This window comes from Capnocytophaga bilenii, assembly GCF_017565765.1.
Lineage (GTDB): Bacteria > Bacteroidota > Bacteroidia > Flavobacteriales > Flavobacteriaceae > Capnocytophaga > Capnocytophaga bilenii.
Map to the genome: position 1 here is coordinate 316715 of NZ_JAGDYP010000001.1, position 57671 is coordinate 374385.

Below are 57671 nucleotides of genomic sequence, written 5' to 3' on the forward strand. Positions count from 1 at the left end.
TAGTACAAAGCTGATGATTCACTACCTCGCGCTATAATCTGTTGGTATTGCCTAATGGCTTCTTCACATTGCCCTTTCTGATAATTATCAGTAGCGAGTGCAAACAGCTTTTCATTAGTTTGTGCAAAGTTTATTAAACTACAAAACACTGTAAATAATACAAGTATAATGCTTTTCATATTTTTTACTTGCTTTTTCATTCCTCTACTCCTTATTAATTATTACTTACTCTTCATCTGCTTATCTAAGCCTGAAATTACCTCTACAGCATCTTCAAAATCTCGTTCCATAGCAGCTTCACTATGTTGCGCATAGCGTGCCATTTCGCAATTGGCAAGGAGTTTTATAAACTGTGATACCGTAGCTTCATCAGCTTGTCGTTGTAACAACAATTCACTGATGGTATCCTTACTCATCTCGGCAGTTTCTATTTTTAGCTTAGCTTTCAAATAGTTGTGCAAAGCACGTTCTAAAGCCTCATAGAAGGTGGCTTTATCACCTAATTTGCGTTTTGCTTCACCTAAATATTTTTTTGCCAAACGATTGGCTACACGCACTTTATTACCCTCAATATCTCCTGCACGACGCTGTTGTGCACGCCACCATAAAAGTACTATGGGAATGATAAGCAATGGCAATAGCGACCATAAATAGTACCCTACCGACCCAAAGAAACTGCGTTTACCTATAGGTTGTAATTGTGTATTGGTTTGAGCTGGTGCAAACGAGTTATCTGTTTGTGTTACCGAAGCATCACTATTGCTAGTTGTATTACTATCAGCGGCAGGACCTTCGGTTACATCTATCAGCAAATCATCTGTTTTTACAGTTACATATTTTTGAGTTACAGGGTTAAAATACGAGAATGTGAGCCCTGATACAGGATACTTACCTTTATATTCGGGTACAATGGTATAAGTATGTTCTACACGCCCATTCATACCCTGTAATGTCGTGCTAATATCGTCTTTTTGTTCAGGAGCATATACCTCTAACGAAGACGGAAATATAGGTTTTGGCAAATCAAACAACTTCAAATTGCCACTACCCGAAACTTCTACTTTTAGCTGCAAACTTTCATTTGCTTTTAAGGTAAGCTTATTGGTAGTTACATTAAAAGAAAAATCACCTACTGCCCCCCCGAAACTATCGGGTTTGCCCTCTTGTGGCAGTTCTTTTACATTCAATGTCCTATTACCCGAAGTAACACGGCGCGACACCTCTTCGTAATAAGGACGACCAAAGAAATCACGCTGACCTGTAGGCACACTTAAAACGGCATCCATAGTGAGAGGCTCAAGGGTAAGGACTCCTGTTTTTTGAGGGTATAACACTACTTTTTTCACCGTAATACAGCGATAAGGTTTCCCTTGATAGTTACAATCACCTATCTCATACTGCTGCATTTTTAAATCCTGACTCCAAAAGTTAGGATATTTGGGGGTTGTGAGCCACTCCAAGCTGTTCAGTGCTATTTGATTGCCCACATATAACTTATAGATAACCGTTACCGCTTCATTCAAATAAGGATTAGGTTTTGACACCTCTGCCAATAAGAAGAAACTTTCACGAGCCACATCGTTGCTGTTTTTATCTATTGATGGGTTTTGTACTTCGCCAGTTACGGTAATTTCTATAGGTTTAGTTCTATAGGTACGCCCTTCAATATCTACAGAGGCAGCTCCTATAGTATGTTTCCCTTTACTTGTGGGCTGCAATATGTATATATACGACTGTGAGAAAGTACGCACCCCATTTATCCAAGAGTTTGATATAGACTGTGAAGGTCCCATCACTACAGTAAATCCTTGAAAATTAGGAGGTGTAAAGTTATCACCATTTCTATTCATTGTAAACTCTATGCGCAGGCGTTCGTTAGCTCCTAATTGAGTTTTGCTCACTTCGGCAGTAAATTCCACTTGCTGTGCATAGATGAATTGTAATGCTAAGAAAGTAATAATAAATGCTGTTATTTTCTTCATATGCTATCAAATAATTGCTTTTTAGGATTACCAATCTTTTTCTGATTTAGAGCGTTGTCCTTTTACTTTTTGTCCGTTCACCTTTTCTTGGGTTTTACGTTCTTCGCTATTCATAGCCTCCAGAATGCGTTCCATTTGCTGTGGTGACAGGCTTGAAGGTCGTGGTTTTTGATTGTCATTATCCTTGTCGCCTTTATCGTTTTTGTCATCCTTGTTATCTTGGTTATCTTTATTCTTGTCTTTATCGTTTTTATTGTCTTTATTATCTTGGTTATCTTTTTTGTCTTTGTCGTTTTTGTTATCCTTGTTATCCTTGTTATCTTGGTTATCTTTATTCTTGTCGTTTTTGTTATCCTTGTTATCTTGGTTGTCTTTATTCTTGTCGTTTTTATTGTCTTTATTATCTTGGTTGTCTTTATTCTTATCGTTTTTATTATCTTGGTTGTTTTTATTGTCTTTATTATCCTTATTATCGTTTTTAGGAGGGTTTTTCTTTAGCATATCTTTAGCTACTGCCAAATTATAGCGTGTTTGCTCATCGGTGCTATCATAGCGGAGTGCTTCTTTATATGCCTGTACCGCTTTGTCATACTCTTTAGTTTTCATAAAAGTATTGCCCAAATTATGGAATATTTGGTGGCGTTCATTATCGGTGATATTAGGAGTTTCGCTCGCTTTTTTGAGACGAGCAAAAGCCTCGCCATAACTTTTTTGTTGGTAATACAATGAGCCTAAATTGTACTGAGCGGTTACATTTTCTTTATTCTTTACAATGGCATTGCGATAATCTACCTCTGCCTGCACAGGTTTATCACCTTCCAAAGCTTTATTTCCCTGATAAGTATATTCATCAGAGGCTTTTTTTGCTTTTAGTGCTTCTTTTTCTGCTTTTGTTTGAGCATTTACAGCTGCAGTTATTATAAAGAGTAATACGACAAATACTTTTTTCATCATCTAACTATTAATTCTTTTCTTTTTCGTTAAATAAATTTAGTTTTTTCACCCAAGCAGTTTTTCGCTCGAAGATAAACATATCGAGGAAGAGCAAGAAGAGTGCACCAGCAATGAACCACTGAAATTGGTCTTTATAATCTACAAATTTTTGGGTGTCGAATTGGGTTTTCTCGGTATTATCTAATATTTTAGTTATCTCGCTTACAGCAGTTTGGGTATTATCACCATTAAAGAAGTTCCCTCCGCCATTGCGAGCTATTTGTGCCAAGAGCTCTTTGTTTAGTTTAGTAATTACCACCTCGCCATTGCTGTCGTGCTTGTAGGTTTGTTGTCCTAACTCTTTCATTGGTATTGGGCTTCCTTTTTCGGTACCCACGCCTATGGTATAGATGTGTATGCCTTTTTCTTGGGCTTCAGCTGCTATTTCGGTAGCACCCATTTCGTGGTCTTCACCATCGGAAATGATAAACAAAAGGCGTGCCGTAGGAGTATTTTCGTCAAAATAACTGCTTGCCATACGTATGGCTTCCTGAATGGCAGTACCTTGTGAAGAAAGCATATCGGTATTCATTGCTTGCAGGAACATTTTAGCAGCAGAATGGTCGGTGGTGAGGGGCAACTGTGGGTAAGCACTCGCCGCATAGGCTACAATTCCTACTCTATCGCCCTTTAGCTGGCTAATGGTTTCAAAAACAATGCGTTTGGCTTTTTCCAAACGATTGGGTGCTACATCTTCTGCCAACATACTTTTTGAAACATCTATAGCAAAAACAATATCTACCCCCTCGCGCTTTACGGTTTCTACTTTAGTGCCTATTTTGGGATTTGCCAAAGCTATACATAGCAAAGTTATAACAACTGCCAATAGCACAAATTTCAGCCAAGTTTTAAAACTTGAACGATTGGGGGATAAGCGCTTTAACATTGCTTTAGTAGCAAATTGTCGCTGCATTTTTCGTTTTCGCCATTGTGAGGCTACAAAAATAAGCAGCAGCACAAACACAATATTGATGAGCCAAAGGTATATTTTTTCGTCTATATAAACCATAGTAAATATTTTTAGTTGCCAAAAGTGTTATTTACAAATACTGCGCCAAAACGGTTTTAATTTTCAAATTTCACTTTAATTTTATCTTGCATAGCATATGCCTGACAAGTGAGTACATAACCTTCTTCTACTTCTTTTTCGGTAAGTGTCTCATTTTTAGCCATTTTAGCTTCGCCTTCTGTCACTTTGCCTATACAGCTACTGCACACACCATTGAGGCAGGAGTAAGGAGCATCATAGCCCCTCATCAGTGCAGAGGCGAGCAGTGTTTGATTGCGAGCTGAAGTGAAGGTATGGGTTTCGCCTCCTATTTCAACGGTAATTTCTACATTACCTTCCAGCTGAGTATAATCAACAGCATCGGGTGAGGCTTCAAATAGCTCGGTAAAGATACGTTCTTTATCAATGCCACGCAGCAAGAGCATTTCGCGGAGGTCTTTTACCAGCTGTGTAGGTCCGCAAGCATAGTATCTACCCCAATTCAAATCTTTGTATTTTTCAAATAGTTCAGTTACTATTTTATGATTGATACGCCCTGTATAATTGTTGCCCCAAGGCTCTTGACTAAAGACGTAATGCACCAAGAAGCGCTCGGGGTATTGGGCGCGTAGTGCTTCTATTTCATCAAAAAACAAGGTTTCTTGCTTGGATTTATTACCATATACAAACACCACTTTGATATTGGTTTTGGCGAGTGCTGTTTTGGCAATACTCATCATAGGGGTAACGCCACTGCCTGCTGAGAACAGCATAATATCGCGATTACCGAAAATATCGTAGAAGAACACAAATGAGCCCATAGGTGGCATTACTTGTAGTATATCGCCTTCTTTGAGCTCTTGGGTAGCATAAGTAGAAAAGATACCATTGGGCACACGTTTTACTGCTACACTAAGTTCGCCTTCATTTACGCCAGAGCAAATGGAATAGGCACGGCGTACTTTTTGATTGTTGATGGTTTGCTGTAGAGTAAGATATTCGCCTGCTTCAAAAGAAAATACTTTTTTCAGCAGTTCAGGCACTTCAAAAGTAATCATTACTGACGATGCAGTAAGGTGTGTTATTTTAGTAACTTTAAGGTCGTAAAGTTTGTTCATTTTTTATTATTTATACATTTCGTTGTAGCCTAAATATTGGCTTTTTTGTGTAGTAATAAGCTGATAATCGGGGGTGGGCTGGGGAGCTGTTCTGCTGGTACGGCTTGCTTGCCTGCCTGTGATATGCTCTATAGCTTTAGATAGGAATGGCTCGGTGGGTTCGCCCAAAGTGCCTAATTTGGTGTAATTTTCTTTATTTATAGCTATTGTAGGTGTTAAGCCTGTTACATAATCGCCTACTCCTGCTGCATTTTCTATCTTTAGCACTAAAGGTTGCATTGCCCACTTATGCTTAGGGTTCTTGGTTTGTTGTTTTCTATCTATATAGTCGTAAATAGTGATAGAGCCTTGATTTTTGCCTGTGGTGGTTTGCCCTATTTGCACTACGGTAATATAAGGTTTTAAGCCGTTGATAAGCAATTCGCTGGCTGAGGCAGTGCGACTGGTAGTAAGCACGTATAGCTTATTCATTCGCAGGTGGTTTAGGGGTGTGCCATCGGTCATATTTTCGAGAAAATAATTGACTGTTTTACCTTGCTGGGCTACGATGTCTTGCATTTTGGTATTCCATTTTTCTTTAGCAAAGACCTGTCCGCTAAACTGCCCTGTAATCATTGAGGCGAGGTAAATAGCGGTTTGCACGCTTCCACCGCCATTGTAGCGGAGGTCGAGTACCAAATCGGTGATGTTTTGGTTTTTCAGGTAGGCAAAGGCATCGTTGAGGGCTTTGTCGTAATCGCTAATAAAGGCGTTATACATTAGATAGCCTATGCGGTGGTTGCCTTGTTGTATTACTTTGGTTATCAGTACTGGATTTTCGGGAGTAGCGGTGTTGTGCAGGGTTACGCTTCTACCTGTAAAATTCAGGTCGCCATCCTCGTCAAAGCGGTAAATATCAAAACTATACACACTACTACTGAGCAAACTACCTAAATTCTGCTTGGTGATGGGGGTACCATTGATTTCAAGGAAGACATCGCCGCGTTGTACGCCTTGCCTATGAGCATCGGAATTTGGGATTACATAGCGCACTATACCCATAACTGTACCTGCGTTGTTGAACTGCACATAAGCCTCGTCCATACCTGTGCTTGCTGTGATGCCTTTGAATTGGTTTTCTAACTTCACATAATCGTCTGTAATATAGCTAAAACGATCGGTTGTACCTTTACGGTAGAGGAGGTTGTTAAAAAAATCGGTATGGTTTAAATTGCTTTTTAAAAAGGTAGTATAGGTATGATTTTTATCGGCTTTGGTATTGGCAAGGCTTCCGAAGCGATTGTCTTGTAAATTAGCTACTTCGGGCTGCCACAAATAGTAAGTGTTAAGTCCTTTCCAAATAAAGTCGTTGATACGCAGATTGAGGTCTGAACCTGTATAGTCGGAGCCAGCAAAAAGGAAAGGATTCTCATCATCATCATTGTTTTTTGAACAAGATAACACACTGATTATTATTGTAATAGCAATAAATATACGCTTCATAAAGAAAATAATTTTGCTACAAAAGTAAGACTTTTTTTATATTTGCACAAATTTTAGTGCTAATTGTTGAAGGTTCGTCATTTTAGTGCTAATTGTTCGCTCATCCTTCGCTCATCCTTCGCTCATCCTTCGCTGAAGGTTCGCTGTGATAATTTTGAATTTTGAATTGTGGGACTTGTGGGACTTGTGGGACGGGTGGGGAATTTTGAATTTTGAATTTTGAATTTTGAATTTTGAATTTTGAATTTTGAATTTTGAATTGGGTACGAGCTGCAAGCTCGCACCAGCGGGGGGGTTGGAGAGGGGTTGCCGCTAGGCAACCTGCTTCTTCAGTAACTAAAGATTTCTTTTTGAAAGGAGGAATAGAGCAAGTAATTTTTGATTATAAGCAAAATAAGATAAATCTCTCAGAAATAACAAAAAGTATAAAAGAATTAAAATGAATGAAATAATAAATCTTATTCAAAATAAAATGGGTTTAATGAGAAAAGAATTAGAAAAGAAAATCGAAGAAATTCCTTTTTGGCAACTAAAAACTCTTTTCTCAAAGAAAGATTTATATTCTTCACAGGAAGAATATAAAAAAAGTATATTAAATAACTATGAAAAAACAAATTTTTTATATCAAATATTAGAGAAAGATTTATCTATACTTAGAAATAATGAAAAAAAGGAATTAAATCTTTTTTCTATATCTCCGAGATCTTTAGAAGGGAAAGGATACTCTGAAAATCAGATAGAAGAATTTTATAAATTTATTGATAAAATAAAAGAATTATTAGAGGTTAAAAAAGAGTAAAAATTATCAACAAAGTTGTATTACAGTACGTCGTGCTTAGGCACTGGCAGAAGTAGTGGGAGCTGTGGGGGACATAGGAGTGAATGTATCACAGCATATAGACCCTCATAGTTCTTTAGGACAGGTTGTAAACAGCTACAACTTGGCAATGGGAGTTATAGGGATAAAGAATCTCGGACAAGCAGGTTATAAGTTTGCAAAGAATCTACCACAAGCTACAAAAGAGCTTTTGCAGAAGAATGGGAATTTGAGAAGTTTGTTAGTAGAAAAATATCTATCTTATAGGATAGCAATTACTAAACTTAAAAACTCTGATGAATGGGTAAAACTTTCTTCTGATGTACGAAAAGAAATTGTACAACAAGAAAAAGTCTTTATTGAACTTACTGATGCTAAGAATATAGCTAATGACCAATGGGGTATTAAGGGTGTTTTTATTAATGGAAAAACAAGCGAGGATATATTGAGTATTCCTAAAGGACAAAGACCTGACCCGAGTACTTATCTAAGTTCAGGTTATATCCAACAACACTTAACGAAGTTTGAAAAAGAAGGAGGTGCTTTTATTATTAGAAGAAGAGATGTTGTAGAATCAAATTATATCACAATGGCTCCAAGAAAATTTATTGGATTAAGAAGTGATATGGAAGGAGTAATAAGGAAATATAATGATTCTAATAAGAATTTAAATGTATTAATTGAGGAATTAGATTTAGGGAAAGATTATTTTAAAGCGACAGATGAAGTGTTTTTTGTCAAAGTGCCTCCTGAGAAATTTACTTTTGATTTTCCTAACGGGAATGAAGTGGGAGCCTATGATGAGTTATGGATCCCTGGAGGATATACAATACATGGAACTAAGGAAGCTGTAATATCCAATTCAGAAAATCTTATTCATAATAAAGATTGGGATACGTTTATTAATTTTTTTGGAAGTAATAATGTATTAAAAATAAAATAAATAATTATATGAATAATAAATATAAACAATCTATACTACATAATGAAATAGAAGATTTCCTTTTAGGAAAAGGAAAGTATTTTGTTATGGACAGAGATAGAGGAGGGCATGACAGCACAGATACTTATTCAGAGATCTTAGAATATTATTTATTAGAAGGTGAAAACTATGAATTAACGGAGGAAAATATTATTAAAATATTGAAAACAAAAAAAGATATTTCAGGAGAAGATTTGTTACAACTTTTAGGAATATTATGGTCATATTTTGTGCATAGCTTCAAGGGAGATAAAAAACTAAAGAAAGAATGGAAAATTTCAAAAGAATTAAAAGATTTATTTATTAAAAATATAGAAACACTTAATTTTAACAATATAGAAATATATAATAATATTAAATGGATTATTATAAATCTAAAAAGAAAATATAATTTTGATATGAGCTTATCAAATGATGACTTTTATAAGTATTGATATAATCAAAGATATAGATTTTTTAAAGACCAATTTAAAGTGTAAGTTAGGTATTCCGCCAACTCAACTACAAGAAGGAGGATTAGTAGGAATTGATTTTAAAATTTCTGATAGATATAAAGTAGAAGTTCCAAGTGGAAATGAATTTGCAACTAATGATTTATGGTTGCCAAGAGGAAAGTTACCCAATGGAAAATTAGAAGCTATTATTAAAACAGAAGGAATGGTGAAAGATATTGATTATACTATAAAAGATATATATTAAAACATTATGGGAGAAATAAAAGAAATATATATAAAAAGATGGGATTATATTTTGTACGAAATTGATGATAAAAAAATATTAACTGTAATGTTTTTCGCTTCTTACGTTGATTATCTGAGAAGTTTTTATTTAGAAGGAAGTGAACTTAATTTAAATTATGATGAATTATCCGTTCTTGCAGAGAGGATTAGATTTAATTATGATGCTTTTAAAAATAGAGAGATAATTCCTCCTATTATGAAATAAATTCTCATTGTTCTCGTTAGACAAAAACTAGCATAGGTGTAGCTGTCATATCCTGAAATAAGTGTATAGTGATAAGTCTTAAAAGTAAAGGCTAAAGATATGCGATAAACAAAGAAAGTAGTTTCATACTTCTAACTTTTGAAAGAGAGAAATTGAATTTTGAATTCTGAATTTTGAATTCTGAATTGATGGGAGCGACAAAGGGAATTCTGAATTTTGAATTGGGGGGCGTGCAAGCGATTGTGGGAGCAATGGGGTGCGAGCCGCACAAGCGATTGTGGGAACAATGAGAGCAATGGGAGCTATGGGGGAGATGCCGAAGTTGTACTATTAAAGACTTTTTGGACAGCTTCATAATGCTACAAGATGAAGATAAGGATATTTTATCAAAGGAAGGATTTCAAGATGCTTTGGTTCAAAATGAAATTAAAGCTCAATTTGAAATGGTATTTTTACTTAAAGAGAAAAAATTAACAAGTGAGTTTAAACATTCGTTACGCAAGTAAGGGGGAAGTAATTGATAAGGAATGAGCGACACGCTCTTATTGTAGTAGGCACGAGCTACAAGCTCGCGCCAGCAGGGGGGTGAGGGGAATTATGAATTCTGAATTCTGAATTTTGAATTGGGGTGCGGGCGTGCAAGCGGTTATGGGAACAATGGGAACAATGGGAGCAATGGGAGCAATGGGGGTGATATCCTGAAATAAATTTATAGTATAAGTCTTAAGAGTAAAGGCTAAAGGTATGCAAAAACAAAGAAAGTTGTCATATCCTGAAATAAGATTACAGTGATAAGTCTTAAAAGCAAAGGCTAAAGATATACAATAAACAAAGAAAGTGGGACGGGAGGAGTGTGAGCCAAAGCTAGCGAAGGCACACAGCATATGCTTTCCACCTTTAACAAGAACCCTAAAAAATATACACCTGAAAACATTGAGCATTTAGATATGAAGTTTGAAAATACCTTAGACGGCATTTGTCCTAACTGCCGTTATGATGTGAAGTTTAACACTAACCGAAATGAAGGTCTACCTTTATTTGAAGAGTTCAAGAGTTATAATAGTGAAACGTGGAGTAAAATAGCTAATGATAAAGGTTTTATCCAACAATTTGAAAGTTATTTACAAGAAGTTGATGAAATAAAAGATTTAGCTTATGTGATTAACAGTAATAAAGCTAATATAAATGACGTAAAACAAGCTTTTAAAGAATTGTTTAAACGTAATAGTGATGAAATTTTAAAGTTTATGAATCCTAAACTAAAGGAAAGTTTAGGTATTATAAATCCTAATGATAAAGTAAGATTAGAAAAGTTGATAAACGATACAAATTCAGCACTCTATAACTTTGTAAAAACACAATAAAATGTTTAAATTAATTTCTAAAATAGATAATGTAAGAGATTATGTTATCTATAAAGGCAAACCTTATTACATCAATACATCTGATGAAATTCAATGTGGCGAAAAAAAACAAATGCTTTACAAAACGCCACTAAGTCCGCTTGCTACTTTTAATGGTAAATTCTATTGTAGTGAGTGGGAGAATAATTATAAAATCTTTGACGAAAATTTAGAATTAATAGAAGAAGGAAAAGACAAAGCTTTTTTGTATTTATCTAAAGAGTTTTTAGAAACTTATTTTTTAGATGAACAACAAAAAATATTCATTACGGCTCTTTTGGATAGAGAAGAGAATCTTATGGTATTAGGTGAAATTGACAAATTTTCTATAAGTTTTTTCCAAATGGGTGTGTACATATATGTGTATAAAAAGAATAAAATATATGATGATGTGATGTCTATCAGAGCTTTTTCTATTCAAAAGAAAGAACATCTTTGGGAGTTTTCTCTTGCTTCACTTGGTAAAGGTAAAGATTACAGTACAGATGAAGAATTTGACTATGAAGTAGAACAAATTGTAGGAATATATAACAATATCCTTTGGGTTTATATAGAAAGAGGTGGATTTATTGGTTTAGATATTCAAACTGGGGAATTGAAACATCGTATTCTAGGGATAGCCAAGAGGAATTTATTAGGCAAAGTAGATAGTTATGTAGATAGTGAAGAGTTTTACATTTTTTATCGTGCAAAATTTATTTTGGATGATAAAAAAGGAATAATTATTGGTTTAATAGCTGACAGATTTTTTGAAATAGACCTCAATAAAGAAAAAATAACTCCTATGCTATATGGTATGTGGGATAAAATGGAGAAAATGAACCTAAAAAAATATGGGGTTAATGGAAATACAAGTTTACAAGGAGATTTATTGTATTTTTATAATGACAAAGAATTACAATTTGGCATTTTAGACATCAATACCAAGGAAATTATCTATATTTCAGAGCCTATTGAAGTAGGTGAACGAGATGATAGTTTTACACGCCTTAGAGATTTAAAAGTCTCAGAAAATAAGGTGTATATCTTAGATAGTAATCATACTTTGCATATTTTTGAAAGAGAGAAATTGAATTTTGAATTTTGAATTGTGAATTGTGAATTGTGAATTGTGAATTGTGAATTGTGAATTGTGGGAGTGCGAGGTGTATTTCTAAAAAACTTTGGCAAACTCTTAAAGTTTGCCAAAGTGTGTGGCGCACAAATTTTGAATTGTGGAGTGCAAGGTATATTTTAAAAAACTTTGGCAAACTCTTAAAGTTTGCCAAAGTGTGTGGCGCACAAATTTTGAATTGTGGGAGTGCGAGGTGTGTTTCTAAAAAACTTTGGCAAACTCTTAAAGTTTGCCAAAGTGTGTGGCGCATTTTGAATTTTGAATTTTGAATTTTGAATTTTGAATTCTGAATTATGGGACTTTTGGGACTTGTGAGGGGTATCTCTAAAAAATGCTGGTGTGGTAAATTAGGGGTATAAATTGACAAATTGGCTAATTGACAAACTAACTATTAACAAACTAACTATGGATATAATAAAATTACTGCCTGATCACGTGGCAAACCAGATAGCGGCGGGTGAGGTGATTCAGCGTCCTGCTTCGGCTGTAAAGGAGCTTATGGAAAATGCTATTGACGCTAAGGCTACCATCATCAAACTGCTGATAAAGGATGCGGGTAAAACTCTGGTGCAGGTAATTGACAACGGAATAGGTATGAGCCCTACGGATGCTCGTTTGGCATTTGAACGGCACGCTACTTCTAAAATACAACGTGCAGAAGACCTTTTCAGCTTGCAAACAAAGGGGTTTAGGGGGGAAGCTCTTGCCTCGATAGCGGCTATTGCGCATATTGAGATGCAAACTAAGCGCGATGAGGATGAATTGGGGACGGAAATATTCATAGAGGGTAGTAATATCAGTCGGCAAGAGCCTTGTGTGTGCCCTAACGGGACGAGTATTGCTATGAAAAATCTGTTTTTCAATATTCCTGCAAGGCGTAATTTTTTAAAATCGGATACGGTGGAGGTGCGCCATATTTTAGATGAATTTCAGCGGGTGGCTTTGGCTCACCCTGCCATACATTTCTACCTTTACAACAATGGAAGTGAATTGTTTAACCTGCCTGCGACTAATTTTAGGCAGCGTATAGTGCATTTGTTTGGCAACAAAACTAATGAGAAATTGGTGCCTATTATTGCCGAAGATACCAATGTGGTGCGTATCAGCGGTTTTATAGTGAAGCCTAATTTTTTGGCTAAAAATAAGAATTTGCAGTTTTTGCTGGTAAATCATCGTTTTGTAAGAAGTCAGTATTTGAACCACGCTATTGCAGCGGCTTACGAGGGTCTTATACAGCCTACGCAAAAGCCTGAATACTTTATCAATCTGGAGGTAGATCCTGCTACAATAGACATCAATATACACCCTACTAAAACGGAGATAAAATTTGAGGAAGAGCATACGATTTACGCTTTGCTAAAATCGGCAATAAAGCATAGTTTGGGACAGTTTAATATTGCGCCTACTCTTGATTTTAGCAAAGACCCTACCTTTGATATTCCTTATGCATACAAAGACAAGGAGGCTACTTTTCCGAAAATAACGGTAGACCCGAACTTTAATCCTTTTAAGGAAGAAGGGCAGCAACGCAGTAATGGGGGTGGTTCTTATCAGCCTTCTTTTAGCAAAAAAACGGCATCGTGGGAGAGTTTGTACACGGGTATTGAGTCGGCAATTTCACAAATAGAGCCTATGCAGGCTACTAATACGCTATTTGAGCAACCGCAGGTGCTGCCGCAAAGCAAAAAGATTATTACGCTGGCGCAGAAGTATTTAGTTACTACCTTGGGGGGTGAGCTGATTATCATCAATCGCAATCGTGCTCACCAGCGGATACTTTATGAGCGCTTTATGAGAAATTTGAGCAGGAACCACAGCAGCAGTCAGCAGCTAATGTTTCCGTATGAATTGGCTTTTGGGGCTGAGGAATTGGCAATCATAGGGAGCTTGCGAGGGCTTTTTGAACAAATAGGTTTTACTTTTGACATAGAGGCAGATAGGATATGCATCAGCGGAGTGCCAATGCACCTTACAGAAAGTGAAATACCGCATATTTTCAACAACTTGATACAGGAGCATATTGAGGCTTTGCCAAGTAGTGAAAACACTCAGAAAGAGGCTTTTGCGAAGGCTTTGAGCCGTAGCTTGGCGGTGAAAACGGGACAGGTGCTGAGTGAAGAGGAACAAGAAGTTTTGGTAAATAACTTGTTTAGTTGTGAAGAAGTATTAATTTCGCCTTTTGGAAAACGGATTTACTACAATCTCTCGGGGAACGAAATTGGGGCGATGTTTAATGATTAGCAAATTAAAAAATTAGTAAATTAGAAAATTAGTAATGGAACGAATTACAAAAACAGTATTACACTTGGTGATTATCAACACTATTTTTTTGTTGATTACCGAATTTAACTTACTATCGCATTTAAACATAAGGGGGTTGCTCCCGCTTTATTACTTTGAAAACACGCATTTTCATTGGTGGCAATATATTAGCTATATGTTTTTGCACGCTGATTTTATGCATTTGTTTTTCAATATGTATGCTTTGTGGGCATTTGGGTCGCCTTTGGAAAATATATGGGGGCGCAATAAATTTCTTTTCTTCTACTTTTCGTGTGGAGTGGGGGCTGCCTTGTTGCACACGGCAGTAAATTACTATCACGTACATCAGGGGCTGAATGCTTTGGCGATGGAGAATGTTGACCCTCAGGGGGTTATTGCTCTTATCTCGGACGGTCGTTATTATCCTTATTGGGAAACGATTATCAATAAGAGTACCTTTGACAATATGGCAAGTGCATTGGCTTCTACAACAATAGGGGCATCGGGGGCTATTTATGGTATTCTGGTGGCTTTTGGTATGTTTTTTCCTGATACTAAGCTGATGATGCTTTTTATCCCCTACCCTATTGCAGCACGTTACTTTATTCCTATTATCGTGGGCTTGGACTTGGTGCTGGGCATTACAGGAAGTGGAGGTATTTTTGGGGGTAATATTGCTCACTTTGCACATATAGGGGGTGCTTTGATAGGATTTTTGATAATGCTATACTGGAAGAGACATAGTAAATTTTGAATTTTGAATTCTGAATTTTGAATTTGTGGGAGTGCGACAGGTAGGACTTCTAGGACTTGTGGGACAGTGGGACTTGTAAGACTTGTGGGACTTGTGGGACTTGTAAGACTTGTGGGACTTGTGGGACAGGTAGGACTTGTGGGAGTGCGACAGGTGTGTGGTGCTGTAACTTTGTATTAAATTGTATTTTTATATCAAAAAATAAGAACTAAAATATATGACATTGCGTTTTTTTATTACAATGACTATATGCTGCTGGGGCTTGACAGCTTGGGGGCAGTCGGTTGTACGTGGTAGGGTTGTGCAGGATACTATTCCTTTGGCAGGAGCTCACGTGCTGAATATGACGAACCATACAGTGGCTACGACTGATGCTAATGGATATTTCAGCATCAATGCTCGCGAAAATAGTACTCTGAAAATTAGTTTTGTGGGTATGACGACTACTTTTCACAAGGTTACTAAAGAGGATTTTGGCTTTGGGGGACTTCTTATCGCAATGAAAGAGGATATCAACGAGCTGGAAGGGGTAGAAGTGTCAAAATACCGAAAAATTTCTGCTCAAGACTTGGGTATCTTGCAACATACTACTAAAGAACGTACTTTTGCTGAGAAAAGACTTTATGCGACTAAAGGGATTGGGATTGTATCTATCCTAAGTACGCTTTCTGGACAAAAAAAGATACTAAAAAAGATAGTTGCTAACGAAAAAAATATGCAAGTGGCGCTCTACCTGCGGGAACACCTAAGCGAGTTTTTGAAAAAAGAACTAAAAATAACGGATGAGGAGGTTGAAATTTTGACTTATTACGTAATGGAAGAACCTGAAATACATACGCTGGTGGGGCGCAAAGAAGACCAACAATTGGGTTTTTTACTTTTGGAATATTGGCGTAAATACAAGCTAATGGTACAGGCGGAAGAAGCTAAGCCATAGCTGATAAAAACTAACTGAAAATGAAATATATAGCTACTTTTATACTATGGGCTACTTTGGTGGCTACCTATGCCCAAGAAACGATAGTACGGGGCAAAATATACTACAACCTGAAACCTTTGGAAGGGGTACATATACAGAACATTGACAACCAAGAGGCTACTACTACCGACAGCGAGGGGTCGTTTGCCATTAAAGCAAGCAAAGGGCATAGCCTGAAATGTACTTTTATGGGCAAAAAAACAATATACCGCAGTGTTACACCAGTGGATTTGCAACGGATTGTGGTACTGACAATGAGCGATGTAACGATTGCGCTTGAAGAGGTGAGCGTAACGGAAAGGGGTAAAATTACAGCTCAAAGCTTGGGAATACTTCAGCATACCCCTAAAGAGCGTTCGTTGCAAGAAAAAAGGGAATATACACATACTAATTTACTACAAGCAGACGAAATTACGCTTTACAAACTGCTGGTGGGGCGTGTGGATTTTAATATTCTTTCTGTAATGAACGCTCTCTCTGGAAAAACAAAAATTATCAAAAAAGAGGTAGTAAATGAAAAGAATATAAAAGCAGCTCATTACATTATAAATGAGATGGGTAGCTACTTAGCCACCGAACATCATCTGACGGAGGAAGAAATAGGTAAATTGGCTTTTTACGTAATGGAAAAGCCTGAAGTGCAGCGCTTGATAGACAAAGGAGACAAGCAACAATTGAGCTTTATGCTGTATGAATATTGGATAGAAATGAAACCGTAAAAAAATTAACATATTATTTTTGCTAATTAGAAAATATTTTGTACTTTTGCCATAGAAAAAAACGAGGGTATTTGAGGCTTTTTAGTACCAAAAACACCCCCTTATAAATAAATTTATTTTTATGAAAAGTATTGAAACAGCAAAAGCGTGGCTCTCTGATGTTTTTGACGAGGAAACACGCAGCAAGGTTCAGGCACTCATTGATGGCAACCCCGATGAACTAAATGAGGCTTTCCACAAGAACTTAGAATTTGGAACAGGCGGTATGCGCGGTATTATGGGGATTGGTACTAATCGTATCAATAAATACACGCTTGGAAAGAACACTCAAGGGCTTAGTAACTACCTGAAAAAATCATTTCCTAACCAAGAAATAAGGGTGGCTATAGCACACGACTGCCGCAACAACTCTAAAACATTTGCTAAAGTGGTAGCTGATGTATTTGCAGCAAACGGCATTAAAGTATTCTTGTTTTCGGACTTACGCCCTACTCCAGAACTTTCATTCACGGTGCGACAACTGCAATGCCAAGCGGGAATTGTACTTACTGCTTCGCACAATCCGCCAGAATACAACGGCTATAAAGTGTATTGGCAAGATGGTGGACAAACTGTTCCTCCTGAAGACGGCGATATTATGAAGGCTATTGAAACTATTGATTTTAAAGACATCAAATTCAACGCTGACGAAAGCCTTATACATTACATCGACAAGGATTTGGACAACGCATTTGCTGAGGCTTCTATTAAGCACGTGAACTTTGGAGTGCCTGAGAAAGATAAACTGAAGATTGTATTTACTTCTTTGCACGGTACTTCTATCACTATGGTTCCTGAAGTGCTAAAACGCGCTGGGTATAGCAACCTACACATCGTAGAAGAACAAGCTACCCCTGATGGTAACTTCCCTACTGTAAAATCACCTAACCCTGAAGAACCTGAGGCTCTTACTATCGCTCTTAAAAAAGCTGACGAAATAGGTGCAGATATCGTTATTGGCACTGACCCTGATTGCGACCGTATTGGTATTGCTGTTCGCGACCTCAACGGCAAAATGAAACTGCTAAACGGCAATCAAACTATGGTGATGATGACTGACTTCTTGCTAAACCACGAAAGCAAAAAAGGTTTTAAAGGCAATGAGTTTGTAGCTTCTACCATTGTTTCTACTCCTATGGTACGCGCTATTGCTAATGCTTACGGGGTACAATACAAAGAGGGCTTAACGGGCTTTAAATGGATAGCTAAAATGATAAAAGACTTCCCTGAACTTAGATTTATAGGGGGTGGTGAAGAAAGTTTTGGCTATATGGTAAGCGACTTTGTACGCGATAAAGATGCGGTTACCGCTACACTATTGGCGTGTGAAATAGCTGCTGATGCTAAAGCTAAAGGTAGTTCTTTCTATAACGAACTGCTAAAGGCTTATGTGAAATATGGTTTCTACAAAGAGTACCTTATCTCACTGGTGAAAAAAGGCATTTCGGGTTCGGAAGAAATTGCAAAAATGATGAAGGACTTGCGCGAAAACCCATTGAAGTCTATCAATGGTGAAAAAGTAACTTTAGTGGAAGATTATCAAACCTCAAAAGCGCATAATTTGCTAACAGGTGAAGTAAGCAATATTGACATACCAAAATCGAACGTGCTTATCTACCACACTGATAAGGGTACTAAGATTGCGGCACGCCCTAGCGGTACTGAACCTAAAATTAAGTTCTACTTCAGCGTAAATGCTCCTCTGAGCAAAGTAGAAGACTTTAACGCTGTAGAAAAAGAGCTTGATAGCAGGATTAAAGCAACTGTGGAAGAGCTAAAACTAAAATAGCCTAATCTCAATATATTCATTAATTTTGCCAAGGGGTGGCTATACAAGCATACTCCTTTGGCAAAATTTATTTAACTGTGGTGCTACTGGCTGTCTTTCTTTTCTTTAGCATTCCTGTTACATCTACAATGAGATTGGCTAAATAGCCATAGATAACTAATAGAAGTATCCCCGTAAAGATATTGACATTGAAAAGATAAAACTCTACAAACGTGAAGAGGATACTAATTCCTAAAAAGAATTTCAGTATTCGCTGCCTATATGGGATACGGTAATGTTTCTGCCCGTAATAATAAGAAAATAACATCATAGAAGCATAGGCAGCAAGAGTAGCCAAAGCAGCCCCTTTATAACTGAACAACGGAATAAGGGTAAAGTTAAAAACGATTGTAACGAGCATTCCGATAATAGAGAAGATAGCTCCAAATTTGGTGTTATCGGTTACTTTATACCATACTGAAAGGCTGTGGTAAATACCCAAGCATAGATTGGCTAACAGAATAATGGGTACTATCCAAAGGGCTTCCCAATAGGCTTCGTTGGGAATAAGTATGTGTTTGAATACATTGGTAAAGACGGTTATAAACAATAAGAAGAAACCACCAAAGATAGTGAAGTATTCGGTTACTTTGGCATAGCTTTTTTTAGCGTTCTTATCCTTAGCTGTGCTGAAAAAGAAGGGTTCTACCCCCAGCTTATATGCAGTTACAAAAAGATTCATAAAAGTACCCATTTTATAACAAGCAGAATAAACCCCTATAGTGGTATCGGCGGTTTCTTTGGGGAGTAACATACGCAAAAAGACGCGATCGAAGCCTTCGTTGATAGCGAAAGCAATGCCCGCTAATAGCACCGGGAAGGCATAAAGCATCATTTCACGCCATAACTGATATGAAAAACTAAAACGAATCTTGACATAAACAGGTATCAGAACTATAAGGGTGAGCAAACTTGCAATTACATTGGAAAGAAATATATAAGTAACCCCTGCTTCCATATAAAGTTCTTTCTCAGAAAAAAAAGTAAGGAAATAGATATTTAGAAGCATATTAATGGCTGTACTCCCTACTTTTATAGCTGCATAAGTCAGTGGTTTGTTGTTATTGCGTAGCCACGCAAAGGGTATAACCACTAAACTATCAAACACTAAAATAAGAATAGCAAAAACGATATGCTCGGTATCATAATTGAGCCACGAAGCAATAGACTCGCGTAACAGATAGGCAAGTGCTAAAAATAACAAAGAAGTAACTGTAAGTGAAGTAAGTGCGGTAGATTGTACTTTTTTGGTATGCTTGTCTTTATTCATAAAGCGGAAAAAAGCAGTTTCCATACCATACGACAGCAATACATTGCCTAAAATAATATATGCAAAAATACCTGAATAGATACCAAAATCATAGGTATCGAGCTTATTAACATAGAGGCGTGTGAGCAAGAGCGTCATCACACGAGGCAAGACGGTTGCTATGCCGTAAATAGTTGTATCTTTTAAAAGTCGTTTTAACATACTCTTCTTATCCAAAAAGTTCCTGAATAGCGTCTTCTATCTTGGCTACTTTTACAATCTTAATATTTGTATTCTTGAGAGCTATTTTGTTGTATTTAGAAACAAAAATAGTATTGAATCCTAATTTTTCTGCTTCGGTAATACGTTGTTCTACCCGCTGTACAGGACGTATTTCACCTCCTAAACCTACTTCGCCTGCAAAACAAACATCTTTATCAATAGCTATATCTTCATTAGACGATAAAATAGCCATTGCTACGCCTAAATCGGTAGCTGGGTCATCAATAGTAATACCTCCTGTGATGTTTAAAAACACGTCCTTAGCCCCCAAACGGAAACCTGCGCGTTTTTCGAGCACTGCTAAGAGCATATTTAGTCGTTTAGCATTAAAGCCCGTAGTGCTGCGCTGTGGCGTACCATACACTGCTGTACTTACAAGGGCTTGTATTTCAATCATCAGCGGACGCATACCTTCCAAAGTAGCCGCAATAGAAGTTCCGCTGATAGTTTCATCAGTTTTAGAAATAAGTATTTCGGAAGGGTTATTCACTTCGCGCAATCCATTACTGAGCATCTCATAAATACCCAACTCAGAAGTAGAACCAAAACGATTTTTCAGCGAACGCAAAATGCGATATACGTGGTTGCGATCGCCTTCAAACTGCAAGACGGTATCTACCATATGTTCTAATATTTTAGGTCCTGCTATCTGTCCGTCTTTAGTGATGTGCCCGATGAGAATTACAGGCGTGTGTGTAGTTTTAGCAAACTTAATCAGTTCAGAAGTACATTCTCTTATTTGTGAGATGCTCCCTGCCGAAGCCTCTATGTAGTCTGATTGCAGTGTTTGTATAGAGTCGATAATCACTATTTCGGGCAAGAGTTCTTTTATTTGTTGGAAGATATTTTGTGTTTTGGTTTCGGTGAGGATATAACAGTTATCAAGACGATGCGGAATACGATCGGCACGCATTTTTATCTGTTTTTCACTTTCTTCTCCCGATACATAAAGGGTGCGATAAGGCAAATTGAGTGCTATTTGCAGTAATAGCGTACTTTTTCCAATACCTGGTTCGCCTCCTAAAAGTGTTACCGAACCAGGCACTATACCACCTCCCAGCACGTTGTTCAGCTCGTGGTTATTGCTATTGAGGCGTTCCTCTTGCTGAGTGCTAATTTGTGAAACAGCAATATATTTAGGAGCTTTATTTCTGCTTGTTGTAGTTTCTCGTTCTTGCCATATAGGCTTTTCTTCTTTTTGCACTACCTCTTCCACAATAGTATTCCACTGCTTGCAGATATGACACTGTCCTTGCCATTTACCGTATTGTGCTCCACAATTCTGACAGAAATAAGCTGTTTTTAGTTTTGCCATTTCCTTATTTTATTAGTTGTTAGTTAGAAGCTGCAAAAGATACTGCCCGTATTGGTTTTTGAGCATTGGCTGAGCTAACTCTCTTAGTTTTTCAGCACTTATCCAACCTTTGCGATAAGCTATTTCTTCCAAACAAGAGATTTTCAAGCCCTGACGTTTTTCTAAAGTCTCTACAAAGTTTGATGCCTCACTAAGTGAATCGTGAGTACCTGTATCTAACCACGCAAAACCACGACCTAAAAGTTGTACTTTCAGTTCACCATCGTTTAGAAATACCTGATTAACAGTTGTAATTTCAAGCTCACCACGTGCCGAAGGTTTAATTTCTCCTGCCACTTTCACTACTTTATTAGGGTAAAAATAAAGCCCTACTACTGCATAGTTAGATTTAGGTTGGGCAGGTTTCTCTTCTATACTAAGCACATTTCCTTGAGCATCAAATTCAGCCACCCCATAGCGTTCAGGGTCTTTCACATAATAGCCAAAAACAGTAGCCTTGCGCTCTTTCTCTACATTATCCACAGCTTGCACAAGCATTTTTGAAAAGCTTTGTCCGTAGAAGATATTATCACCTAATACTAAGCAAACATCATCATCACCTATAAAGTCCTTGCCGATAATAAAAGCTTGCGCAAGTCCATCAGGACTTGGTTGTTCGGCATAACTCAAGCGAATACCAAAATCAGTTCCATCTCCTAAAAGACGTTGAAACCCCGGTAAATCTTGAGGCGTAGAAATTACCAATACCTCACGAATACCTGCCAACATTAACACCGATAGCGGGTAGTAAATCATTGGTTTGTCGTAAATAGGGAGCAATTGTTTTGACACTCCTTTTGTAATAGGGTACAAGCGTGTGCCTGAACCGCCTGCTAAGATTATTCCTTTCATTTTTTATTAGTTTTTAGTTACGTATAGCATCAAGAGTATTCGTCTGTGCGTTATAGTCGCATTGTAATGATTTTACTTTTATATGAAGTTTTACTTTTTTCTTCTTAGTCAAATCATTTATTTTTCTTTGTATAGCTGTGGTTGGTATCATTTTAGTAACCACTGCCATAGCATATTGATTGCTTGATTTAGCAAACATTTGTATGCTACCTTCTAGTTGTTCTAATGCTTTAAGTACATCAATTCCCTTTAGTTCTACAAATATTTCTATCAATCTTTTTAAATTTTCTTCTTTAAATAAAAGAAAATCACAACGGGTAGCTTTATCATTTAATGATAATACACCACCATCAATTTGTACTTTCACAAAACCTGTAGCATTATTAAGTGTGAATTTTTTCTTATTTTCCTCACAAGTAGCTATTTTACCACATTGTTTTTTATATTTATCATCTATTTCCATACTGAATATCTAATAAATTAGAAAACTCTGTTACAATATCTTCTGAAACACTATCTAAATATTCAGCATTAATGAGATTATCCTCATCAATAATATATTTTACTTTTCCATTTTCTATCGCATAAGCTCCTACCTGTGTTGTTGTTAGCCAATATTCTTTAGGAACAATATTGTGTACAACATCTTTTTTATCAGAGTCCTTCCCTATTTCTCCTGCTAATAGTAGGTTATTGAGTGAAGTGAGTATATATGGACTATGTGTTGCAAAAGCCAAGTTTGTAATACAATTTTCTTGCTTATTTTTAGCAAAGCAATCTCTCACTAAGCTATTTAACAATCGTCTTTGTGCTGATGGAAAAAGCGATAATTCTGGTTCTTCTATAAAAATAGAAAGGTTTCTACTCGAGAAATTAGCTAAATTGATATTAGGAGCTTCTATTTTCCCTAACTGTTGCATTTGTTGAATTTTACTCATCAAAAAATCATTAAAACCTCCTGCTAATACATCTTTAAAATTATATTTCTGAGTAAGGTAAGAAACTATTATTTCAGGAAAAACAGCTGTTTTTGTTCCACTTGAGCTATTCTCGAGCTTCATTTCAAAAGTATTACCTTTATCTTTTATAAAAAATTGTGGTAATATTCCTTTCTTTTGAAAAAGTATCAAATTAGTACTTTCTATAGAGAACTCTTTTTTATCTAATTGCTCAAAAGCTATTAAAAAGTTGTCATAAGTATCTTGTAAATAATAAGGGAGTTTAAAGTTACGAGGAATTTTATTGGCATAAATATCAGGTAACACTCCTCTGTTTTCACTGATAAAAGCTATTTTATCTAAAGTTAGCTCCCCATTTAGCTTAGTATCAGTAAGAATTTTCCCTTTAGTTTCATATAAAGTATCTCCTATCTGAAAACTAATTTCAGTATCTTTGCGTATTAATTCATCTAAACCGCTAATTTTTAATAACGAATTTGAGTTTAAACGATTATAATCACTCTTTTTCTTAGCAATAGATGATTTTACAAAATAAGTTCTTAAATTATTCTGCTTATGCACCCACCGAAGTAGCGATAAAAGCTTAAGAATCGCGCTCTTACCACTGCCAGACTCACCTATAAACACCATTAGGGGTTTTAGGTCTATATCCATCTCTTTAATAGGTCCGAAATTCTTAAGATATAAATGTTCCATCTTAGTTTTTTTAATCATCATCTTCGGGGATAGAAGCATTCTCCACTATAGTAGTTTTTTCTCCTTTGTTATCCACTTTATATTCATTGTTCCCCTCTATCAGTAAGCCCTGTATTACCCCTTTAGCGTGCTGTACATCAAGGTCTATCACACGTTTATTCATCAGGTAAGTTACCTCGCTATGAAGGCTATGACCTATAACAAACTTGCCTACGTTCCATCGCCCCATTATCTCATGAGCTTCTTCAGGGGTAATAGTTTGTTTGCCCCAACCCCTGTACCACATCGGGCTTACACCAAACTTATAAATAGTGCTACATACATTATCTTGTAGTTTTTGAGCTTTCTTATTTTCAAAATAATAGCGGCGTGCATTGTTATTCAGCTCCTGCACGGATAAGTTGAGGTCAGAAACCTCTTTAGAAATACCCGCGTGTACAAACACATAATCACCTATTTTTTCCACAATATTTTTAGTGCTCAGCCAGCGACCCAATTCAGTATAAGGCTTATAAAAATCTATATAAGGAAAGTTCATCAGTTCAGCATTAGCAAGGTATTTTTTGCGCACATAGCGGAAGTCGTTATTCATATTCATCAAGTCGTGGTTACCAAGTATAAAATGCACCTTACCTCCTGCTTTTTCAGCTTGGTTTTCCAAGTGATAGATAAGCCAAAGAGTTTGTGTAACCATCAGTCCGCGGTCGAAGAAGTCACCTACAGTTACCAAATGCCCTTTGCCAAATGTCCATTTATATTTTTTGTTCATCACCCCATTAGCAATAAGAAAAGAACGAAAAGCCTCAAATTCCCCTTCTATATCCGAAATAGCAATCAGTTTTTCAGGCATAGGATATACAGCAGACTCATTGGTGAGCTTTTCTTTTAGTCTCAAACTAAAATACTGATTTTTATCTACTTGCACTTTTAGTTTTTTAGCACGTTTTCTCTTGCCTTCGTACAGCTTAGTAGTTACCTCTATTTTTCCATTTTTCTCGGTAACAGCTTTTATTTCCTGCTGTTCACCGTGTTTTCTGTAGTATACATAAGGTCCATCTATACCCGCAGTAGAAGTATCCTTACTCAATCGCTTTTCGCTAAATATAGGCTTAAGCTCTTGTCCTTGAGCTTTTTCAGCTACCAAAATACCAAAAGACAAGCACAAACCTATTATGTAATGTTTTATTTTCATAATCAAAAAATATATTTAATGACTGATGTCGCAAAGATACAATATAATTACAGAATTAGCAAGCCTAATTACATTGCCACTGAAAATTCTCTACTTTCGATTGCATCTCGGGGCGATACTCATAATGCCACCATTCAGAGTAGATTGATTTAAAGTTATATTTATTAAGTGTTTCTTTCAGCAGTTTACGATTCTCAAGCACCTCCTTAGAGTGCTGAGTATAAGTGTGATGCGCCTCTTTCCCAAAAAAATCAAAAGGCGTACCCATATTCAGTTCCTTGCCTTTTGCATCTACAAGTGTAAGGTCTACAGCAGCTCCACGATTGTGTTTAGAGCCTTTGGCAGGGTTAGCCACATAGTGCGTACCGGGAAGTATTTTCCACATCTTTTTCTGCACATCAAGCGGTCGATAACAATCGTACAGCTTAATGCGATAGCCCAATTGCTTAAACTCTTCATTAGCTTTCACTAGTGCTTCAGCCGTATTTTTTCGCAAATAACACTCACCACATTCATACACCGCCTGTTTCAAAAAATTATCTGCTGTAGCATATTTCAAGTCAAATACAAAATCAGGCGAAAGGTCTTTTAGCCGCACAAAATCTGCTTGTTGTGCTATCCCCAAAAAAGGAAGCAAGCACAATAAATAGCTTAAAAGTTTGTCAGTTATCATTTGTTATTAAATATGTTGTTACCTCAGCACTCTATCAGGCTGTTTGTTTTTCTCCCATTTCAAGTCCGAAAGCATAGAAGCTTTGATACCAATAAAGAAATACCACGAAGTGCGATAGCCAAAAGGCGTAAACTGAAAACTCATACGGAAGCTATCCAAGTCGCGCTCAAAACGCAATTGAGTGTAAGTAAACCCCTTGTTTACAAAGTCATAACCACTCGATACCCCCACCTGCCATTTCGGCGTAAGCGATACATTACCCGAGAACATCAATGAGTTATTAGCAATACGCCCTTCCCGTGCCATATTGGAGTAGGTAAGCGAGTGCGCCAACGTCAAATCCCACGGAATTACAGCTTGATAAAACTTAGGTTTTTTATCGTCTCCCTCGCCCTCTTCCCCCTCTTTGTGCTTTCTATTTGGTTCCTCATTTAGCGGTCTTGAAGAGCCAAAGAGGTCATCAGTACGCCCTCCTGTAGCATTACCTGTGGGTTTTTCGCGTTTGTTTTTATCCCCTTTTTTATCTTGCTTATCTTTGTTAGAAAACGAATAGTTGGTTGAAATATTCGCATTGGTAAGTCTAAAAAGGCTACCCCCATTGTCAATATTCCATTTTTCCATTTGTCGCCCATTATTATCAATAGCATAAGGATTGAGCGTTGCCCCAAAGTTGATACCCAATTTACCATTGAAAATAGCCGTACCCCCTGTAACATTTAGCGGACTAAATTGCTTAGTAATCACATTGTAATTAGAACTGAAGTTCAGGCTATTGAGTAGCATCACTTTTTTGGGTTGCGTTTCGGTGCTGTCTTTTTGCTTCATTTTAGCCTCAAAAGTATTGGCTAACGAAAAGCCTATAGACTGTGCCTCACTCAAACCTGGTGTACCGTAAATTCCCCCCTCAAAGCGAGTGTATTGAGCCTCACGCCCATAAGCGTCAGCTATATAATAATCGTAGTACCTATCAAACGAAGGCGTATAACCATAATTTACCGAAGGGCGCATCACGTGTCGTATAGCTTGTATAGGAAAGCCCTTTTTAAATCTAAAAGTACCATAGATAGTTGTACCCAAGCTCGTTCCCGCATTGTAAGTCATAAAACGATCAAAACCTCTAATAGTATCAATAGCAGTTTTTCCCGTAGTAGCGTTAAAATCGCGGCGGCGTATCGTCCTAAACTGCCAAGTTTCGTTTAGTGATGAGTTGATACCCCAAGTAATATACTTCATCAATTTTGCAGTAGTACTTATAGGAATAGAGTGCTGTACCCCATTGCGCGCCTCATTAAACATCTTTTTGCTGAAAAACAAGCTATCATAAGTAGAAAAACGATTATCAGCCTGCATACTATACTGAAAGTTCAAACTCTTGATAAGTCCTTTTTTAGTTTCCCCCTCTTTAGCAAAAGGATAGATACGTTCCACACTCCCACGAAGCGAAGGCAAAGTCATTTCTATATTTTTAGTATTGGTATTTTGTGAATGCGATGCCGAAATTGATATGTTCACAGCAGGCGAAGCCGGAAATGTCTTAGAATAAGATACTGACGACATCATCGTATTGTTCAAAAAGTTAGAAGTGTTCACCTGATTGTACGATTCTTGGTAATACCTACTATTACTCGATAAATTCACCGATGCCGAAAAGTTAGAATTTGGATTCGATTTAGAATCTTTGCTGTGTGTCCATTGAATACTATACATTTGGCTACCCGAATAATCAGGTAAGCCCCTCATACTGTAGATGTTATTTTCAAAAGTTAAATTGAAGTTCCCCGTATATCGGTAACGTTTCACATAAGCCGACTGCGAGCGCAACCCATAGCTACCATTAGTATAATAATCAGCCGAAAGAGCAAGGTCAAAATTATCACTAATAACAAAATAGTACCCCAAGTTCTGCAAAAAATAACCACGATTATTTACCTCACCAAAAGTAGGAAATATAAGCCCCGAAGTGCGCCCCGTAACCATAGGGTAATAAGCAAAAGGAATAGCTATAGGAGTAGGAATATCAGCAATATACATATTGCTAAACCCCGCAATAATCTTCTTTTTAGGCACAAACTTCGCCTTCCTCACCTTGATGTAATAATCAGGGTCGTCTAAATCCTCAGCCGTAGTAATAATAGCGTTGTGCATAAAGTAAGTAGAGTCATTCTCCTTCTTTATCACCTCGCCCTTTACATTATTTTCGTCCTGCTTGGTATAAGCATTGCGAATAATAGCCTTTTGGTTGCGATAGTTAAAGCGGATAGAATCAGGCTCAATTACATCTTTTCCCTGCTTAAATACAGGGTGCTGAGTATATTCACCCACACTATCTTTAAGCCTACCAGCATACACCTCACCCTTTTTATAGTCAATCACATCCACACCCGCAGTAATGTCAATATCAGTATATTTCACATTTGTTTGGTTATGAAGTGCTATTTGTTGCTTTTTTACATCAAAAATAATACTATCTTTAGCTTTGTAAGCTACTACATCCTCAAGCGCACCATCTGCACGCTTAATAGTATCTTTAGCAACCACACTATCCTTTTTCTTTTTAGGCTTTACAGGTTTTTCTCGCCTGCCACGCAACTGTTTCTTGATACTATCGTTTTTAACGGTATCGCCCATTGCCAATGGCAAACCATAAGATGACCCCTCTCTTAAAAAAGGAAAACTATGCGCATACCAAAAGCATAATGCTATTAGTAATATACTGATAATAAATGTTATAGTACGTTTATGATGTAACAAAACAAATGCTATTTTACGTTAGTTTGACGGCTCAAATACTTTTCTTTGTCTTTTCGGAGTTGTACCAAGCGATAATTCTCGGTAGCGATGATAAAAGTAGTCAATTTATACTTTTGTAGCAAGCTATTAAGCTCATTTACTACACTCTGTGCCGAATATTCATCGCGCAGATGATGTATTACCAACCACGTTTCTCCTGCCTTATACACATCCGTTGAAAGTGTTAGCACTTCCGAAATCGTATTTATTTTTTCTAATATCTCTTTCTTTACCTCTTCACGTGTTGCCAAAGTAGTACCCATAATGACTACTTTCCATTTTGTAGCTTTTTCATCATCTACAAAAGGCTCGTTATCCACCTCTTTCAGTTCTTCCAACAACTGCTGTGCTTCCTCACTTTCGGCAGTAGCAGGATAGTTGGTTACTATTTGTTGTAACTCCTCTCTGTAGTGCGCTACTCCCTCCAGCCTACCTATTGTTTGCGCTTGCAACAAAGCTATTGCGGGGGCTGCATCTGTCTCGTGGTAACGCATAGCTTCGGTTTGCAATTGTTGTGCTACCTCTTCTATCTCGCCACGCTTGTATTGTGCCGTGAGCGTATCGGCAAATTGTTGTGCCATTTTGTTGCGTTCCTGTTGTGAAGTTTCCCCTCCTTGTAACAATTTCGCATAATCTGTCCCATCGTAATTAGCCAATAATTGTGCTTTAATAGCGGCAGCTTTAGGGTTTTGTGTATCTAAGTGATTTTTATAAAGCTCATAAAGGCTCACCACCTCTATATCAGGTGCAGGTTTTAGAGCCAATACCCGTTCCAAACGTTGTATTGCCAATTCGTTCTCGTTGAATTTTGCACGGTATAGCAATCCCAACTGGTACAATGCCTCATTTCTTTGAATGGTAAGTGCTGTAATTTCGGCTTCTGTTTTAGGCAGTTTAGCAAGATAGCTATCTGGCGTATCAGCCACTACGGTAGGTTTTTCCTCTTGCTTTTGATCTTCTTGCAGCTTAGGTACAGCACTATGGCTTAATGATTGCCAGCGCCAATTGTCTTCCAATTTTCTATCGCCCCAATACTGTTGAAATTGTTGTTTACCATAAGCCACTGTTATAGGATTGTAAAAATAAAAATTACCACTTTTATCCTCATTACCAGCTACTTCCAAGCCTGTTCCTCCATTAGTATTGCGTTTTTTCTCTTGTTTTTTAGCTTTTAGTTCAGCTACCTGTTGCAACGAATCTATATGTTTTTGATAAAAAGCACGCCTTTGTTCTTCAGGCATTTGCAGTACATTTAGTATGCTGTCATTCTTTTTTACCACAAACTCCAATTCGGTTATTTTAGCCAAATTATCCTTTTTGCGCCTTGTATACAAGTGTTCAAAAGTGTTTTCAGGTATATAGGTAAGCGTACTATCCAAGTGTTGATAAGCCCCCACGTAATTTTTTTGAGCAAAAAACAACTCCGATAAGCGCATATGTGCCTTTGCCTTCAGAGGATCATTATCTTTATTGTTGAGCAAGGACTCGCGGTAGTAGTTGATAGCCGTTTTTTTATCATTGTCTTTTAGCATCTCGGCGTGAGTATAGAAAAGCACATCCAACAAGTTTTTATGCTCATAGCGATTTTCCAATTTAGTAAGGTATGCTAAAAAATCAGCTTTTTCCTGCCCTGTAAATACCTTGTTACGTGCCTTGCCTGCTTGTGCTTCCACCCACAAGCGGCGCGGTATTTTCCAATTTTGTTTAATCACTTTTTCAAAAGCCACCGCAGCCGAATCTTTTTGCAGCTGTTTTTCGTACAATTGCGCAGCAATAAAGTAATACCTACCGCGCAAAGCCTTATTGCGCGTGTATTTTCCCGCATCGTAAAGCGCATCGGCAGCAATCCTATATTGCTCCTGATTGATGTATGCCTGTCCCAGTGTGGCATAAGCCTCTGCCTTATCGTTACGGCGCATCTTGGGGTTCTCTTTTAGCAACTCAGTAAGTTTGTCTATCGCTACCTTGTCTTTCCCTAAGCGCAAATTTGTTTTTTGTGCCCACACGGCAGCCTCAGGAATACGCTCACTGAAACCATAATTGGTAAGCAAATGATTAAACGCCTCCAAAGCAGGAAAAAAACGCTCATTGTAATAACGCGACTGCCCCAAAAGCATATAAGCATCGTCAATCTTATAATTGCGTTGAATGCCGTTAAATACCATTGAGTGCCGCTGAATTGTTTTAATAGCCTTCTCTTCAGCACGCTCAAAATTAGGATTTTCTACCCCATCTAACTGCACTTTGCCTGTCATTCCAATAGGTTCTACAGGTAATATCTTGCCAAAGTCGTCTTGGTATTTATTGCGCAGTTCGGTAAGCCCCTTAGCATAAGCTTCTTCGCCGTTGTAAAGCACGTTATATTTGGTTACTATAGGCTGTAGCTGCCTGTTGTAGTACGTATTAGCATTGGGGGTACAAGCTATAATATATAGCAAGACCCCAATGATAAAACTACCATATAATAAGCCTCTTCTCATTCTTTTTTTATTTTAATATGAGTGCTGTTTTTTCTATTCTGTTTATTTCTGCCTGAAATAAACATCTATAGGCACTCCTGTAAAATCAAAATGCTCACGCAGTTTATTTTCTATAAAACGCTTGTAAGGGTCTTTTACATATTGTGGCAGGTTTGCAAAAAAGGCAAACTGCGGCATAGGTGTAGGTAATTGTGTACAGAATTTTATTTTGATATATTTCCCTTTAGTAGCTGGCGGTGGATAGTTCTCTATAATAGGAAGCATCACCTCGTTCAGCTGGCGTGTAGCGATACGCCTTGTGCGATTGTTGTACACTGCCACTGCCGTTTCTATCGCCTTGTAAATACGCTGTTTGTTCAGTGCCGAAACAAACAAAATAGGCACATCTGTAAATGGTTCTATTTCTTTGCGGATAACGGCTTCAAACTCTTTGGCTGTATTATTTTCTTTTTCTATCAAATCCCATTTGTTCACCAAGATTACAATCCCCTTACGATTGCGTTGTGCCAACCAAAAAATATTAGCATCTTGGCTTTCAAATCCACGTGTAGCATCAATCATCAGGATACATACATCAGAGTGTTCAATAGCACGTATAGAACGCATTACCGAGTAAAACTCAAGGTCTTCCTTTACCTTTGCTTTGCGCCTGATACCAGCCGTATCTACCAAATTAAATTCAAAACCAAAACGATTGTATTTAGTATCTATAGCATCACGTGTAGTTCCTGCTATATCAGTAACGATATAGCGGTCTTCGCCAATAAGAGCATTGATAAATGAAGATTTTCCTGCATTGGGACGACCTACTACTGCAAAACGAGGCAATACACTATCTTCACGTTCTTCTTTTTCGGGCAATAGAGCTACCAAGTCATCTAAAAGATCACCCGTACCACTACCGTTAATGCTTGATAGTGCATATAAGTGCTCAAAGCCCAAAGCGTAAAACTCGTGCATTTCGTTGCGCCTGTTATTACTATCCACTTTATTTACCACTACCAAGACAGGCTTTTGGCTACGGCGCAGCAGCATAGCTACTTGCTCGTCCATACCTGTAAGCCCATCTTCTACATTTACCATAAAAATAATCACATCGGCTTCATCAATTGCAAGTGCTACTTGTTTATCAATTTCTTTTTGGAAAGTATCGGCACTATTAGGCAAGTACCCTCCAGTATCAATCACCGAGAAAGCTACTCCATTCCAGTCGGTTTTGCCATAATGGCGGTCACGTGTAACACCACTCACGGCATCTACTATCGCCTCACGGCGTTTTATTAATCGATTAAAAAGTGTTGATTTTCCAACATTCGGGCGACCTACAATAGCTACTATAGCACTCATAATTAATTTTTTATTTTTGCAAAGATACGAAATAATGTTTAATTGTCAATGATTAATTATTAATCATCATTGTTTAAATAGTTTTTTCAAGTCTTGCAAGAGGATAATTTGTTTTTCTACAGAATTGGTAGGCGAAAGTGATTTTTTGATATTCACGCCTTCATCTATAACATTTTTAAGAACCTGTTGTGCAAAAGGGTTTTCGGTATCTTCTACAATTTCCTTTAGTCCTTTGCACAGTTTTTCGGTCATAGGGGTATCGTCAAAATGCATAGCCCAGCGGTATGCTTTTTGGAAATTGGCAGCCATTTCGGGGTCTTTTACAAAGGGGTAATACACTATATAAGGCAACAAGGTATCCAAATACTGTTGCATTTGGTTATCTACAATTACCCCTGCCAATCCCGATAGCTGGTCGGCTGTGAGTTTTTTAGGATTAGCTTTCTCTAAAAACTCTTTAGCAAGTGCAGGCTGTGTGTGAGCAAGTCCGTTAAGTGCGGCATTTTTTACTGCTGAAGAATGTGCTGATAGTGATTTTTGGAAAAGATTACTATATTTTTTATCTTTGGTTTTGCTCAGCACCCACATAGCTGCCGATTTGGCAAGGTTTTCAGGGTCTGAAGTTGCAATTTTCTCTACAATAAGCTGTTCTGAAGTGCTTAAAGGAAGGTCTTCAAGTTTATTAAGGGCTTTGATACGCACTTTGAAGAAAGGATCTTGTAGTGCCAAAAGCAGTATTTTCTTATCACTTACCATTTCTACCGCTTGCAATCTACTTTTTACCTGAGGGGCGTGTTGCAGCTGATAGCGGTATTCGTCATCGGTTTTGGCGAATGTTTCTTCCATTATGATAAGCCCATCGGGGTTGATATTTACTAATTGTGGCGTTTTTTCTACCGAAAAAGTAAAGGTATTTTCTTTTTTAGCATTTACCCATACGTTTTCGTGACGAACTTTACCGTCAATGTAAATATCTATTACCAATGGGAATTGAAACAATAGGTCTTCTTTTTGAGTTTGAGCAATTTTGAGGGTTAGTTTTTTGGTTGCCACATCGTATTCTTTTGATACTTCCACCTGAGGGTTTCCGTTACCAAAAAACCATTGGTTGAAAAACCAGTTAAGGTCTTTTCCGCTTACTTTTTCTAATGATAAGCGTAGCTGGTGGGCTTCACCTGTGCTGTATTGGTTGTTTTTGAGGTAGTGAGTAATCCCTGCAAAGAAAGCTTCATCACCAAGGTAACGCCTAAGCATATGGAGGATAGCACCGCCTTTGTTATAAGAAACAAGGTCAAACATATCTTCACGGCTATCATAATCAAAACGCACTAAATTTTTAGCAAAGTCGTTGGGGCGTTCTTTGTACTGTTGAGTATCGTTTAGGAGGTGCTCTTCGGCTACATCTTTATTGTATTTGTGTTCTAACCAAAGGTATTCGGAGTAGTTAGCAAAAGATTCGTTTACAGTGAGGTTTGCCCAGCTTTCAGCAGTTACAAGGTCGCCAAACCAATGGTGCGCAAGCTCGTGAGCAATGATTCTCTCCCAGTGGTTTTGGTCGGCGAGGTCTTCAGCAGTTTGGTAAGCTGTTTCGGCGTGACTTACGGCAGTAGTATTTTCCATAGCCCCACTTACAAAGTCGCGCACTACTATTTGGGCATAGCGTTGCCAAGGAAATTCATAACCAAATCGCTCTGAAAAGAAAGTGAGCATTTCGGCAGTATTGCCAAAGATTTGTTTGGCTACGCTTTCGTATTCTTTTTCCACATAATATTCTATGGGTACTTTTCCTTTCCAAGGGGTATCTTTCACGATAGCAAACTCACCTGCTGCCATAAAGAAGAGGTAAGGGGCGTGAGGTTTATCCATCACCCAATGGTCGGTACGATTGTTACCCGAAGTTTTGGAATTTTTTAATACTCCATTAGAAAGGGTAACAAAGTTATTGGGTACGGTAATTTCTATTTCTTGGGTAGTTTTTTGAGAATTATCGTCAATAGTAGGGAACCAGCAAGAAGAAGCTTCAGTTTCGCCTTGTGTCCATACTTGTTGCATAGGTTTGTCGGGCTCATTATTAGGATTGATAAAGTAGAGTCCTTTAGAAGAGAAGGCTGGTTCTCCATTAGAGTCGGTTACCTTTTCGGGCTGTGCAGTGTACTGTATATAGACGGTGTATTTTTCGTCTTTTTGGTATGTTTTGTCAAGTTTTATTTTTAGCAGATTGTTTTTATAGGCAAATTTCAGGGGCGTTTGAGTTTTGTTTTTCTCTAAGGCTACTTTGTGAATGAGCATTGCTTTGGCATCTAATACCAAACTATCGGTAGGGTAAAAGTAAGGAGCAGCAGTAAGCCATTCCTCGCCATTAAGTGTTTGGTTTGAAAAATTAAAGTTCACTTTTAGGTGTGTGTGCTGCAAGGCAGTTTTTTTTTCACGAGTAGCACGGTATAGTGTTCTTCCAGAATAGTCGGTTTGGGCTGTAATGATATTGGCTAAAAGTAGCCCAATGGTTGTAATCAGTAATTTTTTCATTTCTTGTTTGTTTAGTTTTTAAAAGAGTAGTATTTTATAGGAATCTATTATGCCAACTTTCTTGTAATGGCACTTCCCAATGCTCTTCGTATTCCCATTTGGTATTTACTAAGTTGTTAAACACGATTGTTTGTGCCGAAACCGCTTTATCTTTCACCATTTTTTTAAACTCAATGAGTGGTTTATAAGCTATGTATTCGCCCTGCCTGTAGCTCACATTCATACGGTCTAACAAAGTAACGTTATATGCCTGCTCTAACTGTTGGATAAAGCGCACCAAAGCATCGAGCGAGCAGCCTGATACCGCGTGTACATTTTGGTTTGCCCCTATAACGATAAACCTATTATAACGTATTTCAAATGAAGCCCATAACTCACTTCCGTGAGCTGTCCATTCTTCAAGATAAGCCTTTAGCTGCGTGGTGAGCTGTACTTGCTCTTCGGGAGTAAAGCTACGATTGCTTTGGTATATCCATACACGAGCATCTTCGGGAAGTTCTCTAAAATCTATATACATATTTTATAGTGTTTTTATTATCTATTCGTTTTATCTTTTTGTCAATCGGTCAAGAGTGCGTTTGTTATCGCGGTCTTTTATAGTTTCGCGTTTGTCGTACAATTTTTTACCACGTACTAAGGCTATTTCCACCTTTGCCAGCCCCTTATCATTGATAAATAGGCGTAAAGGGACTATGGTAAGTCCGCTGTTTTTTACTTCTTTGTTCAGTTTGCGCAGTTCTTTTTTTTGTAATAAGAGTTTTCGTTCACTTTTAGGACGGTGGTTGTAATAAGTACCAAAAGCATAGGTTTCAATAGTCATATTGATAACGAAGAGCTCTCCCCGCTCATTAAACTCACAAAAACTCTCAGCAATAGAGGCTTTCCCAAGCCTAATAGACTTAATTTCGGTACCTACAAGCACTATACCTGCCTCGTATTTATCAAGAATTTCATATTCAAACTTAGCGCGTTTGTTTAATATCTGTATCGTTTTCTGTATCATAATCAGTTATTTTAAACAGGGAAAAAGAAAGCAGCAGGGCGTTCTTTAAATTTCAGTATTATTGAGTGCAACAGGTTGCGCAATTCTGAAAAAGGTACTTGGCGTGAGCGCAATGCTATCCACAATGATAGCGAAAAGCTCACTATAAAATTACCAAAGCCTACAATTCCTATCCCCAATATACACCATATAACATTCTCTAAGCTAATATTAAAATTAGCCCCAAACAGCCCATAGGCAAAGTTACCACTCACAAAGGTAATGTGCCGTATATCAATATTCCATTTGAAGAATACACCCACTGTCCAAGCACTTCCCATAAAGACTCCAAACCAAATATTTGACACTACACTTGGCCATTTTTTTTGCATCCACGCTGCTACTCGTTGCATACGTTTTTTGCCAAACATACCTTTTAAAAATGGGTGTTCTGAAAGCCTGTAATAAAAGTTATTAAAGTTATTCACGCTTGCCACATTGCCCGCTATAATTCCCGATAAAAACAAAAATACCCCTGCTATACAAGCGTGCATAAATACGGGTGTGTGCCATATATTCATATCTTCTAAAAGATGCAAACTCTTTGGGGTAGCAAAGTTATAGCCCACCAAGTAACTCACTATAAATGCTAACAACATAGATACGGGGAAAGCCCCAAAGACATTGCCTACAAAGGCAATAAACTGTGAGCGAAACAAGCGGGAGAACAATACAGCAAACTCTGAATACACTTTTTGTTTGTTCTTGTTATCCTGCGGATTGATATTCTCTAAACTCTTGGCTATAGTGGAAGCCGTCATAGCGGGTTGCTTAGTAGCCAGTGTAGAGCCTGTTAAATAAATAAGCACAAAGCCTATTGCGTAATTTAAGCTATAATCAAAAGCACGCCCGAAATCACTTTTATCGGGGTTCATAGAGAGGTATAACTTTGTTAAGCACATAAAGCTAACAATTACCCCGCCCCATAGTGCTGTTTTTAACATTTTGAAATACTCTGATGAGGTGGAGGTAATATAATGTTCGCCTGTTTTGCCCGTATAATTGGTTATTTCATACGTAATATTATACACACTATCATTTATGAGCTTTCTGATATTGTTCTTTTTAGAATTGGTACGCACCAAATCTAAATAAAATGCTATGGTTTTATCTTTTTTATCTTCTTCTTTTTCAATAAAAAGGTAGTTGTACAAGCGCTTGATACGCTTTACCTGCTGGCGTATGAGCAATAAAGTTTGATTTACACTAAAAGTAACCCCGTATTTTGAGGTATTGACATCGGCTTTGTTTAGAAAATCTTCGCATTGTCCTACTAATATGTTCAGATGCTTGTAATCTAATTCGTGTTGTGAAAGGCTTAGATAGGAGCGTTTTTCATCGCGCATAGTACGGGCTAAATTGTTGAGCTCATCATCTAAGGCAATAAAAGGACTATTCAGATTGGTATATTCGGGCACCATACGCAGCACATCTGTTTGCAAGGCAAAACCACCCATACGCTGCGAAAGTATCACTATGGCTAACAATATTTGGTTGGAGGTGGCAGTGGGCTCGGTTTCGCTGTAAAAAGTATCAAAACTTAATAGGCTAAAAAGCTCTTGCCAATTTTCAAAAGGAATACGCCCCAGCCATTTAGCATCTGAAGGTTTATAAAATATTTGGTTCAGCACATACTGAATGTTATCCTGCGAGGGCTGGTCGGGGATAAGCTGGCGGATAATACGCCTACGCAATTCTTTGAAAAACGACACACTCTTGAGCAAGCCTGCATCGGTGAGCAGTAGTACTTTTTTCTTATCAGAAAATACGTTTAACAGTTTTTCTTTGAAAAAAGCAATACTATTGGCATCTCTCTTTAGCTCGGCGATAAGTTCGTTGATATTAAGAGCTGCTTTTTTATTACAACTTTTGTGCCTAAAGTAATCTACGATATTGAAAATAAAATCGATATCCTCATAATCGGTACTATGGGAAAAAGTCTCGAATATTTCGTATATAGAATTATAGTTTTTTCGGAATAACAACATTTTAGGCAAATAAAACAATTAATAAGACTGCAAAGGTAATAAACTATCTTTAAATAGCAAAAAAGAGGCAAAAAAACATTTGCCTCTTTTTTACTGTTTCCCAACAAAATCCTTATTATCGTATAATTATTTAATTAAAAGTTATAACGTACGCCAAAGCTAAAGGTACGACCTGGACCAAAATATACATTGTTTTTCACATTGATACCTTGGTAAGTTTTAACGCCATTGGTAGCGTGCTTGCTTGTATAAGATTCTTCTATGTAGTAAGTATCTAACAAGTTATAAGCGTGTGCTGAGAAAGTGAGGCGTTGCTTATCGGTTAATGACAATTTATAAGATGCTCCTAAATCAAACAAATTATAGCTTGGCAATTTCAAAGCACCTAATTCAGCATTAGCTTTTGAGTTGAAATCGGCAACATTGAGGTTGGCATAAAGGTTATCTACATAACGCCAGTCGATATCTACTTTTAAGCCTTTTACAGGAGGGAGGATAGTAGCTCCTATAGCAGCAGTTGTTTGAGCGGTTTCACCTACTTTCACTTTATCTAAATAAGTGGTAGTGGGAACTACATCGCCTGTAAGTACATTTCCTTGTGTATCTAGATTCTGGTTGTCGTTGTTGATAAGATAGCTTTTAGCATTACCATTATAGAACCAATCACCCAATGAAATAGCAGCATTCAGTTTCAAATATTGTGTAATATTGGCTATTGCCTCTAACTCTATTCCTTGGTGGACTTCTTCTATACCAAAAATATTGGCATAAGCGGTAAGACTACTACCTGAAGGGAGTATTATATCATTTCGTTTTGTTTCGTAGCGGTCTTTCCAAGTGGTGCGGTAAACGTTTAGATTGGCATTAAAGCGTTCTGATTTAAAACCATAGCCTACTTCTAAGCCCAAAATCTTTTCGTTAGTCAGTTCTTGGTTTAGGAAGTTTCTATTATTAGGGTATACGGCATTGAAGAAAGGTTGTTTAGAATAATAGCCTGCATTGGCAAACACGTTGTGATGCTCGTTGATATTATAATTTACCCCTCCTTTGATGTTATAGCCTATGATGTTTTTAAATCCTGTTTTTGTATTCATTGCCGTAGTAGGATCTCTGCGGATAGCCCTAGTACCTGGTTTCATAAAATTATCTACCCTTTGATAGCCTTGCATAGAGGTAGAACCTTGCAAAAATGCAGAGAACTTATTATCGGAGTATTCAAATTGTGAGAACAAGCCTGCCCATTTTACTTCGCCATCGTTGCTCCAGCCTGTTTGGTTTTCAAGAGAAGTGATGCTTGTAAATGGATTAAAAGATATTTTATCGGAAACTGTGGTTCTTATCACATTAGGCACTGTGAGGTTTTTATTGCTGATAGTAGCGAAGCCAGAAGCACCCAATAGGTCGGTTACTACGCGGTGGTGATAGCCGTGATAATAACGCCCATCAACTCCTAAATTCAAAGTAAAGTGATCGTCTATTTGGTGTTTTAAATTGGTAAGGAATCCGTACCAATCGTGTGAGTTTACTGAAGCTATATTGGTAAACCCTTCTGTAATATAATGTTTATTGCCTAATGGGTCTATTAGTTGTATGCTATTTCCTGTAATACCTGGGGTAGTTATACGCTGAAGACCTTGTACGTTTTCGCCTTTGTTATAACGAATAGCTGCTTCTACATCTATTAAACCATCTGGGGTACGTAACCCACTAAAGTTAGTTTCTTTAGGTTTGTAATAAGTTACTCCGTTTTGTACTTTCCTATCAAATCCTCCTCTATAGGCTTTACCATCGCCTGAAACTCCCATACCACGACCAAAAGATGCGTAGGCTACGGTACTAAGAGAGGTGCTTTCGGAGATATTCCAATCCCAATTGAGCATTGCTACAGGCTTGTGGTATATATTTTTTTTCAAAGAGAAGATTTCGCCATTTAAATAGCCCCAGTCGCTATTGTAACGTCTGTTAGGTTTATCGTCAGAGCCTCCGTATTTTTGAGCATCTTCAATAGACGGACTATAATAACGCTGGTTGTGCGACTGAGTAGCACCTGTAAACATCAGCTGGAAGCTATGTTTTTTAGAAGGCTCATAGCCTAAGGCAAAATAATAGCTGTAAGCATCAAACTGTGTAGCATCTACGTATTTGCGACCTGCATTTTTGCTAAACAATACTGAAGCTGACCAGCCTGTGAGGCTTTTGCCAGTGTTGTAAGACACGGTACCTTTATACTCGCCGTTGCTACCATAGTTTAGAACAACGTTACCGCCTTGGTGCATATCGGCAGCGCGCAATATAAAGTTGAGCGTACCTCCTACTGAGGCTATTGCCAATTTAGAAGCTCCGAGCCCGCGTTGTACTTGCATAGCTGAAGTAACATCGGATAAGCCCGTCCAATTACTAAAATAAACGGTACCAGCCTCCATATCATTGACCGGCATACCGTTTACCATAACTGCTACGTTTTTAGAAGAGAAACCGCGCATATTGACCTTAGAATCTCCGAAGCCACCACCGCCTTTGGTAGCGTAGATAGAAGGAGTGCGGTTGAGGATTTCGGGCAGCTCACGAGTGCCTAATTTTTCAACAATTTCGGCTGCCTGAATGGTTGATACTGCTACAGGTGTTTTGCGTTCTTGCGCAACATCTATCACTGAGCTTTTGGCAGTTACCACCACTTCGCCTAAATTTTGTTGGTCACTTGCAAGCGTAACTTTTAAGTGAGCCTTACCATTTACTAATTTGTAAGGTATGGCTTTGGTAACGTAACCCAGATAGGTAAACTCTAAAATACCTGTAGGGTTATCTACTTTTAAGGAGTATTTACCGTCCATATCGGTTGATACTCCACGAGTAGTACCTTTCACTTGCACGCCTGCACCCATTAGTGGTGCATTATAATCACCGTCAATTACTTCACCCGTAATTACTCCGCTTTGGGCAAAAATCACTGTTGTGAATAATAGGAATGCCAAATTTAAAAACCAGTTCTTCATTATATTTATTAATTAGTTAATTTAGTTTTTCTGCCCAATAAAAAATGTTAGTTAAGTTAGTTTTTTTCAGCTTATTAACGCTTATTTTTTCTTTTTATAGTTTTCTTTTTACGGTGCAAAGGTAGTATATTTTTCTGTATCTTAAAATAAAATACTAATTTTTTTATAATTTTTTTCAAAGAATTTTATATTGTTTTGATTTTCTGACTTTTAGTAGTTATGATAACGTTGTTTATTCTTCATTTTGATATATTGGTGCGAGCCGCACGGGCTTTTATCTTTCGCTCAACCTTCGTCACATACTCGGCTGCGCCAGCTCGGTGCGAGCCGCACAGGCTTTTATCCTTCGCTCAACCTTCGCTCAACCTTCGCTCATCCTTCGCTTATCCTTCGCTCAAGGTTTGTGATGATGAAGTGATGGGGGATTGTAGGGTATTATACTTTTAACTTGTTAAGAAACAATAGCATAACATTATATGTTACATATATAACAAAATAAACTGTTAAATTTTAACTATTTTTTAATTATTGATGTAATTTTGCATACTTAAATTTTCAGTAATTATCTATTAATGACTAAAACGAAACATTCCATAAAGGCTTTTATATTTATAGCAGTACTATTTTTTCTTTTCGGTGGACTGACAGTTATGGTTCAGCTGCTGCTGCCTCATTTGCGCAATATGTTTAAGCTTGACTACTTTCATTCGGCATTTATTCTTTTCTTTTTCTTTTTACCTAACTTGTTATTCTCTATTCCTACGAGCTTTGTGCTTACTAAAGTGGGCTACCAAAGGGGCATTATATTGGGACTTGTACTGATTGCCTTGGGTGCTTTGCTGTTTCACCCTGCTGCTGAGGAGCGTTCTTTTCGTATTTTTATGTTGGCTGTATTTGTACTGGGTACGGGAATTACTTTTTTGCAGGTGGCTGCGAACCCATATGTGTCTATATTAGGAAGTGAGAGCACCTCCTCTACCCGACTTACGTTCTCGCAGGCTTTCAATGCTTTAGGAACGACTATAGCACCTATCTTAATGTCGGTATACTTATTGAAAGAAGAGGTAAAAACAAGTTCGGAACTGAATTTTTTAGATGATATTGATAGGGCTATTTACTTTCAGAATGAGGCTTTGTCTATCCAAATGCCTTCATTATTTATTGCTCTGGTTACTATTTTTTTAGCCTTGCTCTTTTCTGTAATTAAAATTCCTTGTACTGATAAAATAAGACATTTTGATAAGGAAGATTATATCAATTTACTAAAAAAAGATTCTTTACTATTGGCAGCTGTGGGGATATTTTTGTATGTGGGTGCTGAAGTGGTAATTGGTAGTTTTGCGGTGAATTATTTTGTAGAGATTAATATTGCTAAAGAGGTTTTGGAAAGTCCTTCTTTGCTTGGATTTGTGGAGGGAATAGGGCGTTTTTTTAATATCAACGATATTGCTATTGGAGACCCGCAGGGTATTGTGGCTATTTTTGTTGCTTTCTATTGGGGGGGTGCCTTAGTGGGGAGACTAGTGGGGGCTTACCTTACAAAGTTTTTTACTCCTTCTTATATGCTAATGGTGGCTTCATTTGCGGCTATTTGGGCTATTTTGATTTCTATCAATAGCACTGGATTGCTTTCTATGTGCAGTTTGCTGAGTGTAGGGGTTTTTAATGCGATTATGTTTCCTACGATTTTTGCTTTGGGCAGCCAAGAGGTGAGTTTAAAGACACAGGCTTCTGGCATTCTATGTACTGCTATTGTGGGTGCTGGGCTTATTCCTTTGTTTTACGGTTACCTGACTGATGCTATTGGTTTTCGGTTGGCTTTCCTTACATTAGTGGTTTGCTATGGGTATATTATTTTCTTTGGTTACTACAAGCGTTTTGTGGGTTAGCCTATCGTTATAGCCTAAAAAAGACTTTGCCCAAAGTGAGCTACACTTTGGGCAAAGTCTTTTTTATATTAATGATGGGTACTAATTGAGTATTTCTACTAAGAGTGTTTCATCTTCTTTAATTACTTTGGCTACTTTCTTACTGGTAAGTCCTTTAATAGTTTTATCCCATTTTTTATTAGAAAATCCGCTTTGTTCCTTAAGGGCGTCAAGGAGCAGTTTGCCTGATGTTTTTAGCAGTTCAAACACTACTTTTTCATCATCTGATAGTTCTACGCCTTTCTTTTCGGGGCGCATTTGTGGGAAGAAGAGTACTTCTTGTATGCTCTCGTTATTAGTAAGGAACATTATGAGCCTATCCATACCGATTCCTAACCCTGAAGTGGGTGGCATACCATATTCTAACGCTCGCAAGAAATCTTGGTCGATGAACATAGCTTCATCATCGCCTTTTTCTGAAAGGCGTAGCTGTTCTTCAAAACGTTCGCGTTGGTCTATAGGGTCATTGAGCTCTGAATAGGCATTGGCAATTTCTTTACCGCATACCATTAGTTCAAATCGCTCGGTAAGGGCGGGGTTGTCGCGGTGTTCTTTGGTAAGTGGCGACATTTCTTTGGGATAATCGGTAATGAAAGTGGGCTGAATGAAGTTGCCTTCGCATTTTTCGCCAAATATTTCATCTATCAGCTTACCTTTCCCCATAGTTTGGTCGACAGCTATGCCGATAGACTGAGCAAAAGTTCTTAGTTCGTCTTCGGTTTTACCTGTGATATCAAAGCCTGTAAATTGTTTTATAGCCTCTGTCATTGTTATGCGAGGATAAGGTGCTTTGAAATCGACTTGGTGCTTTCCAAAGGTAGCTTTGGTGGTTCCATTTACGGCTTTGGCACAATGCTCAAGCAAACGCTCGGTAAAATCCATCATCCAATGGTAATCTTTGTAAGCTACGTAGATTTCCATTGCGGTAAACTCGGGGTTGTGGGTTCTGTCCATACCTTCATTGCGGAAGTTTTTAGAGAACTCATACACGCCTTCAAAACCACCTACAATAAGGCGTTTTAGGTATAACTCGTTGGCAATACGCATATAAAGCGGTATATCCAACGCATTGTGATGGGTGATAAATGGACGGGCACTTGCTCCGCCAGGTATGGCTTGTAGCACTGGGGTTTCTACCTCTAAATAGCCTGCATCATTAAAGAACTGACGCATTGCATTGAAGAGCTTAGTTCGTTTGATAAAGACTTCTTTTACTTGTGGGTTTACTACCAAATCGACATAGCGCATACGGTAACGCTGTTCGGGGTCGGTGAAGGCATCGTGGACTTTGCCTTCGGCATCTACCTTGGGCATAGGCAAGGGGCGCAACACTTTTGACAATAAAGTAAAATTCTTAACTGCTATAGTTTTTTCGCCCATTTTGGTAATAAACATATAGCCTTCTACGCCTATAAAGTCGCCTAAATCGAGGAGTTTTTTAAAGACTTCGTTGTAGAGGGTTTTGTCCTCATCGGGGCACATTTCATCGCGGTTGAAGTAAAGCTGTACGGTGCCTACGCTATCTTGCAAAGTAGCAAATGAGGCTTTTCCTTGTACGCGTAGGGACATAAGGCGCCCTGCTACGATTACTTCTTTGCCTTCTTCGTAGTGGTTTAGTACGTCATTGGAGGTTGTATTTACGGGATATAGAGGTGCAGGATAAGGATTTATCCCTAATTCTTTTAATTTGGTTAGTTTTTCTCTACGAATGATTTCTTGTTCTGATAACATCTTTTTTAATGATTAATGCTTAATGATTAATTAAAGAAACGTTGTTTTTTAGTATAGGAATTGCCTATTCAATAAGACAGCATTACTCTTTATACACTCCCATAGAGAGGTATTTATCCATTCGTTTTTCTACGAGTTTTTCGGGGGATAGTTTTTTAAGTTCTTTATAAGTTGATAGTATAATTTTGCGTATGGTAGTGTACATAAACTCGCGGTCGTGATGTGCTCCTCCAAGCGGTTCTTTTACGATTTCATCAACGAGTTTTAGTTTTTTCATATCGGGGGCGGTGAGTTTTAGTGCCTCGGCAGCTTCTTTTTTATACTCCCAGCTTCGCCATAAAATAGAAGAGCAAGATTCGGGCGAAATGACTGAATACCAAGTGTTCTCAAGCATATATACTCTGTCGCCAACCCCTATGCCTAAAGCTCCTCCTGAAGCTCCTTCGCCTATGATAAATACTAAGACAGGCACTTTTAGTCGGGACATTTCTAAGATATTGCGGGCGATGGCTTCGCCTTGTCCGCGTTCTTCGGCTTCTACACCTGGGAATGCCCCTGGTGTATCTACAAAACAAATAATAGGGATATTGAATTTTTCGGCTTGTTTCATCAAGCGGAGTGCTTTGCGGTAGCCTTCGGGGTTTGCCATACCGAAGTTGCGATATTGTCGCATTTTGGTATTAGAGCCTTTTTGCTGCCCTACAAATAGGAAGGTTTGATTGTCTATTTTTCCAAAGCCTCCTATCATAGCTTTGTCGTCTTTTACGGTGCGATCTCCGTGTAGTTCTAAAAAAGTATCCCCTGCGAGTGCTTTGATATAATCGAGGGTATAAGGGCGTTCTATATGTCGGGATATTTGTACGCGTTGCCAAGCGGTAAGATTACTATAGATGTCTTTTTTTACTTGGTTGAGTTTTTTTTCTATCTTTTTGCAGGCATCAGTCATATCTACTTCACTTTCAGCACCAATAGACTGACATTTGACCATTTGTTCTTCTAACTCCTTAATAGGCTGTTCAAAATCTAAATATTCCATAATTGTTCAATTAATCATTGATAAGGGAATGCATACAGCGAATTAGCGTTGTTTGCTTCTGAGGTGCAAAGGTATAAAATAATTCTTAATTAACAAAATTAATTCAGAATTTTGAATTATGAATTTTGAATTAGGCACAAGCTGCAAGCTTGCGCCAGCGGGGGGAAATGCAAAAAACTTTGGCAAACTTTGAAAGTTTGCCAAAGTGGGTGCGAAAGCGTACTTTTTAGTATGCTATAATGTCTGCTTTTTTTCGGTTACATTCTTGGGCAAGTCTGTAACTATAACAGTAAGTGTGCTACCTGTGATGCTGCTTTGGGCGGCTGTAGCTGTATAGATATATAACATCCCTTCTTTTACGGCTTCGCCTTGCTCGATAAGTGTGCCTCCGCTTTGGTGTAGGGCTACTTTTACGGCTTGGACTGAAAAATTGTCTAAGATGATAAAGTAGATCTTATCGCCTATGTTGCCGTGATAGTTGCTGGTATCTATACGATGTACCACTGGGGGATTTAGATAATCGGCGATGGCGACATTGAAGGCTGTCATTAGCTTTCTTTTTACCTTGTGGTGTGCCTGATAGATTGCTTTTTGTGTAGGATTGGCAATCGCTGTTTTGGCATATAGCACGGCTTCTTGGAACTTGCTACGCTGCTTGAGTTGTTTTTGGGTAGCTTTGAGTTGGGGGTTTCGAGGACGCGGATAGCGTGCTACGAATGTTTTATCGCCACGTTGGCGGAATACGATGGTTTTACCTACCTCGCCACGGAGGTCTTGGGTAAGAATGTTAAAACTTTGTGCCATTTTTATTTTAATTTTGTAGGAATTGGTTTTTGGACTTTGTGGCAATGTTTTTAGATGCGCGCTTATCTGAAATCTGTTGCCTTCAAAGGTTTCAAAACTCATTTCCTTTGTTTGACGGTGCAAAGTTGCGGCGATTTTGTTTGTTGCGCAAATAGTTGTTCCACTGTGGAACAGAGTTGTAAAGTTACATACTTGGCTGTGCCTTTTATCTTTCGCTCATCCTTCGCTCATCCTTCGCTGAAGGTTCGGGGGGGGGGAAGAATTTTGAATTTTGAATTTTGAATTTTGAATTTTGAATTTTGAATTTTGAATTTTGAATTTTGAATTTTGAATTTTGAATTTTGAATTTTGAATTGGGGGTGGAATTGGCAATTGGCTAAAAACTAATTTTAAATATTGGCAATTGAAGTTTATTTTGTATCTTTGCCCTCAAAGAATAAGTGGCAGTTTTTTTTGCCTAATGTAAAACAACTAACTATCAGTTACTTATATGGATTTAATACCTTATCATTACGTTTCGTTATTCCGAGAGAATATTGCAAAATATCCAAAACGGGAAATTTTGATGGCTAAAAACGAAGATTCTAACCGATGGGAGGGGATTTCGTGGGAGGCTGTGGGTGATATTACTACGCGTTTATCGAGGGCTTTATTGGGTATGGGGATTTTGGCACAGGATACAGTGGGTATCTTATCGCAAAATATGCCGCAATGGACACTTACTGACCTTGCTTGCTTGCAAATACGTGCTATTTCGGTGCCTATTTATACGACTAATACGGCTGAACAGGCTCTTTACGTGATGAATCACGCTGAAATAAAAGTTCTTTTTGTGAGTGATGAATTGCAGTATAACAAGGCTTTGGAGGTGGCTGAACGATGTGCTTCGCTGCAAAAAATTGTGGTTTTCAATGAAAAAGTAGCCTTGAAAGAAGCTAAATATTCTATCCATTGGGCTGACTTTTTGGCTTTGGGGGCTACTGATAAGCAAAATGCTGTGCTGGAAAAGCGATTGGCTGAAAGGAACTTAGACGACTTATTTACTATTATTTATACTTCGGGGACTACGGGACAGCCTAAGGGGGTGATGCTTACATACGAAAATTTAGCGTTCCAAATGGTGGGGCATAGTGAGCGTTTGGCTGTGGATGACAGTGATAGTTCGTTGTGCTTTTTGCCTTTATCGCATGTTTTTGAACGTGCTTGGACTTGCTTCTGCTTATACAAATGTGTATCTGTATATTATTTGAGTGATACTAACAAGGTGCGTGAGGCTCTTGCTGAAGTGCGCCCTACGCTGATGTGTGCTGTACCGCGTTTTTACGAAAAGATTTTTGCTACAGTGCACGATCGCGCTGATGCTTCTTCGTTTGTAAAGCGTGTTCTCTTTAAAGCTGCTGTAAAAACGGGTAAACGAATGATCGCCCTAAAGGAGGCGAACGAGAAGCCGTCTTTCTGGCTTCAACAAACGTATAATTTGTTTGACAAATTGGTTTATAAGAAGCTAAAAGAGGCTTTGGGCGGTAGGATAAAATTTATGCCTTGTGGGGGTGCTAATTTGGAACCGAGCATTGGTAGGTTTTTCCAATCGATAGGGATAAATGTGAAATTGGGTTATGGAATGACTGAAACTACAGCTACGATTTCGTGCTGGGGTGATGATAAATTTGACTTGCAGTCGGTAGGGGAAGTGATGCCTAACGTACAAATACGTATAGGTGAAGAGAATGAAATATTGGTGAAAGGTGGTATGGTGATGAAGGGATATTACAAAAATCCTGAAGAGACTGCTAAAGTATTTACCGAAGATGGCTACCTTCGCACGGGTGATGCGGGTAATTTGGACGGTAATAACAATGTTTTTATTACGGAACGCATCAAGGAACTAATGAAGACTTCTAACGGGAAATATATTGCTCCGCAGCATATTGAGGGCAAGGTGGGCAAATATACACTTATAGAACAAATAGCTGTGATTGCTGATGGGAAGCGTTTTGTTTCGGCTCTTATTGTTCCTAACTTTGAGGCGCTGTCGCAGGTAATGAAGGAACTAAATATTAAATATAAAAATACGGCTGATTTGCTAAAACAGAGTCAGGTGATAGAATATATTAGCAAGCAATTGCAGAAATTCCAAAGTGATTTGCCTGATTACGAACAAATTAAGAAATTTACATTGCTCCCTACGGCTTTTACTATTGAACGTGATGAAATTACCCCAACCTTGAAGCTGAAACGCAAAGTGATTTATGCGAATTACAGCCGCGAGATTGAGGCGATGTACAGATAGTGCGGTGCGAGCCGCATAGGCAATTTTAGGTTAGTTCTTTCCAATGGGGGGGATTGGTGAGGGTTATCAGTTCTTTTTTGACGGGATGGACAAAGGCTAACTGATAGGCGTGCAAGCTGATACCGCCATCGGGATTGGAGCGTTTAGCTCCGTACTTTAAGTCGCCTTTGATATGACAGCCTACAGCGGCGAATTGTGCTCTGATTTGATGATGACGCCCTGTAACGAGTTTGATTTCTAACAAATAATAATGCTGGAGTGTTTTGAGTACAGTATAGTGCAGTACGGCTTTTTTGCTGTGCTGCACTTCTTTATTATGGGCTACTGACTTGTTTTGCTTCTCGTTGCGTACAAGCCAATGTGTAAGTGTGCCTTCTGCCTGAGGGGGTGGCGCATCTACTAATGCCCAATAGGTTTTTTGTACTTCTTCTTTATTGGCAAACATTGCGTTGAGACGAGCGAGTGCCTTAGAGGTTTTGGCAAATAGAACTATGCCTGTAGTGGGACGATCTAAACGATGTACAACTCCTAAAAAGGCTTCATTAGGCTTGTTGTACTTATCTTTGAGGTAAGCCTTGAGGATGTCGCTCAGTGGGGTATCGCCTGTTTTGTCGCCTTGCACAATGTCGCCTACGCGCTTGCTAATAGCTATGAGGTGATTGTCTTCGTATAGTACGCTTATGTTTTCGGCGTGGGTGGTGATTTTCATAGTGTCGTTTGTTGCGGATATAAAAAAATCGGAAAGCATCATAGAAAAGTCCTACGAGTAGTATAAGCACGGCAATAAGTAGGGTGTTTAACTCTAATTGCTGTGCTGCATAGCAATAGCCTGCGACTAAACCTCCGAGAAAGAAGAAGGTAATGATGAAAAGGCGCAGGCGCACGCTGTTCTTTAATTGTGGTTTTTGGGTTTCGTAATGGTTGCGCTTGACGTAGAGCAATTGGGAAAGCTCGATACCTAAATCGGTAAATAAGCCTGTGAGGTGAGTGGTGCGGACTACTGAATTGGAAATTTTGGTAACAAATGCATTTTGCAAGCCCATAGCAAAGAGGAGTATGCAAGCTGTAATATCTAAAGGGAGCATTCCGATAAAAAAGGTATTGGCTGCCCATACGCTAAGCAGCGCAATACATTCTAACAAGGTGGGGGCTAAATAGCGGTTGTGCTTTTGATAATAATTGGCAATTTCGATAAGCAGTCCTGAAGAAAAAGAGCCGAGCAGGAAGGCAAATAGATACAGGAAGTATATTAAACCTTTCCAAAACTCGGCTACCGATAAATCATACACGAAATAGGCGAAATGCCCTGTAACGTTGGTGGTAAGTTTGCCCATAAACAAGAAGCCTGTAACGTTCACCATTCCTGCTACGAATGAGAGCACTACGGCTATTTGTAGGTTGTGTTTAGCGGTTCGTTTCTTACCTTGATGTCGGAACATTTGTTATTAATATTGTTCTTTTTCGTTAGGAAAATCTAAAGATTTTACATCTTGAATGTAGTTGGCAACTGCTTGAGTGATAGTTTCGTGCAAATTGGCATATTTACGCAAGAACTTGGGGTGAAACTCGTTGCTCATACCTAATACATCTTGCATTACGAGCACTTGACCGTCTACGCCATTACCTGCACCGATACCTATAGTAGGGATTCGGACGCTTTGTGCTACTTCGGCAGCTAAAGCTGCGGGTATTTTTTCGAGTACAATGGCAAAACAGCCTAATTGCTCTAACAAGAGTGCGTCTTCTTTTAGTTTTTTGGCTTCGGCTTCTTCTTTGGCGCGCAAGCCGAAAGAGCCGAATTGATGGATGGACTGAGGTGTAAGCCCTAAGTGTCCCATTACAGGAATACCTGCACTGATGATGCGTTGTATCCCTTCGGCTTCTTCTTTACCTCCTTCGAGCTTAATGGCGTGGGCTCCTGTTTCTTTCATAATACGCACAGCTGAATGTAGTGCTTCTTGTGGATTTGACTGATATGTACCGAAAGGTAAATCGACCACAATAAGGGCGCGCTCAGCACCACGTACTACTGAAGCTGCGTGGTAAATCATCTGATCTAAAGTGATAGGAAGGGTGGTGTCGTGCCCTGCCATTACATTGCTGGCAGAGTCGCCAACAAGGAGGATTTCGATACCTGCACTATCGAGTAGTTTAGCAAAAGTATAGTCGTAGGCTGTGAGCATCGCTATCTTTTCGCCTTTGGCTTTCATCTCAATCACCGACTTGGTGGTTACGCGTTTTACTTCTTTTTTAATTGCCGACATTTTGTAATGTTTTAAAATTATGGGGCAAAGATATGAAATAATGTTTAATTATGAATTTTGAATTTTGAATTGGGGGGAGAATTTTGAATTTTGAATTCTGAATTTTGAATTGGTGGAGGGTGGTGGGACTTGTAAGACTTGGGGGGGAATGTTCCAGAAAAACTTTGAGGCTGTCCGAAAAGTTTTGTTTTAGCTTAAAACAAGCTTATTAATAAATAAAATACTTTTGTAACTAATTGATTATTAACATCCCCCCTTAACACATACTCCGCTGCGCCAGCTCGCGGACTTCCTTCAAAAGGGGGGATGCCGAAGTAGTACTATTAAAGACTTTTCGGACAACCTCAAGCGTGTGGGGCAAAGAGGAATGGGGAAAATTTTGAATTGGTGGAGAACTATAATGACTATCAGTGATTTACAAATAATTATAAAAAATAATTGGTAAAAAATTTGGTGGTTTTAAAATTTATCTATACTTTTGCACCCGAAATGATAGAAATGGTGGTTTTAGCTCAGTTGGTTAGAGCGTCGGATTGTGGTTCCGAAGGTCGTGGGTTCGAGCCCCATATTCCACCCTTTAATAGAAAAGCACCCTTTTTGGGTGCTTTTTTTTGTTATAAAAACTCAATTTTCAATTCTGAATTCTGAATTCTGAATTTTGAATTTTGAATTTTGAATTTGTGAGACGGGTGGGACTTGTGAGACTTGTAGGACTTGTAAGACGGGTGAGACGGGTGGGGAATTTTGAATTTTGAATTTTGAATTTTGAATTGTGAGACTTTTGGGACTTGTGAGACTTGTGGAACGGGGGGAGTGTGAGCCAAAGCTAGCTTATCTTGTCCTGAAATAAATTTATAGTATAAGTCTTAAAAGTAAAGGCTAAAGGTATGCAAAAACAAAGAAAGTAGTTTCATACTTCTACCTTTTAAAAGAGTAGTGCGAAAAAAAAAGTTTTTTTAATCACTTTGGGGTGGAATTGGCGTATTGGGGTACGAGCTGCAAGCTCGCACCAGCGGGGGCGAGGGGAATTATGAATTTTGAATTCTGAATTTTGAATTGGGCACGAGCGACACGCTTGCGCCAGCGGGGGAACATAATTGTTTGGGGCAATTGGAAGATAAAGATATAAAAGTTGAGAAACATAATCATTAAAATTATCCTCTATGGTATTTGAAGATATAAAAAAAGAGAAAATTGATGAAATGTCTTATAATGAATATACTTTATATTCTCTTTGGAACACAGAGAGAATGTTCTCTTTGTTTAATAAAAGCTTCTTTAGGTTAGAAACTATTAACATTTTATTCAGAATGAAAAACTATTTATGGAACTTCCTATATAATAATGTGAGAGACTTATCAATAGAAAATAAATTAGAAAATTTAGAGAGTTTATTTCTGACTGAACAAGATAATGTTATTGCTCTAAATATGATTATCTGCTTAGATACTACTTATAATTGTGTAATTAATAGAAAGAATAAATCTTTTACTACTTTTTATTATGTTTATGATATAATTCAACAAATAATTCTAATTAAATCAAACAATATAAAAATAATAACAGACGAAATAGAATATATTTTAGATAACAATATGTTTATCAAAGATGAAATTAATAGACAGTTATCTATAATCCAAAGAATTGAAACAAACAAAATTAACAAAGATTTTATTCAAAAAGTAAAAAATGATGCTATTACAAATAAAATACCATTTGATGAGATTCTACCAATAGAACATTTAAAAGGCAGATAACTATACATATTAATAATTAAGAACTTGAAAAAAGAGAGAAATTACCTACAATGAAGCAGGCGAGCGTTATCGCCTTGAAAGAGATGCCAATGGTAAGGTGATAGTTCGTTTATTCCTTTCTTATATCAAGGACAGTATTATGATGAGGAGATTGGGTTAGCTTATAACCGTTTCCGTTATTACTCACCTGAAAGCGGTACTTATATTAGCCAAGATCCGATAGGGCTAGCTGGGAATAATCCTAATTTCTATGGGTATACTTTTGATAGTAATACTGAGGTGGATGTTTTTGGACTTGCAGGTACAGGAGGGGCATATATGATAAAACTTAGTGACGGTAAGATTTATGTTGGAAAAGGTGAAATTGGTCGTATGAATGAATCTATTGAGGAGAGAACAAATAAAGAAGTTGAAATAGATGGAAAAAAGCAAAAAAGAACTGTAGTGGGCAAGGCACATATGAGTACAAATGGAGATAATGAGTTAGGAAAAGCTGTTGAGTATAAAGCATTGGAAAATGAAGGAGCTTATGCTAAAAGTGGAAAAAATAAAGCTTATATACCAAAGGATAGATTAGAAAATTCTATTGTCACAGGTAGCACCGCATACAAGAATTTAACAAAAGATAAAAGATTAGAAGCTGATAGATTAGCTAAAGAATTAAGAGAAGAGTTAGATAAAGATATAAAGAAGAAACATCATTAAATTTTATGAATTTTGAATTAGATTTTACAAATAGTCTTAATGTCCCTTATAACTTATTGTTAGAGGGAGTTGCTTATGCAAAAAATAAGAGAATAAAATCTATTACTCTTAGGCAAGAAGGATTTGAAATTCCTGATATTGATTTATCAGCTTTGTCTCTATATCCTGATATTGAAACCCTTAACTTCTCTGTACGCATAGGAAAAAACTCTAATATTGATGGAATTTATATTCTTAAGCATTTAAAGCGTCTTTCGTATGCGGGGTATGATAGCATACCTTTAGATCATACTCAATTAACATCTATAACATATCTATACACTCATTTTTCTAAAAATCATTTAGAAGGAAATGCAAGGTTTCAAAATCTAAACAATCTTGAAACCTTGCATTTATGGCATTTAAACCATACCGATTGTGTTTTTTTATCAGAAATAAATACATTAAAAAATTTAGAACTGACACACGGTTCACTTCCAACTATAGAGGGATTGCAATATTTACCTAATTTGGAGCATCTCAAACTTGACTATCTGCCAAAGTTGAAAGACATCAATGCTATTAATCAATGCGATAAAATTAGCTCTTTAACAATTCTTAGGAGTAAGAACATTTACCTGGAGTCTTTAAAAGAAAGTAATATTAAAAATTTATTTATTGATAAGGTTGATAATTTAGAATTTATAAAAGATTTTAATAGTTTAGAAAACCTTTATATTTATGATGATATAAAAAACGGAGACTTAAACCCTATTTTTTATAATAATTCTCTAAAAAAGATTGAAATATATAGCTATAAAAAGAAATATAATCGTACTGAAGAGCAGATAAAAGAATTTCTAAATAAAAAATAGTTGATGAGTAGTCCTTCAATATATAAATACTTATCAAGCGTGATCCTAATGTAGAGCGAATGATTTTTATCCGATACTTTAGGGCGGGATTGGGAAGATATTATCAGCAGTGGGGAGAACCTGCATCGCCACTATGCGCCGCTTCCTGATGAGAAAGAACTCACTGATATTCCTTTGGAAAGCACAGAAGGTTAGTGATTTTTGAAAAAATATATCAAAAATATTTCGAAGATTTAAGAATAATAACTATTTTTGTAGCGAGTTACCCCAAAAGAAAATGGAGTTACTCACAAAATTTGAATTTTAAAATAAGAGATAACACCCGTTAGAATATGTCTACAGGTATATTAGGTTGGTTATTTGGTAAGGATCCTAATAAGGCGTTCAATAAAGGAGTGGAGAAGGTAGCTAATCACCATTCTCACAAGAGTTTTGGGCAGCTTTTTGAGGAAGCTACTGAGGAGTCGTATGTTTGCAAATTGAAATATTAATTGTAATTTTACATTTAAAATAAGTACGGATTAAAACCGAGCAGTGGTCGTATGGCATCATGTAGCATATGATGAAAAAACAAATTCATGTATAATGCAATTAGTTTATACCTCAGAACACAAAGCAAAATTACCTCATGAAGGAGCTGTTAAACAATTTGAAATTGGAGTTGAATATGATACTAAAGCTGCTAAAGATAAAGCAAAAGAATTGAATGAAAAATACCATTAGAAAAATGAGAGAGACAAAAATTAAGTTTGATAAAGATCTTTCAAAAGAAATTTTTATTAGGAAAATAAATAAGAAAATTAGACTAATCTTATCTGATGATTTGGACGCTTCAGAAGAGAAATTAAGTGATAGTTATTGCAAAAAAATAGCTGATTTTATAGATAACTTTTCAAAATGGTACAATAAATGTATGGATGCTGTTAAGGAATGGGGTGAAAATATTTATCATATAAATATAGAATATGATGAGATAAAACTATTAAAAATTTTCATTCTGTTTGAACAAAATGAATGTGAATTATTCGGATTAGGATTTAGGACAGAGTTTGATATTGAACATGGTTGCGGCATTAAAATTAAAGTAGAAGATGGTAATTATAACATTGTAGAGATAGGTACAGCTGACATTGCTTTTTGCTAAAATAATATATCATCTATGACCTAAGCGAGCGACCTAATCTCAGTAGAGATAAGGACAACTTGTTGGTTTACGACAAGGAAGAGCCTGTAACTGATAACCTTATCACTTGGGTGTTTGATGAGAACTCCTTTGTGCCTGCGGCTAAACTTGTAGGGGATAAATCGTATAGCATCCTCACAGACCACTTAGGAACGCCGTATGAGGCGTATGATGAAAATGGAGAAAAGGTGTGGAGTGCTGAGTATGACCTCTATGGCAATATACATACCCTTGAGGGTGAGAAAGGATTTATACCATTCCGCTACCAAGGGCAGTATGAGGATGTTGAAACAGGGTTGTATTACAATCGTTTCCGTTATTACTCACCTGAAAGCGGTACGTATATTAGCCAAGACCCGATAAGGTTGGCAGGGAATAATCCTAATTTCTATGGGTATACTTTTGATTGTAATACTGAGGTGGATGTTTGGGGATTGGATTGTAGCAAGAAAAAGAAAAAATTTTATAGATATGTTGGAGAAGGAGAATATCAGGCAATAATAAAAAGTGGAAAAATTCCTAATACTGATATTGAGGGTAACTTAAAAAAAGTATACTATACAAATAGGAAATATATAACAGCAGGATGAGCAAAAACACATAATCAATTGCCTAACAAACCCAAGTATAGAGTAGAAATAGATCCTGATAATATTCCAGATAATAAGGGATTTACAAGAGTTGATCCAAAAGATAATCCTGATTGGGGAATAGGAGGAGGAGTTGAAAGTACAACAGAAAATGCAATACCTGTTGATGTATCTAAAATAACAATATTAAAAGGAGGATAATAAGAATGGATAGAGTACTACCAGATAAGATAAATTTTATATTTATAAACAAAGAGCATCAAGTACAACCTAATTTAATAGTTTTTTTTATTCTTATAGCTTCTTCTAAAAATAATTATTATATTAGGCTAAAAAGTGATGAAAATGGAAATATAAATCTTAGAAAAGATCTAATTATTTATAAAATATCTCAATGTATGAAAAACTTTCCTATGGATTACAATAGTTCTTTAGAAGAATGTATTGCTATAGATGTTAAGATTGAGACAAAACTAGAGTTGGAAAAAAAGGCAATTGCTATAGAAAATTATTATATGGAAGAATATTTATTGTTTAAAAATGAAATTAATACTTGTACAAATAATAATTTTAGCTTTTGGAATAGATATATGTTTCCGATAAGGGATATTGAGTATATAATAGAAGTTTGATAGCAAATGACTATTAAAACAAAACGTTTCATCTACAATAAAAAAAACAAATTCAGAGTTGGCAACTTTTGTGTTTGATATAGTGTTGCATGGGCATACAGTGGCAGTATATGAGTCTTTTGTGCCTGCGGCTAAACTGTAGGGGATAAATCGTATTCTATCCTCACAGACCACTTAGGAACGCCGTATGAGGCGTATAATGAAGAGGGGAAAAGGTGTGGGCACGAGAATTAGACCTTTATGGGAATGCTATTGCTGGTGATAGCTCGTTTATTCCTTTCTTATACCAAGGACAGTATTATGATGAGGAGATTGGGTTAGCTTATAATAGGTTTAGGTATTACTCACCTGAAAGCGGTACTTATATTAGCCAAGACCCGATTGGATTAGCAGGGAATAATCCTAATTTCTATGGGTATACCTTTGATTGTAATACTGAGGTGGATGTTTGGGGGTTAACGATTGGAGATAGAACATTTAAATATGTAATTCAACAAGGGGATTCGAACGGAGGGTGGGTGCATATTGATCTAAGACATGTCAGTGGAGGGCACTCTAGAGGTGAAGGTGATTTATTTACGAGAGGTACAACAAGAGATCATTTGGAAAAAGCTGCAAATAAAATTGTAAAAAAAGGTAAAAGAATAACTAAGGATATAACTAAGAAAATGCAATCTTTTGAAATGAAAATCAAAATAAAAGGAAATAAGAAAGAGTTTGTCAGAGTTTATGTTGACACCATTGAAAAGAAAATAATTACAATATTCCCTGCTAGAGGAAATGGAAATCACTAAAAATATTATATGACTATTAAATTTGATATTGCATCAACATACGATGAAAAAATTTCTGAATTTGAATTAGGAGATATAACTATTCAGCAATCGGAATTTATTATAACAAGCAAAAGGGACAAAGCCCCCTATCAAAATTTTATGCTTTTCCCTACACTGACTAATTTTCTGTATAGTCTGAGAGATAGCATTTCTAAAAATCAAAAGAATATTACGTTTACAGCGTTAGATTCTTCTTTTGAATTTCATTTAGAAATTTATGAAAATATGATTAT

General features: G+C 37.4%; 53 protein-coding genes, 1 tRNA gene and 1 pseudogene (2 of these 55 running past the window's edge). 28 read left to right on the plus strand and 27 right to left on the minus strand.

The features are described 5' to 3' along the window. The 6 genes in view from J4N46_RS01635 to J4N46_RS01660 are tightly spaced (at most 56 nt apart) and all read right to left on the minus strand, a layout consistent with a single transcriptional unit that may run on beyond the window. Positions 1–179, minus strand: partial view of a tetratricopeptide repeat protein gene (locus J4N46_RS01635; protein WP_208057771.1) — the start only. It extends 577 nt beyond the left edge of the window; the window shows 179 of its 756 coding nt (coding positions 1–179); its start codon is at positions 177–179; its stop codon lies off the left edge, out of view. 42 nt (positions 180–221) lie between these two features. Next, the gene (locus tag J4N46_RS01640) at positions 222–1982 is read right to left on the minus strand and encodes a BatD family protein (protein ID WP_208057772.1); all 1761 of its coding nucleotides are present in this window, start codon (positions 1980–1982) and stop codon (positions 222–224) included. Positions 1983–2009: 27 nt separating this feature from the next. Beyond that, on the minus strand, positions 2010–2933 hold the full coding sequence (locus tag J4N46_RS01645) for a tetratricopeptide repeat protein (protein WP_208058016.1): 924 nt from the start codon (positions 2931–2933) through the stop codon (positions 2010–2012). Positions 2934–2943: 10 nt separating this feature from the next. Then, entirely contained in the window at positions 2944–3984 is a 1041-nt protein-coding gene (locus J4N46_RS01650) for a vWA domain-containing protein (protein WP_208057773.1), read from the minus strand. A 56-nt stretch (positions 3985–4040) separates the two neighbouring features. Next, positions 4041–5081: a ferredoxin--NADP reductase gene (locus J4N46_RS01655; RefSeq protein ID WP_208057774.1), complete on the minus strand. Its 1041-nt coding sequence runs from the start codon at positions 5079–5081 to the stop codon at positions 4041–4043. Positions 5082–5087: 6 nt separating this feature from the next. Beyond that, positions 5088–6563 carry a S41 family peptidase gene (locus J4N46_RS01660; RefSeq protein ID WP_208057776.1) on the minus strand — a complete coding sequence of 492 codons (1476 nt, stop codon included), beginning with the start codon at positions 6561–6563 and terminating at the stop codon, positions 5088–5090. A 439-nt stretch (positions 6564–7002) separates the two neighbouring features. Here J4N46_RS01660 and J4N46_RS01665 point away from each other — a divergent pair, with 439 nt between their 5' ends. The 13 genes from J4N46_RS01665 (at position 7003) to J4N46_RS01730 (ending at position 18366) form a co-directional block, all read left to right on the plus strand. Next, complete coding sequence (locus J4N46_RS01665; RefSeq protein WP_208057778.1) at positions 7003–7362, plus strand: hypothetical protein; 360 nt, start codon at positions 7003–7005, stop codon at positions 7360–7362. Positions 7363–7441: 79 nt separating this feature from the next. After that, the gene (locus J4N46_RS12595; RefSeq protein ID WP_236013543.1) at positions 7442–8323 is read left to right on the plus strand and encodes a hypothetical protein; all 882 of its coding nucleotides are present in this window, start codon (positions 7442–7444) and stop codon (positions 8321–8323) included. 8 nt (positions 8324–8331) lie between these two features. Further along, complete coding sequence (locus J4N46_RS01675; protein WP_009415436.1) at positions 8332–8796, plus strand: hypothetical protein; 465 nt, start codon at positions 8332–8334, stop codon at positions 8794–8796. Next, positions 8777–9061: a hypothetical protein gene (locus J4N46_RS01680; protein WP_208057780.1), complete on the plus strand. Its 285-nt coding sequence runs from the start codon at positions 8777–8779 to the stop codon at positions 9059–9061. Before J4N46_RS01675 ends, J4N46_RS01680 begins: the two co-directional genes overlap by 20 nt. Before the next feature lie 6 nt (positions 9062–9067). Next, complete coding sequence (locus J4N46_RS01685; RefSeq protein WP_208057782.1) at positions 9068–9307, plus strand: hypothetical protein; 240 nt, start codon at positions 9068–9070, stop codon at positions 9305–9307. 356 nt (positions 9308–9663) lie between these two features. Beyond that, positions 9664–9813, plus strand: a complete 150-nt coding sequence (locus J4N46_RS01690) for a hypothetical protein (protein WP_208057784.1) — start codon at positions 9664–9666, stop codon at positions 9811–9813. A 378-nt stretch (positions 9814–10191) separates the two neighbouring features. After that, on the plus strand, positions 10192–10671 hold the full coding sequence (locus J4N46_RS01695; RefSeq protein ID WP_236013552.1) for a globin family protein: 480 nt from the start codon (positions 10192–10194) through the stop codon (positions 10669–10671). Position 10672: 1 nt separating this feature from the next. Beyond that, positions 10673–11797, plus strand: a complete 1125-nt coding sequence (locus J4N46_RS12600) for a hypothetical protein (RefSeq protein ID WP_236013554.1) — start codon at positions 10673–10675, stop codon at positions 11795–11797. Between the two features lie 432 nt (positions 11798–12229). After that, positions 12230–14065, plus strand: a complete 1836-nt coding sequence (gene mutL, locus J4N46_RS01710) for a DNA mismatch repair endonuclease MutL (RefSeq protein ID WP_208057792.1) — start codon at positions 12230–12232, stop codon at positions 14063–14065. Positions 14066–14099: 34 nt separating this feature from the next. Continuing rightward, positions 14100–14840, plus strand: coding sequence for a rhomboid family intramembrane serine protease (locus tag J4N46_RS01715; protein WP_208057794.1), 741 nt, complete (start codon positions 14100–14102; stop codon positions 14838–14840). Between the two features lie 217 nt (positions 14841–15057). Continuing rightward, complete coding sequence (locus tag J4N46_RS01720) at positions 15058–15777, plus strand: carboxypeptidase-like regulatory domain-containing protein (protein WP_236013556.1); 720 nt, start codon at positions 15058–15060, stop codon at positions 15775–15777. A gap of 20 nt (positions 15778–15797) precedes the next feature. After that, positions 15798–16538 (plus strand): carboxypeptidase-like regulatory domain-containing protein, encoded by a 741-nt coding sequence (locus J4N46_RS01725; protein WP_208057796.1) that lies wholly within the window; start codon positions 15798–15800, stop codon positions 16536–16538. Positions 16539–16659: 121 nt separating this feature from the next. Further along, a complete protein-coding gene (locus tag J4N46_RS01730; protein ID WP_208057798.1) occupies positions 16660–18366 on the plus strand; it encodes a phospho-sugar mutase in 1707 nt (568 codons plus the stop codon). 67 nt (positions 18367–18433) lie between these two features. Here the strand turns inward: J4N46_RS01730 and J4N46_RS01735 are convergent, their stop codons facing one another. From J4N46_RS01735 to J4N46_RS01805, 15 genes are all read right to left on the minus strand, one after another. Continuing rightward, positions 18434–19876 (minus strand): lipopolysaccharide biosynthesis protein, encoded by a 1443-nt coding sequence (locus tag J4N46_RS01735; RefSeq protein WP_208057803.1) that lies wholly within the window; start codon positions 19874–19876, stop codon positions 18434–18436. Between the two features lie 7 nt (positions 19877–19883). Continuing rightward, on the minus strand, positions 19884–21251 hold the full coding sequence (gene radA / locus J4N46_RS01740) for a DNA repair protein RadA (RefSeq protein WP_208057805.1): 1368 nt from the start codon (positions 21249–21251) through the stop codon (positions 19884–19886). 12 nt (positions 21252–21263) lie between these two features. Then, positions 21264–22142 carry a glucose-1-phosphate thymidylyltransferase RfbA gene (rfbA, locus tag J4N46_RS01745; protein WP_208057814.1) on the minus strand — a complete coding sequence of 293 codons (879 nt, stop codon included), beginning with the start codon at positions 22140–22142 and terminating at the stop codon, positions 21264–21266. A gap of 13 nt (positions 22143–22155) precedes the next feature. Next, a complete protein-coding gene (locus tag J4N46_RS01750; protein ID WP_208057815.1) occupies positions 22156–22605 on the minus strand; it encodes a hypothetical protein in 450 nt (149 codons plus the stop codon). Beyond that, positions 22592–23797, minus strand: a complete 1206-nt coding sequence (locus J4N46_RS01755) for an AAA family ATPase (RefSeq protein WP_208057816.1) — start codon at positions 23795–23797, stop codon at positions 22592–22594. Before J4N46_RS01755 ends, J4N46_RS01750 begins: the two co-directional genes overlap by 14 nt. 10 nt (positions 23798–23807) lie before the next feature. Next, positions 23808–24989 carry a metallophosphoesterase gene (locus J4N46_RS01760; protein ID WP_208057819.1) on the minus strand — a complete coding sequence of 394 codons (1182 nt, stop codon included), beginning with the start codon at positions 24987–24989 and terminating at the stop codon, positions 23808–23810. A 64-nt stretch (positions 24990–25053) separates the two neighbouring features. Then, positions 25054–25662 carry a M15 family metallopeptidase gene (locus J4N46_RS01765; RefSeq protein ID WP_208057821.1) on the minus strand — a complete coding sequence of 203 codons (609 nt, stop codon included), beginning with the start codon at positions 25660–25662 and terminating at the stop codon, positions 25054–25056. Positions 25663–25680: 18 nt separating this feature from the next. After that, positions 25681–28290, minus strand: coding sequence for a putative LPS assembly protein LptD (locus J4N46_RS01770; protein WP_236013578.1), 2610 nt, complete (start codon positions 28288–28290; stop codon positions 25681–25683). 131 nt (positions 28291–28421) lie between these two features. Continuing rightward, complete coding sequence (porW, locus tag J4N46_RS01775; RefSeq protein ID WP_208057823.1) at positions 28422–30932, minus strand: type IX secretion system periplasmic lipoprotein PorW/SprE; 2511 nt, start codon at positions 30930–30932, stop codon at positions 28422–28424. 42 nt (positions 30933–30974) lie between these two features. Next, positions 30975–32279, minus strand: coding sequence for a ribosome biogenesis GTPase Der (gene der / locus J4N46_RS01780; RefSeq protein ID WP_208057824.1), 1305 nt, complete (start codon positions 32277–32279; stop codon positions 30975–30977). 66 nt (positions 32280–32345) lie between these two features. Then, positions 32346–34805, minus strand: a complete 2460-nt coding sequence (locus J4N46_RS01785; protein WP_208057826.1) for a M1 family aminopeptidase — start codon at positions 34803–34805, stop codon at positions 32346–32348. A 34-nt stretch (positions 34806–34839) separates the two neighbouring features. Continuing rightward, a complete protein-coding gene (locus J4N46_RS01790; RefSeq protein WP_208057828.1) occupies positions 34840–35322 on the minus strand; it encodes an ABC transporter ATPase in 483 nt (160 codons plus the stop codon). A gap of 30 nt (positions 35323–35352) precedes the next feature. Next, positions 35353–35808: an SsrA-binding protein SmpB gene (smpB, locus tag J4N46_RS01795; protein ID WP_009415398.1), complete on the minus strand. Its 456-nt coding sequence runs from the start codon at positions 35806–35808 to the stop codon at positions 35353–35355. 11 nt (positions 35809–35819) lie between these two features. Beyond that, positions 35820–37835, minus strand: a complete 2016-nt coding sequence (locus tag J4N46_RS01800) for a recombinase (protein WP_208057830.1) — start codon at positions 37833–37835, stop codon at positions 35820–35822. Between the two features lie 134 nt (positions 37836–37969). Next, positions 37970–40828, minus strand: a complete 2859-nt coding sequence (locus tag J4N46_RS01805) for a TonB-dependent receptor (protein WP_208057839.1) — start codon at positions 40826–40828, stop codon at positions 37970–37972. A 572-nt stretch (positions 40829–41400) separates the two neighbouring features. On the opposite strand from J4N46_RS01805, the gene J4N46_RS01810 reads away from it, so the two are divergent. Next, a complete protein-coding gene (locus tag J4N46_RS01810) occupies positions 41401–42717 on the plus strand; it encodes an MFS transporter (protein ID WP_208057840.1) in 1317 nt (438 codons plus the stop codon). 81 nt (positions 42718–42798) lie between these two features. On the opposite strand, the gene lysS is transcribed toward J4N46_RS01810, so the two are convergent. From lysS to J4N46_RS01825, 3 genes are all read right to left on the minus strand, one after another. Beyond that, positions 42799–44487, minus strand: coding sequence for a lysine--tRNA ligase (lysS, locus tag J4N46_RS01815; RefSeq protein ID WP_208057841.1), 1689 nt, complete (start codon positions 44485–44487; stop codon positions 42799–42801). Positions 44488–44569: 82 nt separating this feature from the next. Beyond that, entirely contained in the window at positions 44570–45523 is a 954-nt protein-coding gene (locus tag J4N46_RS01820; protein ID WP_009415406.1) for an acetyl-CoA carboxylase carboxyltransferase subunit alpha, read from the minus strand. Between the two features lie 234 nt (positions 45524–45757). Beyond that, the gene (locus tag J4N46_RS01825) at positions 45758–46327 is read right to left on the minus strand and encodes a hypothetical protein (protein ID WP_208057842.1); all 570 of its coding nucleotides are present in this window, start codon (positions 46325–46327) and stop codon (positions 45758–45760) included. 490 nt (positions 46328–46817) lie between these two features. Between J4N46_RS01825 and J4N46_RS01830 the strand changes: the two genes are divergently transcribed. Beyond that, complete coding sequence (locus tag J4N46_RS01830; RefSeq protein ID WP_208057845.1) at positions 46818–48617, plus strand: AMP-dependent synthetase/ligase; 1800 nt, start codon at positions 46818–46820, stop codon at positions 48615–48617. A 25-nt stretch (positions 48618–48642) separates the two neighbouring features. Here J4N46_RS01830 and J4N46_RS01835 read toward each other — a convergent pair whose 3' ends face one another. The 3 genes from J4N46_RS01835 to panB are packed head-to-tail and all read right to left on the minus strand — an operon-like array spanning position 48643 to position 50881. Next, positions 48643–49326 carry an RluA family pseudouridine synthase gene (locus tag J4N46_RS01835; protein ID WP_034556904.1) on the minus strand — a complete coding sequence of 228 codons (684 nt, stop codon included), beginning with the start codon at positions 49324–49326 and terminating at the stop codon, positions 48643–48645. Then, positions 49259–50056 carry a YoaK family protein gene (locus J4N46_RS01840; RefSeq protein WP_208057850.1) on the minus strand — a complete coding sequence of 266 codons (798 nt, stop codon included), beginning with the start codon at positions 50054–50056 and terminating at the stop codon, positions 49259–49261. The genes J4N46_RS01835 and J4N46_RS01840 overlap by 68 nt, the downstream gene beginning before the upstream one ends. A gap of 6 nt (positions 50057–50062) precedes the next feature. Continuing rightward, positions 50063–50881 (minus strand): 3-methyl-2-oxobutanoate hydroxymethyltransferase, encoded by an 819-nt coding sequence (gene panB / locus J4N46_RS01845; protein WP_208057852.1) that lies wholly within the window; start codon positions 50879–50881, stop codon positions 50063–50065. Positions 50882–51381: 500 nt separating this feature from the next. Between panB and J4N46_RS01850 the strand changes: the two genes are divergently transcribed. From J4N46_RS01850 to J4N46_RS01910, 13 genes and pseudogenes are all read left to right on the plus strand, one after another. Beyond that, positions 51382–51457: transfer RNA gene (locus J4N46_RS01850), tRNA-His, on the plus strand. Positions 51458–52044: 587 nt separating this feature from the next. Further along, positions 52045–52638: a DUF416 family protein gene (locus J4N46_RS01855; protein WP_009389298.1), complete on the plus strand. Its 594-nt coding sequence runs from the start codon at positions 52045–52047 to the stop codon at positions 52636–52638. Positions 52639–52788: 150 nt separating this feature from the next. Continuing rightward, positions 52789–52875: pseudogene (locus J4N46_RS12995) on the plus strand (RHS repeat-associated core domain-containing protein); the annotation flags it as partial. A 42-nt stretch (positions 52876–52917) separates the two neighbouring features. Beyond that, positions 52918–53343 carry a hypothetical protein gene (locus tag J4N46_RS01865; RefSeq protein ID WP_208057854.1) on the plus strand — a complete coding sequence of 142 codons (426 nt, stop codon included), beginning with the start codon at positions 52918–52920 and terminating at the stop codon, positions 53341–53343. 5 nt (positions 53344–53348) lie between these two features. Continuing rightward, positions 53349–54197 (plus strand): leucine-rich repeat domain-containing protein, encoded by an 849-nt coding sequence (locus J4N46_RS01870; protein ID WP_208057856.1) that lies wholly within the window; start codon positions 53349–53351, stop codon positions 54195–54197. 332 nt (positions 54198–54529) lie between these two features. Continuing rightward, entirely contained in the window at positions 54530–54688 is a 159-nt protein-coding gene (locus J4N46_RS01875; protein WP_208057859.1) for a hypothetical protein, read from the plus strand. A gap of 94 nt (positions 54689–54782) precedes the next feature. Further along, on the plus strand, positions 54783–54920 hold the full coding sequence (locus J4N46_RS01880) for a hypothetical protein (RefSeq protein WP_157049243.1): 138 nt from the start codon (positions 54783–54785) through the stop codon (positions 54918–54920). Beyond that, positions 54904–55341 carry a hypothetical protein gene (locus J4N46_RS01885; RefSeq protein ID WP_009416155.1) on the plus strand — a complete coding sequence of 146 codons (438 nt, stop codon included), beginning with the start codon at positions 54904–54906 and terminating at the stop codon, positions 55339–55341. Before J4N46_RS01880 ends, J4N46_RS01885 begins: the two co-directional genes overlap by 17 nt. 62 nt (positions 55342–55403) lie before the next feature. Further along, the gene (locus tag J4N46_RS01890; protein ID WP_236013557.1) at positions 55404–55970 is read left to right on the plus strand and encodes an RHS repeat domain-containing protein; all 567 of its coding nucleotides are present in this window, start codon (positions 55404–55406) and stop codon (positions 55968–55970) included. An 18-nt stretch (positions 55971–55988) separates the two neighbouring features. Then, a complete protein-coding gene (locus J4N46_RS01895) occupies positions 55989–56171 on the plus strand; it encodes a hypothetical protein (protein ID WP_208057862.1) in 183 nt (60 codons plus the stop codon). A gap of 5 nt (positions 56172–56176) precedes the next feature. Next, positions 56177–56602: a hypothetical protein gene (locus J4N46_RS01900; RefSeq protein ID WP_208057863.1), complete on the plus strand. Its 426-nt coding sequence runs from the start codon at positions 56177–56179 to the stop codon at positions 56600–56602. 215 nt (positions 56603–56817) lie between these two features. Beyond that, positions 56818–57396: an RHS repeat-associated core domain-containing protein gene (locus tag J4N46_RS12920; protein ID WP_317194282.1), complete on the plus strand. Its 579-nt coding sequence runs from the start codon at positions 56818–56820 to the stop codon at positions 57394–57396. Positions 57397–57405: 9 nt separating this feature from the next. Next, positions 57406–57671, plus strand: partial view of a hypothetical protein gene (locus J4N46_RS01910; protein ID WP_208057865.1) — the 5' portion only. It continues 163 nt past the right edge of the window; the window shows 266 of its 429 coding nt (coding positions 1–266); it begins with the start codon at positions 57406–57408; its stop codon lies beyond the right edge, outside the window.

What these genes read in the sequence shown, in the direction of transcription:
- J4N46_RS01730 (WP_208057798.1), top strand. Translation starts at nt 16,660, where the DNA reads ATGAAAAGTATTGAAACAGCAAAAGCGTGGCTCTCTGATGTTTTTGAC.
- J4N46_RS01735 (WP_208057803.1), bottom strand. Translation starts at nt 19,876, where the DNA reads ATGTTAAAACGACTTTTAAAAGATACAACTATTTACGGCATAGCAACC.
- J4N46_RS01640 (WP_208057772.1), bottom strand. Translation starts at nt 1,982, where the DNA reads ATGAAGAAAATAACAGCATTTATTATTACTTTCTTAGCATTACAATTC.
- J4N46_RS01820 (WP_009415406.1), bottom strand. Translation starts at nt 45,523, where the DNA reads ATGGAATATTTAGATTTTGAACAGCCTATTAAGGAGTTAGAAGAACAA.
- J4N46_RS01800 (WP_208057830.1), bottom strand. Translation starts at nt 37,835, where the DNA reads ATGTTGTTATTCCGAAAAAACTATAATTCTATATACGAAATATTCGAG.
- J4N46_RS01805 (WP_208057839.1), bottom strand. Translation starts at nt 40,828, where the DNA reads ATGAAGAACTGGTTTTTAAATTTGGCATTCCTATTATTCACAACAGTG.
- J4N46_RS01685 (WP_208057782.1), top strand. Translation starts at nt 9,068, where the DNA reads ATGGGAGAAATAAAAGAAATATATATAAAAAGATGGGATTATATTTTG.
- J4N46_RS01885 (WP_009416155.1), top strand. Translation starts at nt 54,904, where the DNA reads ATGAAAAATACCATTAGAAAAATGAGAGAGACAAAAATTAAGTTTGAT.
- J4N46_RS01770 (WP_236013578.1), bottom strand. Translation starts at nt 28,290, where the DNA reads ATGGGCGATACCGTTAAAAACGATAGTATCAAGAAACAGTTGCGTGGC.
- J4N46_RS01830 (WP_208057845.1), top strand. Translation starts at nt 46,818, where the DNA reads ATGGATTTAATACCTTATCATTACGTTTCGTTATTCCGAGAGAATATT.
- J4N46_RS01785 (WP_208057826.1), bottom strand. Translation starts at nt 34,805, where the DNA reads ATGAAAAAATTACTGATTACAACCATTGGGCTACTTTTAGCCAATATC.
- J4N46_RS01690 (WP_208057784.1), top strand. Translation starts at nt 9,664, where the DNA reads ATGCTACAAGATGAAGATAAGGATATTTTATCAAAGGAAGGATTTCAA.
- J4N46_RS01715 (WP_208057794.1), top strand. Translation starts at nt 14,100, where the DNA reads ATGGAACGAATTACAAAAACAGTATTACACTTGGTGATTATCAACACT.
- J4N46_RS01680 (WP_208057780.1), top strand. Translation starts at nt 8,777, where the DNA reads ATGACTTTTATAAGTATTGATATAATCAAAGATATAGATTTTTTAAAG.
- J4N46_RS01855 (WP_009389298.1), top strand. Translation starts at nt 52,045, where the DNA reads ATGGTATTTGAAGATATAAAAAAAGAGAAAATTGATGAAATGTCTTAT.
- J4N46_RS01665 (WP_208057778.1), top strand. Translation starts at nt 7,003, where the DNA reads ATGAATGAAATAATAAATCTTATTCAAAATAAAATGGGTTTAATGAGA.
- panB (WP_208057852.1), bottom strand. Translation starts at nt 50,881, where the DNA reads ATGTCGGCAATTAAAAAAGAAGTAAAACGCGTAACCACCAAGTCGGTG.
- J4N46_RS01650 (WP_208057773.1), bottom strand. Translation starts at nt 3,984, where the DNA reads ATGGTTTATATAGACGAAAAAATATACCTTTGGCTCATCAATATTGTG.
- mutL (WP_208057792.1), top strand. Translation starts at nt 12,230, where the DNA reads ATGGATATAATAAAATTACTGCCTGATCACGTGGCAAACCAGATAGCG.
- J4N46_RS01880 (WP_157049243.1), top strand. Translation starts at nt 54,783, where the DNA reads ATGCAATTAGTTTATACCTCAGAACACAAAGCAAAATTACCTCATGAA.
- J4N46_RS01755 (WP_208057816.1), bottom strand. Translation starts at nt 23,797, where the DNA reads ATGGAACATTTATATCTTAAGAATTTCGGACCTATTAAAGAGATGGAT.
- J4N46_RS01695 (WP_236013552.1), top strand. Translation starts at nt 10,192, where the DNA reads ATGCTTTCCACCTTTAACAAGAACCCTAAAAAATATACACCTGAAAAC.
- J4N46_RS01750 (WP_208057815.1), bottom strand. Translation starts at nt 22,605, where the DNA reads ATGGAAATAGATGATAAATATAAAAAACAATGTGGTAAAATAGCTACT.
- rfbA (WP_208057814.1), bottom strand. Translation starts at nt 22,142, where the DNA reads ATGAAAGGAATAATCTTAGCAGGCGGTTCAGGCACACGCTTGTACCCT.
- J4N46_RS01870 (WP_208057856.1), top strand. Translation starts at nt 53,349, where the DNA reads ATGAATTTTGAATTAGATTTTACAAATAGTCTTAATGTCCCTTATAAC.
- J4N46_RS01810 (WP_208057840.1), top strand. Translation starts at nt 41,401, where the DNA reads ATGACTAAAACGAAACATTCCATAAAGGCTTTTATATTTATAGCAGTA.
- radA (WP_208057805.1), bottom strand. Translation starts at nt 21,251, where the DNA reads ATGGCAAAACTAAAAACAGCTTATTTCTGTCAGAATTGTGGAGCACAA.
- J4N46_RS01655 (WP_208057774.1), bottom strand. Translation starts at nt 5,081, where the DNA reads ATGAACAAACTTTACGACCTTAAAGTTACTAAAATAACACACCTTACT.
- J4N46_RS01720 (WP_236013556.1), top strand. Translation starts at nt 15,058, where the DNA reads ATGACATTGCGTTTTTTTATTACAATGACTATATGCTGCTGGGGCTTG.
- J4N46_RS01675 (WP_009415436.1), top strand. Translation starts at nt 8,332, where the DNA reads ATGAATAATAAATATAAACAATCTATACTACATAATGAAATAGAAGAT.
- lysS (WP_208057841.1), bottom strand. Translation starts at nt 44,487, where the DNA reads ATGTTATCAGAACAAGAAATCATTCGTAGAGAAAAACTAACCAAATTA.
- smpB (WP_009415398.1), bottom strand. Translation starts at nt 35,808, where the DNA reads ATGATACAGAAAACGATACAGATATTAAACAAACGCGCTAAGTTTGAA.
- J4N46_RS01840 (WP_208057850.1), bottom strand. Translation starts at nt 50,056, where the DNA reads ATGTTCCGACATCAAGGTAAGAAACGAACCGCTAAACACAACCTACAA.
- J4N46_RS12600 (WP_236013554.1), top strand. Translation starts at nt 10,673, where the DNA reads ATGTTTAAATTAATTTCTAAAATAGATAATGTAAGAGATTATGTTATC.
- porW (WP_208057823.1), bottom strand. Translation starts at nt 30,932, where the DNA reads ATGAGAAGAGGCTTATTATATGGTAGTTTTATCATTGGGGTCTTGCTA.
- J4N46_RS01835 (WP_034556904.1), bottom strand. Translation starts at nt 49,326, where the DNA reads ATGAAAATCACCACCCACGCCGAAAACATAAGCGTACTATACGAAGAC.
- J4N46_RS01765 (WP_208057821.1), bottom strand. Translation starts at nt 25,662, where the DNA reads ATGATAACTGACAAACTTTTAAGCTATTTATTGTGCTTGCTTCCTTTT.
- J4N46_RS01900 (WP_208057863.1), top strand. Translation starts at nt 56,177, where the DNA reads ATGGATAGAGTACTACCAGATAAGATAAATTTTATATTTATAAACAAA.
- der (WP_208057824.1), bottom strand. Translation starts at nt 32,279, where the DNA reads ATGAGTGCTATAGTAGCTATTGTAGGTCGCCCGAATGTTGGAAAATCA.
- J4N46_RS01790 (WP_208057828.1), bottom strand. Translation starts at nt 35,322, where the DNA reads ATGTATATAGATTTTAGAGAACTTCCCGAAGATGCTCGTGTATGGATA.
- J4N46_RS01825 (WP_208057842.1), bottom strand. Translation starts at nt 46,327, where the DNA reads ATGGCACAAAGTTTTAACATTCTTACCCAAGACCTCCGTGGCGAGGTA.
- J4N46_RS01725 (WP_208057796.1), top strand. Translation starts at nt 15,798, where the DNA reads ATGAAATATATAGCTACTTTTATACTATGGGCTACTTTGGTGGCTACC.
- J4N46_RS01645 (WP_208058016.1), bottom strand. Translation starts at nt 2,933, where the DNA reads ATGAAAAAAGTATTTGTCGTATTACTCTTTATAATAACTGCAGCTGTA.
- J4N46_RS01875 (WP_208057859.1), top strand. Translation starts at nt 54,530, where the DNA reads ATGTCTACAGGTATATTAGGTTGGTTATTTGGTAAGGATCCTAATAAG.
- J4N46_RS01760 (WP_208057819.1), bottom strand. Translation starts at nt 24,989, where the DNA reads ATGAAAATAAAACATTACATAATAGGTTTGTGCTTGTCTTTTGGTATT.
- J4N46_RS01660 (WP_208057776.1), bottom strand. Translation starts at nt 6,563, where the DNA reads ATGAAGCGTATATTTATTGCTATTACAATAATAATCAGTGTGTTATCT.